At 69.8% G+C, this 56776-nt stretch carries 53 protein-coding genes (2 of these 53 cut by a window edge); 26 read left to right on the forward strand and 27 right to left on the reverse strand.

All coding sequences use genetic code 11. The annotated features are described in order from the left end of the window. Positions 1-48, reverse strand: partial view of a response regulator transcription factor gene (locus tag ACWGE0_RS03145; RefSeq protein ID WP_452259225.1) — the start only. It extends 507 nt beyond the left edge of the window; the window shows 48 of its 555 coding nt (coding positions 1-48); it begins with the start codon at positions 46-48; the stop codon falls past the left edge of the window. A gap of 159 nt (positions 49-207) precedes the next feature. Between ACWGE0_RS03145 and ACWGE0_RS03150 the strand changes: the two genes are divergently transcribed. Then, a complete protein-coding gene (locus tag ACWGE0_RS03150; RefSeq protein ID WP_452259226.1) occupies positions 208-1401 on the forward strand; it encodes a cytochrome P450 in 1194 nt (397 codons plus the stop codon). A 56-nt stretch (positions 1402-1457) separates the two neighbouring features. Further along, positions 1458-4196 (forward strand): BTAD domain-containing putative transcriptional regulator, encoded by a 2739-nt coding sequence (locus ACWGE0_RS03155; protein ID WP_452259227.1) that lies wholly within the window; start codon positions 1458-1460, stop codon positions 4194-4196. Here the strand turns inward: ACWGE0_RS03155 and ACWGE0_RS03160 are convergent, their stop codons facing one another. From ACWGE0_RS03160 to ACWGE0_RS03170, 3 genes are all read right to left on the reverse strand, one after another. Further along, positions 4197-4781 (reverse strand): hypothetical protein, encoded by a 585-nt coding sequence (locus ACWGE0_RS03160; RefSeq protein ID WP_452259228.1) that lies wholly within the window; start codon positions 4779-4781, stop codon positions 4197-4199. It lies immediately after the preceding gene. A gap of 60 nt (positions 4782-4841) precedes the next feature. Continuing rightward, on the reverse strand, positions 4842-5288 hold the full coding sequence (locus ACWGE0_RS03165; RefSeq protein ID WP_452259229.1) for a hypothetical protein: 447 nt from the start codon (positions 5286-5288) through the stop codon (positions 4842-4844). A gap of 69 nt (positions 5289-5357) precedes the next feature. Continuing rightward, positions 5358-6281: a COG4315 family predicted lipoprotein gene (locus ACWGE0_RS03170; protein ID WP_452259230.1), complete on the reverse strand. Its 924-nt coding sequence runs from the start codon at positions 6279-6281 to the stop codon at positions 5358-5360. Between the two features lie 137 nt (positions 6282-6418). On the opposite strand from ACWGE0_RS03170, the gene ACWGE0_RS03175 reads away from it, so the two are divergent. From ACWGE0_RS03175 to ACWGE0_RS03185, 3 genes are all read left to right on the forward strand, one after another. Further along, entirely contained in the window at positions 6419-7825 is a 1407-nt protein-coding gene (locus ACWGE0_RS03175; protein ID WP_452259231.1) for a protein adenylyltransferase SelO, read from the forward strand. Next, a complete protein-coding gene (tsaA, locus tag ACWGE0_RS03180) occupies positions 7825-8220 on the forward strand; it encodes a tRNA (N6-threonylcarbamoyladenosine(37)-N6)-methyltransferase TrmO (RefSeq protein ID WP_452259232.1) in 396 nt (131 codons plus the stop codon). Before ACWGE0_RS03175 ends, tsaA begins: the two co-directional genes overlap by 1 nt. Positions 8221-8529: 309 nt before the next feature. Further along, positions 8530-8706, forward strand: a complete 177-nt coding sequence (locus ACWGE0_RS03185; protein WP_452259233.1) for a DUF3040 domain-containing protein — start codon at positions 8530-8532, stop codon at positions 8704-8706. Here ACWGE0_RS03185 and ACWGE0_RS03190 read toward each other — a convergent pair. The 5 genes from ACWGE0_RS03190 to ACWGE0_RS03210 are packed head-to-tail and all read right to left on the reverse strand — an operon-like array spanning position 8678 to position 13343. After that, positions 8678-9736: a pyridoxal-phosphate dependent enzyme gene (locus tag ACWGE0_RS03190; protein WP_452259234.1), complete on the reverse strand. Its 1059-nt coding sequence runs from the start codon at positions 9734-9736 to the stop codon at positions 8678-8680. The genes ACWGE0_RS03185 and ACWGE0_RS03190 overlap by 29 nt on opposite strands. Continuing rightward, positions 9733-10533, reverse strand: coding sequence for a Rossmann-like domain-containing protein (locus ACWGE0_RS03195; protein ID WP_452259235.1), 801 nt, complete (start codon positions 10531-10533; stop codon positions 9733-9735). The genes ACWGE0_RS03190 and ACWGE0_RS03195 overlap by 4 nt, the downstream gene beginning before the upstream one ends. Before the next feature lie 14 nt (positions 10534-10547). Beyond that, positions 10548-11315: an ABC transporter ATP-binding protein gene (locus tag ACWGE0_RS03200; protein ID WP_452259236.1), complete on the reverse strand. Its 768-nt coding sequence runs from the start codon at positions 11313-11315 to the stop codon at positions 10548-10550. Further along, positions 11312-12373, reverse strand: a complete 1062-nt coding sequence (locus ACWGE0_RS03205) for a FecCD family ABC transporter permease (protein WP_452259237.1) — start codon at positions 12371-12373, stop codon at positions 11312-11314. The genes ACWGE0_RS03200 and ACWGE0_RS03205 overlap by 4 nt, the downstream gene beginning before the upstream one ends. Continuing rightward, on the reverse strand, positions 12366-13343 hold the full coding sequence (locus tag ACWGE0_RS03210; RefSeq protein ID WP_452259238.1) for an ABC transporter substrate-binding protein: 978 nt from the start codon (positions 13341-13343) through the stop codon (positions 12366-12368). Before ACWGE0_RS03210 ends, ACWGE0_RS03205 begins: the two co-directional genes overlap by 8 nt. An 85-nt stretch (positions 13344-13428) precedes the next feature. Here ACWGE0_RS03210 and ACWGE0_RS03215 point away from each other — a divergent pair, with 85 nt between their 5' ends. Continuing rightward, positions 13429-14643 (forward strand): MFS transporter, encoded by a 1215-nt coding sequence (locus ACWGE0_RS03215; protein WP_452259239.1) that lies wholly within the window; start codon positions 13429-13431, stop codon positions 14641-14643. A 205-nt stretch (positions 14644-14848) separates the two neighbouring features. Here ACWGE0_RS03215 and ACWGE0_RS03220 read toward each other — a convergent pair whose 3' ends face one another. The 3 genes from ACWGE0_RS03220 to ACWGE0_RS03230 are packed head-to-tail and all read right to left on the reverse strand — an operon-like array spanning position 14849 to position 16398. Continuing rightward, on the reverse strand, positions 14849-15403 hold the full coding sequence (locus tag ACWGE0_RS03220) for a hemerythrin domain-containing protein (RefSeq protein ID WP_452259240.1): 555 nt from the start codon (positions 15401-15403) through the stop codon (positions 14849-14851). 10 nt (positions 15404-15413) lie between these two features. Continuing rightward, entirely contained in the window at positions 15414-16061 is a 648-nt protein-coding gene (locus ACWGE0_RS03225; protein WP_452259241.1) for a hypothetical protein, read from the reverse strand. Between the two features lie 10 nt (positions 16062-16071). Continuing rightward, the gene (locus ACWGE0_RS03230) at positions 16072-16398 is read right to left on the reverse strand and encodes a plasmid stabilization protein (RefSeq protein WP_452259242.1); all 327 of its coding nucleotides are present in this window, start codon (positions 16396-16398) and stop codon (positions 16072-16074) included. 96 nt (positions 16399-16494) lie between these two features. On the opposite strand from ACWGE0_RS03230, the gene ACWGE0_RS03235 reads away from it, so the two are divergent. After that, positions 16495-17289, forward strand: coding sequence for an SDR family oxidoreductase (locus ACWGE0_RS03235; RefSeq protein WP_452259243.1), 795 nt, complete (start codon positions 16495-16497; stop codon positions 17287-17289). Then, complete coding sequence (locus ACWGE0_RS03240; RefSeq protein ID WP_452259244.1) at positions 17289-17885, forward strand: flavodoxin family protein; 597 nt, start codon at positions 17289-17291, stop codon at positions 17883-17885. The genes ACWGE0_RS03235 and ACWGE0_RS03240 overlap by 1 nt, the downstream gene beginning before the upstream one ends. Here ACWGE0_RS03240 and ACWGE0_RS03245 read toward each other — a convergent pair. The 3 genes from ACWGE0_RS03245 to ACWGE0_RS03255 form a co-directional block, all read right to left on the reverse strand. Next, positions 17795-18370 (reverse strand): phosphatase PAP2 family protein, encoded by a 576-nt coding sequence (locus ACWGE0_RS03245; RefSeq protein ID WP_452259245.1) that lies wholly within the window; start codon positions 18368-18370, stop codon positions 17795-17797. The two genes, ACWGE0_RS03240 and ACWGE0_RS03245, sit on opposite strands and share 91 nt — an antisense overlap. A 219-nt stretch (positions 18371-18589) precedes the next feature. After that, the gene (locus ACWGE0_RS03250; RefSeq protein ID WP_452259246.1) at positions 18590-20893 is read right to left on the reverse strand and encodes a GH92 family glycosyl hydrolase; all 2304 of its coding nucleotides are present in this window, start codon (positions 20891-20893) and stop codon (positions 18590-18592) included. 21 nt (positions 20894-20914) lie between these two features. After that, positions 20915-21523, reverse strand: a complete 609-nt coding sequence (locus ACWGE0_RS03255; protein ID WP_452259247.1) for a hypothetical protein — start codon at positions 21521-21523, stop codon at positions 20915-20917. Positions 21524-21686: 163 nt separating this feature from the next. On the opposite strand from ACWGE0_RS03255, the gene ACWGE0_RS03260 reads away from it, so the two are divergent. From ACWGE0_RS03260 to ACWGE0_RS03270, 3 genes are all read left to right on the forward strand, one after another. Beyond that, positions 21687-22730, forward strand: coding sequence for a hypothetical protein (locus ACWGE0_RS03260; protein ID WP_452259248.1), 1044 nt, complete (start codon positions 21687-21689; stop codon positions 22728-22730). Next, complete coding sequence (locus ACWGE0_RS03265) at positions 22727-23104, forward strand: hypothetical protein (RefSeq protein WP_452259249.1); 378 nt, start codon at positions 22727-22729, stop codon at positions 23102-23104. The genes ACWGE0_RS03260 and ACWGE0_RS03265 overlap by 4 nt, the downstream gene beginning before the upstream one ends. Before the next feature lie 95 nt (positions 23105-23199). Further along, positions 23200-24657, forward strand: coding sequence for a hypothetical protein (locus ACWGE0_RS03270; protein WP_452259250.1), 1458 nt, complete (start codon positions 23200-23202; stop codon positions 24655-24657). Here ACWGE0_RS03270 and ACWGE0_RS03275 read toward each other — a convergent pair. The 3 genes from ACWGE0_RS03275 to ACWGE0_RS03285 all read right to left on the reverse strand — a co-directional run bounded on the left by ACWGE0_RS03275 (position 24647) and on the right by ACWGE0_RS03285 (position 28345). Then, positions 24647-25408 carry an endonuclease/exonuclease/phosphatase family protein gene (locus ACWGE0_RS03275; protein WP_452259251.1) on the reverse strand — a complete coding sequence of 254 codons (762 nt, stop codon included), beginning with the start codon at positions 25406-25408 and terminating at the stop codon, positions 24647-24649. The genes ACWGE0_RS03270 and ACWGE0_RS03275 overlap by 11 nt on opposite strands. 59 nt (positions 25409-25467) lie before the next feature. Then, positions 25468-27453: an elongation factor G gene (fusA, locus tag ACWGE0_RS03280; RefSeq protein WP_452259252.1), complete on the reverse strand. Its 1986-nt coding sequence runs from the start codon at positions 27451-27453 to the stop codon at positions 25468-25470. Positions 27454-27712: 259 nt separating this feature from the next. Continuing rightward, the gene (locus ACWGE0_RS03285; protein WP_452259253.1) at positions 27713-28345 is read right to left on the reverse strand and encodes a hypothetical protein; all 633 of its coding nucleotides are present in this window, start codon (positions 28343-28345) and stop codon (positions 27713-27715) included. Between the two features lie 50 nt (positions 28346-28395). Here ACWGE0_RS03285 and ACWGE0_RS03290 point away from each other — a divergent pair, with 50 nt between their 5' ends. The 4 genes from ACWGE0_RS03290 (at position 28396) to ACWGE0_RS03305 (ending at position 32824) form a co-directional block, all read left to right on the forward strand. After that, a complete protein-coding gene (locus tag ACWGE0_RS03290; RefSeq protein ID WP_452259254.1) occupies positions 28396-28992 on the forward strand; it encodes an SGNH/GDSL hydrolase family protein in 597 nt (198 codons plus the stop codon). 71 nt (positions 28993-29063) lie between these two features. After that, positions 29064-30221, forward strand: a complete 1158-nt coding sequence (gene xylA / locus ACWGE0_RS03295; protein ID WP_452259255.1) for a xylose isomerase — start codon at positions 29064-29066, stop codon at positions 30219-30221. Between the two features lies 1 nt (position 30222). Beyond that, a complete protein-coding gene (gene xylB / locus ACWGE0_RS03300) occupies positions 30223-31605 on the forward strand; it encodes a xylulokinase (RefSeq protein ID WP_452259256.1) in 1383 nt (460 codons plus the stop codon). Between the two features lie 79 nt (positions 31606-31684). Next, entirely contained in the window at positions 31685-32824 is a 1140-nt protein-coding gene (locus ACWGE0_RS03305; RefSeq protein WP_452259257.1) for an ROK family protein, read from the forward strand. Here the strand turns inward: ACWGE0_RS03305 and ACWGE0_RS03310 are convergent. Then, on the reverse strand, positions 32781-33098 hold the full coding sequence (locus tag ACWGE0_RS03310; protein ID WP_452259258.1) for a DUF6223 family protein: 318 nt from the start codon (positions 33096-33098) through the stop codon (positions 32781-32783). The genes ACWGE0_RS03305 and ACWGE0_RS03310 overlap by 44 nt on opposite strands. 133 nt (positions 33099-33231) lie before the next feature. Here ACWGE0_RS03310 and ACWGE0_RS03315 point away from each other — a divergent pair, with 133 nt between their 5' ends. Both ACWGE0_RS03315 and ACWGE0_RS03320 read left to right on the forward strand, forming a co-directional pair. Further along, positions 33232-34317, forward strand: a complete 1086-nt coding sequence (locus ACWGE0_RS03315) for a sensor histidine kinase (protein ID WP_452259259.1) — start codon at positions 33232-33234, stop codon at positions 34315-34317. Next, the gene (locus tag ACWGE0_RS03320) at positions 34314-34979 is read left to right on the forward strand and encodes a response regulator (protein WP_452259260.1); all 666 of its coding nucleotides are present in this window, start codon (positions 34314-34316) and stop codon (positions 34977-34979) included. Before ACWGE0_RS03315 ends, ACWGE0_RS03320 begins: the two co-directional genes overlap by 4 nt. On the opposite strand, the gene ACWGE0_RS03325 is transcribed toward ACWGE0_RS03320, so the two are convergent. Next, positions 34934-39052, reverse strand: coding sequence for an nSTAND1 domain-containing NTPase (locus ACWGE0_RS03325; protein ID WP_452259261.1), 4119 nt, complete (start codon positions 39050-39052; stop codon positions 34934-34936). The two genes, ACWGE0_RS03320 and ACWGE0_RS03325, sit on opposite strands and share 46 nt — an antisense overlap. 95 nt (positions 39053-39147) lie before the next feature. On the opposite strand from ACWGE0_RS03325, the gene ACWGE0_RS03330 reads away from it, so the two are divergent. Both ACWGE0_RS03330 and ACWGE0_RS03335 read left to right on the forward strand, forming a co-directional pair. Then, entirely contained in the window at positions 39148-39672 is a 525-nt protein-coding gene (locus ACWGE0_RS03330) for a helix-turn-helix transcriptional regulator (RefSeq protein WP_452259262.1), read from the forward strand. Between the two features lie 10 nt (positions 39673-39682). After that, positions 39683-40600: a peptidoglycan-binding protein gene (locus tag ACWGE0_RS03335; RefSeq protein WP_452259263.1), complete on the forward strand. Its 918-nt coding sequence runs from the start codon at positions 39683-39685 to the stop codon at positions 40598-40600. Between the two features lie 249 nt (positions 40601-40849). Here ACWGE0_RS03335 and ACWGE0_RS03340 read toward each other — a convergent pair whose 3' ends face one another. Further along, complete coding sequence (locus tag ACWGE0_RS03340) at positions 40850-41686, reverse strand: patatin-like phospholipase family protein (RefSeq protein ID WP_452259264.1); 837 nt, start codon at positions 41684-41686, stop codon at positions 40850-40852. Positions 41687-41839: 153 nt separating this feature from the next. On the opposite strand from ACWGE0_RS03340, the gene ACWGE0_RS03345 reads away from it, so the two are divergent. Further along, positions 41840-44380 carry an MGH1-like glycoside hydrolase domain-containing protein gene (locus ACWGE0_RS03345; protein WP_452259265.1) on the forward strand — a complete coding sequence of 847 codons (2541 nt, stop codon included), beginning with the start codon at positions 41840-41842 and terminating at the stop codon, positions 44378-44380. After that, positions 44377-45804 carry an alpha-amylase family glycosyl hydrolase gene (locus tag ACWGE0_RS03350; protein WP_452259266.1) on the forward strand — a complete coding sequence of 476 codons (1428 nt, stop codon included), beginning with the start codon at positions 44377-44379 and terminating at the stop codon, positions 45802-45804. The genes ACWGE0_RS03345 and ACWGE0_RS03350 overlap by 4 nt, the downstream gene beginning before the upstream one ends. Here the strand turns inward: ACWGE0_RS03350 and ACWGE0_RS03355 are convergent. Further along, complete coding sequence (locus ACWGE0_RS03355; RefSeq protein ID WP_452259267.1) at positions 45746-46756, reverse strand: AI-2E family transporter; 1011 nt, start codon at positions 46754-46756, stop codon at positions 45746-45748. The genes ACWGE0_RS03350 and ACWGE0_RS03355 overlap by 59 nt on opposite strands. Beyond that, on the reverse strand, positions 46756-47175 hold the full coding sequence (locus tag ACWGE0_RS03360; protein ID WP_452259268.1) for a DUF7144 family membrane protein: 420 nt from the start codon (positions 47173-47175) through the stop codon (positions 46756-46758). The genes ACWGE0_RS03355 and ACWGE0_RS03360 overlap by 1 nt, the downstream gene beginning before the upstream one ends. Positions 47176-47327: 152 nt before the next feature. Between ACWGE0_RS03360 and ACWGE0_RS03365 the strand changes: the two genes are divergently transcribed. From ACWGE0_RS03365 to ACWGE0_RS03375, 3 genes are read left to right on the forward strand one after another with little or no spacing between them, the layout of a single operon-like run. Further along, a complete protein-coding gene (locus ACWGE0_RS03365; RefSeq protein ID WP_452259269.1) occupies positions 47328-49151 on the forward strand; it encodes a glycoside hydrolase family 15 protein in 1824 nt (607 codons plus the stop codon). Between the two features lie 36 nt (positions 49152-49187). Continuing rightward, entirely contained in the window at positions 49188-49673 is a 486-nt protein-coding gene (locus tag ACWGE0_RS03370) for a DUF1269 domain-containing protein (RefSeq protein ID WP_452259270.1), read from the forward strand. After that, positions 49670-50143 (forward strand): potassium channel family protein, encoded by a 474-nt coding sequence (locus ACWGE0_RS03375; RefSeq protein WP_452259271.1) that lies wholly within the window; start codon positions 49670-49672, stop codon positions 50141-50143. Before ACWGE0_RS03370 ends, ACWGE0_RS03375 begins: the two co-directional genes overlap by 4 nt. Here the strand turns inward: ACWGE0_RS03375 and ACWGE0_RS03380 are convergent. The 3 genes from ACWGE0_RS03380 to ACWGE0_RS03390 are packed head-to-tail and all read right to left on the reverse strand — an operon-like array spanning position 50109 to position 53502. After that, positions 50109-51398 (reverse strand): MFS transporter, encoded by a 1290-nt coding sequence (locus ACWGE0_RS03380; protein ID WP_452259272.1) that lies wholly within the window; start codon positions 51396-51398, stop codon positions 50109-50111. The genes ACWGE0_RS03375 and ACWGE0_RS03380 overlap by 35 nt on opposite strands. Further along, complete coding sequence (locus ACWGE0_RS03385) at positions 51395-52504, reverse strand: hypothetical protein (protein WP_452259273.1); 1110 nt, start codon at positions 52502-52504, stop codon at positions 51395-51397. The genes ACWGE0_RS03380 and ACWGE0_RS03385 overlap by 4 nt, the downstream gene beginning before the upstream one ends. Beyond that, the gene (locus ACWGE0_RS03390) at positions 52501-53502 is read right to left on the reverse strand and encodes a hypothetical protein (RefSeq protein WP_452259274.1); all 1002 of its coding nucleotides are present in this window, start codon (positions 53500-53502) and stop codon (positions 52501-52503) included. The genes ACWGE0_RS03385 and ACWGE0_RS03390 overlap by 4 nt, the downstream gene beginning before the upstream one ends. 193 nt (positions 53503-53695) lie before the next feature. Between ACWGE0_RS03390 and ACWGE0_RS03395 the strand changes: the two genes are divergently transcribed. Then, positions 53696-53881, forward strand: coding sequence for a hypothetical protein (locus ACWGE0_RS03395; protein WP_452259275.1), 186 nt, complete (start codon positions 53696-53698; stop codon positions 53879-53881). Between the two features lie 178 nt (positions 53882-54059). Beyond that, the gene (locus ACWGE0_RS03400) at positions 54060-56528 is read left to right on the forward strand and encodes a LuxR C-terminal-related transcriptional regulator (protein WP_452259276.1); all 2469 of its coding nucleotides are present in this window, start codon (positions 54060-54062) and stop codon (positions 56526-56528) included. Between the two features lie 173 nt (positions 56529-56701). On the opposite strand, the gene ACWGE0_RS03405 is transcribed toward ACWGE0_RS03400, so the two are convergent. After that, positions 56702-56776: the end of a glycoside hydrolase family 88/105 protein gene (locus ACWGE0_RS03405; RefSeq protein ID WP_452259277.1), read on the reverse strand. It continues 939 nt past the right edge of the window; the window shows 75 of its 1014 coding nt (coding positions 940-1014); its start codon lies off the right edge, out of view; the stop codon is at positions 56702-56704.

The following is a 56776-nucleotide window of genomic DNA, read 5'->3' on the forward strand; positions in this document are numbered from 1 at the left end:
GCGGGTGACCGAATCCTTCGCGTGGATCGCGACGCGCACTCGTTGCATGGACGGAAGTCTCGGCGGGCCCTCTCCATTCGGACTCCACGCGGTCTCCACGGCGGTGCCCGATCGGGCAGGAAGCGACGGCAACCAGGGCGGATTTTCCCAAACGGAGGCTGAGGTGTGCCTAGGTTCGCCACCTCCCTGCCAACCGGAGGTTTCTCGATGTCCGCCACCATCGATGCCCTCGACGAGCTCGCCAAGCCCGAGCACCGCCAAGATCCGTACCCGTTCCTGCACTGGTTGCGCGAACACGACCCCGTGCACCGCACACGCTGCGGTTTCTACCTGCTGAGCAACTACGACGACGTCGCGTTCGCGTTGCAGCAGAACACCGCGTTCGCTGTCCCGGACGAGTCCGCGATGTGGCGCGAAATCGGGCACGGGAAACGGAGCCACCCCGCGGTCAAGAAGCTGGTCGCGGCGTTCACCGCGAAGAACCACCCCTGCTACGCCCGTCTGCGCTCGGCCATCGCCGGAGACATGACGCCCGCGCGGGTGCTGCGACTCCGGCCGCGGATCCTCGAGCACCTGGGCAACATCTTCGACGACATCGGGCCGCGGCTCGTCGCCGGCGAGACCGTCGACCTGCACGCCGAGGTGTCGGTGCCGCTCACCCAGTACGTGTTCGCCGACCGGATCGGGCTGCCGGAAGAGGACCGCGCCTGGATCGCCGACACCATCGGGCTGATGACGCGGGCGCTCGGGACCGACGACGAGGAGGTCGTGCTGGAAGCGGACCGTGCGAGCAACTCCGTCGAGGACTACTTCCGCGCACGGGTCGCCGAACGCCGAGCCTCCCCGCAGGACGATCTGATCTCGCGGCTGGTCGAGGCGCACGACGGCGAGGACCTGCTGATCGCGATCCTGTGGATCATGTGGATGACCGGGTACGAGAGCACGATCTCCGGCATCGACCGCGCTGTGCAGGCGTTTCTGACACACCCGGAACACCGGTCGTGGTGCGACGACGAGCGGGTGCACCGGTTCATCGACGAAACCCTGCGGCACGATGGCGTGGTCCTCTACACGCCGATCCCGCGCATCGCCCAGGATTCCGTCGCGTTGGGCGGCGGCACCATCCCGGCCGGGGCGTCCGTCCGCATGGTGATCGCCGGAGCCAACCGCGACCCCCGCGTATTTCGGGATCCCGACACGTTCGACCCGGCCCGCGATCCCCGGCGGATGCTCTCGACCGGCAACTGCTGCGGCACCACGCTCGGCCGTGCGGAGATGGCGCACGTCGTGACGGGGCTGTGGCAGCGCTTCCCGACCCTGGTCGCGGCGGGTGAACAGGTGTGGAGCCCGGCCAGCGTGGCCCGCCGGACCGTCGAACGGCTGCCTGCCAGATTGGCCTAGTCCGCGATGTTCGGATGGGCAGTGCGTTCGTCTGAACGGGCGAATACCCTGCCCGCATGGGCAAGCTGCGCGTGGACGTGCTCGGTGATCTGCGGATCACCGTCGACGGCACGCCGCTCGTGCCCTGCCAGCCCCGTCAGCGCGCGGTCCTCGCGGTGCTGGCCATGCGGTCGCCGCACCCGGTCACCCGCGACGAGCTGATCGACGCGGTGTGGGGCGACGATCCGCCGTCCAGCGCGTCCGGCAGCCTGCACACCTACATCAGCGCGTTGCGGCGGCTGGCCGAGCCGGATCTGCCGGCCCGCGCGTGCGGAAACCTGATCATCACGACGGACAGCGGGTACGCGTGCCTGGTGGCGCCGTCCGATCTGGGCGAGTTCGAGAGCATGATCGCCTCGGCGCGCAGCGGTGGACGGTGTGAGGGGCTGCGGGACGCGCTCCGGATCTGGCGCGGCACAGCGCTTTCGGACGTGCCGGGGCCGTTCGCGGAACGGCAGCGCGCCCGGCTCGAGGAAGCCAGGCTGAGCGCGGTCGAGGACTGGGCCGCCGCGGCGATCGACAGCGGCGGGCACGGCGAGGTGGTCGACGTGCTGACCAGGACAGCGGCCGATCATCCGGTGCGGGAACGGGTCGCGCGGCTGCTCATGCTCGCGTTGAGCCGGTCGGGGCGGCAGGCGGAGGCGCTGGCGGCGTTCCGGGACGTCCGGGCGGCGCTGGTCGCCCAACTCGGCGTCGAACCTGGCCCTGAGCTGCAGGAACAACACGAGCGCATCCTCAAGGGCACTCCCCCGAAAGCCGTGCGACCCGCCCAGACCACGCACGACACCATCGGTTTCGTCGGCCGTGAAGGCGAGATCGCCGAGTTGTGCGCGCGGTTGAGCGGGGCCGAACCGCGGACCGTCGTGATCTCCGCGATCGACGGGACGGGCGGGATCGGCAAGACCGCGCTGGCCGTGCACGTCGCGCATCTGCTGGTGGACCGGTTCCCGGACGGGCAGCTGTTCATCGATCTGCAGGGGTTCGCGCCGAACAGCACGCCGGTGCCGCCGCACGAGGCGTTGCGGCGGTTGCTCGCCGGTCTCGGCGTCGATCAGAAGTCGCTGCCGGACGATCTCGACGGCCGGGCGGGGATGTACCGCAGCGTGCTCGCCGAACGCCGGGCGCTCGTGTTGCTGGACAACGCTTTCAACGCCGAGCAGGTACGTCCGCTGCTGCCCGGCGTGTCGTCCAGCGCGGTGCTGGTGACGAGCCGCAACCGGCTGAGCGGGCTGGTCGTCTCCGGTGGCGCGCACCGGGTCACGCTCGACGTGCTGCCGGCGGTCGAGGCACTGGCGTTGCTGCGGTCGATCATCGGGCACCGCGTCGACGCCGAACCTCAGGCCGCGCTGGAGCTGGTCCGGTTGTGCTGCGCGCTTCCGCTGGCCCTGCGGGTGGCCGCGGAACGGGTGAGCATCGGTCCTAACAGGACACTCGCCGCGTTGGCAGAGGAGCTGGCCGCGGAACGGCTCGACGTGCTCGAAGCCGACGAGACGACGGCGGTCCGAGCGACGTTCTCCTGGTCCTACCGGGCTTTGCCGTCCGAGGCCGCCCGCATGTTCCGGCTGCTCGGCCTGCACCCCGGGCCCTCGCCCTCGCTCGGTGCGGCCGCCGCGCTGGCGGGAGCGCCTGCCCGCGAGGTTCGCAGACTGCTCGACGTGCTGTGCGCCGGCCACCTCGTCGACGAGATCGCGTTGCGCCGCTACAGCTTCCACGACTTGCTGCGCACCTATGCGCACGAGAAGGCGTTGGACGACGAGCCCACTCACGGCAAGGCCGTCGACCGGATGCTGTGCTGGTACCTGCACAGTGCGGACGCCGCCGACCGGATGCTCTTCCCCGGCCGCAGGCGGATGCCGTTGCCGGAGCTGCCCGACGACGTCCACCCGGAGGAGTTCTGCGGGCGCGACGAAGCCCAAGCGTGGCTGCGATCGGAGTACGCGAACCTCATCGCCGCGATCAGGTTCGCGGCCAGCAGCGGCCACACCGAGCTGGCGGCACGACTTCCGTTGGCACTGATGAGCTTCTTCGAGTTCGACTCGCGCTTCGACGACGGCCTCGCGATGTACCGGATCGGGCTCGACGCCGCTGTCACTGCCGGCGACACCCGAACGGAAGCCGTGCTGTGCAACAACATCGGCGTGCTGCACTCGGTCCGGCGCGAGTACGACGACGGCGAACGGTGGTTCCAGCGTTCGTTGCCGCTGTGGCAGGCGATCTCCGACGAACACGGCGAAGGCCAGGCCCTCACCAACCTGGCCGGCGTGTACGTGGGCAGCGGCACCGGAGACGCGCCGGCCGCCGAACGCCGCCTGCTGCGAGCGCTGGAGATCTTCACCCGCCTCGACCAGCAGCTCGGCCGCGTCTTCGCGATGACCCACCTGACCACGGTCTACAAGCGGATGAAGCGACTCGACGAGGCACTGGCCGCCGGCACCGAGGCGCTCAGGACGGTCCGCGCGCTCGGCGCCGACATGATCGAGGCGGGGACGCTCAGCGACCTCGGCCGCCTGCACGAGGACCTGCGCGACTTCCCCGCGGCCCTCGCCTGCTACGAGGCCGCGCTGGAGATCCACGGCCGGCTGAACAACCAGCTCCGCGAGGCCCGCGGCCATCTGTGCATCGCCTACGTGTGCCGCGAGATGGGTCAGCACGAGCGCATGCGGGACGAGTACGCGCGGGCGCTCGCGATGCTGGAGGAGCTCAACCCTGCCGAGGCGGAACGGGAACGGGCCGCGTTCGGCCCGCTCCCGTCGTGATCATCGCGTCGCGGGCACGATCTCGCCGATTCTCTCGACCTTGAACGACATGCCCGGGTAGTGCGCTTCCAGCTGCCGCACGACGTCCTCCGGCGGGGTCGCCTCCGTCCCCACGACGAGCGCTGACCCGTCCCGTCCGAGTCCGGTGGTGTTGACCGTGATGCCGCGCGTCTTCCAGTACTCGATGTCGTTGTTGAGTCGACGCTGGTACTCGCTCAGCTCGGCGTAGGAGTACCGGGCGTCGCGGAAGTCGATCCGCACGTTCGGGGCCGTCTTCCAGACCTCGGCCTCGAACCGCGGGCTCGGCTTGCGGTAGATGACCAGCATCGGCACGTTGTTGCGGACGGTCAACCGCGAGTAGGTGGTCGCGAACTCGCCCTCCAGCAACGGCTTGAGCGCCTCCGCGGCCTTGTGCAGATCTTCGTTGTTGAACCCCGGCGGGTAGGACGTCGTGTCCGGCGGCTCGGTGTACGTGGTGGTGATCGGCCCGGTGGTCATCTCCTGGCCACCCGTCCCAGCGGCCTCGGGCCTCGCGCACGAGGCCACCGCGACCAGCAGCAACACCGACAAAACGACTCTTCGCATGTTTCCCCCAATGTCCGTTCCCAGGTAGGACGGCATCGGGTGCCTTCGAGGTTGCTCGCGCTAGGCGGAGTTCCGCAAGGCGTTGTAGCTCTTGAAGAGACCGTCCCACGCCTCGGTGCAGCGGGCGTTGAGCTGCCCGTCGGCACTCACCCCGCCGGCCGCGAACCACGGCTCGCACGGCGCGATGTCGGTGAGCGACTTGCGGACCTGCTCGATGGCGGAACGGCCGGGGGGAGGCAGCTTGTCGGACTGCTTCTCGACCTCGTCGACCACGCCTGTCACGTCGGGCATGACGTGGGCGCAGTTGTCCATCTGGTCGACGGGCTCGCCCCGCAGCCTCGGGATGCAGGCGGTGAGCAGGACGCCGACCGCGTCGAGCCGGGGTTGCAGCTCCGGCAGCGGTGAGGCGGACGACGAGGGCGGCGCGGGGGTGATCGTGGGCAGGGAGGTGGTTCCGGTACTGCACCCGACCAGCACAAAAGCCAGCGCAATGGCGGAATAGCGCATGGCGAGAGCCTAGCCACAAGCGGCAGCCGCCAGAGCCGGGATGCTCTGGCGGCTGTCGTGTTCACCCGATCAGGCGCGGATGTAGGACTGCGCGCCGTTCGGGAAGCCGAGGGCGGCGGTGTCGCGGACGTCGTCGGTCACGATCGCCGACTTGCCCTTGCAGCCCGGCTCCGACCAGATCTTCGCGGCGCCGTCGATGGTGAGCGACTGGAAGCCGCCGCGCAGGTCGCCGCACTTGGCCTCGGGCTTGACGCCGGTGGCGAAGTTGTTGCCGCTGAAGTCGTCGAAGTTCTTGCCGGTGAAGAAGGTGATCGAGCTGGCCGGCTTGGCACCGGCGGCGGGCGGCGTGGGCTGCGGGGCCGGCGCCTCGGCCGGGGCGGTGGCGCGCTTGCCCTCGGGGTTGATCACGAACCACTTGTTGCCGACGTTCTGGCCCAAGATGTCGCCGGCCTTCTCGTCTTTGTTGAACAGGTAGATCGGGCGCCCGCCGATCGTGACCTGGGTGGTCTTGCCGTCCTTGCGCTTGATGAAGCCGATGTTCTCCCGCTTGATTCCGGGGAAGAACAGCTTGGTGCCCTTGGCCACGGTGATCGGCGCCCAGGCCTTCTCGCACTCACCGTTGCAATTGGACACTCCGCCGTTCACCGGGTCGTCGCTGAACCAGTAGACCGTGCGGCCGTTTCCGTTCACCACAGCGGGTTCCAGGCCACCGGCGTTCGCGACGCGGAGCTCGACCCACTTCAGCTTCACCTCGGGGGCCGCGGCTTCCGGTGCGCGGTCGCCGGTGTTCTTGTCCGCCTTGTTGGAGTTCGCCGAGCCGCGCAGGAAGTCCACTTCGGACTCACCGGTGGCCGCCTGCGTCTCCTGGACCTGGGCCTGCTCCTGGACCGGCGTGGCGGTGCCGGACTGCGCGGAGCCCTGGCCACAGGCCGTCAGAGCGACAGCACTGACCGCGATGAGGGCAGCAACGATCCCAACTTGCTTGCGACGCATGGGTTTCTCACTCCTGAGTGGACTTTCCGTCAACCTGTTCGCCACTGACACGTGCAGGCTCTCGGAACGGTTCAGACCAGTTCGACATGAGAGCGCGGTCACATCGCCGGTTTGGCCCGCCCGGTACCGTTGGGGGTGTGAACATCAGCCTGAGCAGCGACTTCGCCGGTGCGGTCCCGGAGATGGCCGTCTCCTGGGAAGCGGTCCCGGTCCCCGAACCGGAACTGCTCGCCCTCAACGAGCCGCTCGCGAAGGAACTCGGCCTCGATTCCACCTGGTTGCGTTCTTCGGAAGGCCTGTCATTTCTCGTAGGAAATGCGGCTCCCGGATTCGCGCAGGCCTACGCGGGCCACCAGTTCGGCGGTTACTCCCCCAGGCTCGGCGACGGCAGGGCACTGCTGCTCGGCGAGCTCACCGACACCGACGGCCGGCTGCGCGACCTGCACCTGAAGGGTTCCGGCCGCACGCCGTTCGCCCGCGGCGGCGACGGACTGGCCGCCATCGGCCCGATGCTGCGCGAATACGTGCTGAGCGAGGCGATGCACGCCCTCGGCATCCCCACGACCCGTTCGCTGGCGGTGGTCGCGACCGGCGGCGTCGTCCAGCGGGACGAGCCCCTGGCCGGCGCCGTCCTGACCCGCGTGGCCGCCTCGCACCTGCGCGTCGGCAGCTTCCAGTACGCCCGCAACACCGGCGACCACGACCTGCTGCGACGCCTCGCCGACCACGCCATCGCCCGCCATTACCCCGGCAGCACCTACCTGGAGCTGTTCGGGCAGGTGGTGGCCGCTCAGGCGTCGTTGGTGGCCCAGTGGATGCTCGGCGGCTTCATCCACGGCGTCATGAACACCGACAACATGACGATCTCCGGCGAGACCATCGACTACGGCCCGTGCGCGTTCATGGAGGCCTACGACCCGAAGACGAAGTACAGCTCCATCGACCACCGCGGCCGCTACGCCTACGGCAACCAGCCGATCATCGCCGAGTGGAACCTCGCCCGCCTCGCCGAAGCCCTGCTGCCGTTGTTCGACACGGACGAGGACAAGGCGGTCGCCCTGGCGGTCGAGACGCTGGGCACGTTCGACGAACTCTTCGAACAGGCTTGGATCGGGGGCATGCAGGCCAAGCTCGGCGTGTCAGCAGACGTCAAGCCGCTGCTCAAGGACCTGTTCACGCTCATGCACACCGACCACGTCGACTTCACGTCGTTCTTCCACGCGCTCAGCGGGGCCGCTCGTGGCGACGCGGAGCCCGCGCGGTCGCTGTTCCTCGACCTGGCCGGCATCGACGCCTGGATCGCGCGCTGGCGTGAACTCGGGCCGGACGCCGACGCGATGGACCGGGTCAACCCCGTCTACGTGCCGCGCAACCACCTCGTGGAGGAGGCGCTCGCGGCTGGTGCCGACGGCGACCTCGGCCCGTTGGAACGCCTGCTCGGCGCCGTGACCAACCCCTGCGGTGAGCGCGCCGGGCTGGAGCACTACGCTTCCCCGGCACCACAGGACTTCAGCGCCAACTACCAGACCTTCTGCGGGACCTGATGAAGCTGCAGCCGATCGGCCACGTCGAATCACCGCTCACCGACCGCTCCTCCGCGCCCAAGCAGGGCGACGAGGGCGCGCCGGACGCCTGGCTCGTCTTCGCGCCGGAGTACGGCCGGGCGATGGCCGAACTCAAGGCCGGCGACGACGTCCTAGTGCTGACGTGGCTCGACCGCGCGGACCGGTCCGTGCTGGCCGTCCATCCGCGCAGCGACACCGATCGCCCGGAGACCGGTGTCTTCTCCACCCGGTCACCGGACCGGCCGAACCCCATCGGCCTGCACCGGGTCCAGATCCTCTCCGTCGACGGGTTCAAGGTGCACGTCGCCCACCTCGAAGCCCTCGACGGCACCCCGATCGTCGACGTGAAACCCGTGCTGGGCACCGAGCGCTGATCCGAGAACTGACCGGATCTGGTGCGCGAGACCGGAAGCGGGGTACCCGGCGGGTATGAGCCAGCCAGTACCGCCTTCTGAACCGGTGCCGACGACACCGGGGCCGGACCAGCCGCGACCGACCGGTCCCGACCAGCCGCAGCCACCGGGACCCGACCCGGATCCCCTGCGGCCGCCAGGACCGGACCCGGATCCGGTCCCTCCGATGCCCGAACCGATCTAGCCGAAAATTGCCGTCCCAGCACGTTTGAACGGCAAACGTGCTGGGTACAAGCGTCGTGCCAAGCCAGACCGGACCCTGGAGCTGACATGCTCACTCGTCAGGAACAGCAGCGGCTCATCGAGATCGAGAGCCGGTTGCGGGCCTCCGAACCCGATCTGGCCCGCGCGCTGCGCGAGGGTCCCCGGCCGCGACGGAGCCTGCGTCAGCGGGTGATGGCGGTCCTTACCCTGTTCTTCAGGAAGCCACCGGAATCGCGTGCGTGACAGCCGCGTTCGGCGGTGCTTCCGCACGGTTCCAGTGCATGCGTGACCACGGCAGGTCCATGTCCGAGAGCGTGGTGATCTGCCGGGGCCGCAGATCCTCCGGCGCCGGCGCCTCCGCGTGCCGCGAGTAGGCCGCGTCGACGTACCGATGCCCGGTGTCCGGGGCCAGCACGACCACGTGACGTTCCGGATCGAGCCGTTGCTCCCACCGTGCGGCCAGATAGGCCGCGCCCGCCGACAGACCGGCGAAGATCGCGTGCTCGCGCAGCAGCGCCACACTGCCGGACAGCGCGGCGTCGAAACCGAACCAGTGCACGGTGTCGTAGAGCGTGTGGTCGACGTTGCCGAACGGGATCGAGCTGCCGATCCCCGCGATGATGATCTCCGGGTCGTGCACGTGCTCGCTGCCGAACGTCACGCTGTCGAACGGTTGCACGCCAACGAGTTCCACGCTCGGATCGGTCTCGCGGAGGTACGTCGTCAGCGCGCCGGTCGACGCTCCGGTGCCCACGCCGCCGACAACGGAAAGCCGTTCGCACGAGACGTGTTCGCGGATGAGGTCGGCGATCGGCCGGTAGCCGCGGTAGTGGGCGTCGTCGTGGTACTGGCGCATCCAGTGGTGCCGCGGGTGGTCGCGCAGGATCTCCCGCACCCGCGCCACCCGGCGGCTCTGGTCGAGCTTCAGGCTGGCGGACGGCGGCATGGGCTCGACGGTCGCGCCCAGGATCTCCAGCTGGGTGTGCAGGGTCTTGTCGACGGTCGTGGAAGCGACGATGTGGCAGTGCAGGCCGTAACGGTGGCACGCGAGCGCCAGGGCGTGCGCGTAGATGCCGCTGGAGCTGTCGACCAGGGTGTCCCCGTGCGCGATGGTGCCGCGTTCGAGGAGGTACCGGACGGCTTCGAGCGCCGAGGCGACCTTCATCGTCTCGAAGCGCAGGCAGAGGGTGCGGGAGTCGAGGCGTACCAGGGCAGGGCGGCTGAGGGCGTCCGCGATGTGACAGTCGATGTGGTGGTCCACGTCTTCTCTCATGTCCGGGCTCGGTAGCGGTACAGCGCGGTCTCGTCGGCGCTGAACTGGGAGAACGGGAACGGTTCCGCCGAGAGCGCGGTGACTCCGGCGCCGAGGAAGTGGCGGGCGACGGCGCTCGCGGTCTGGGCGTAGACCACCAGCGGGACGTCCCTTTCCCGGCAGGAGCGCAGGATCTCGTCGAACGTGCCGTTGCCGATCGTCATGCCGGTCGCGACGACGGCGTCCGCGACGCCGAGCACGTCCCGCATGTCCGGGGTCACCGGGTCGCCCCATTGGGTGGTGCGTAGCGACAGGTCGCACGGCAGGCACTCGGCGCCGCGCTCGCGGATGGCGGCGACCAGCGGGTTCACCACACCGATCAACGCGACCTTGGCGCCGGGTTCGACGTCGAGCAGGCCGGCGACGGCGGCGTCCCTGGCCTTCGCCCGCTCTTCCGGAGTTCCCGCAGGGAGCACGACTCGCTCCGCGTCCGCGGTCCGGTGTGGACGGACGTGCCCGAGGTAGGCGTCGAGTGCCGCGACGCGCACCGGTGCCGGCGCCTCGGTCAGCAGGCGCGCTACGGGAGCGCCGGAATAGTTCGCGCACACCGCCGGGTCGGCCTCACCTTCCGCGAACGCACACGCACCGAACGCGTCGCCGACCCGCGCCAGCACGTACTGGTTGCGGTAGGTGACGTCGCCGCCCGCCAGCCGAGTGCCGTGATGGACCCAGAACACGCTGGTGGCAGGCAGTTCTCCGGGATCAGGGCCGTGTTCTCCGGCCAGCACCCCGGCTGTCAGATCGTCCACAGTGGTCACGAACATCCCCCTTCTCAGCGGACCGGCTCGCGGTAGCCGACGGCCAGGTGACCCAGGCTGTCGCGGCCGATCTCGGCGTCCACGTCGAACACTTCGCGCAACAACGGCGCGGTGAGCACGTCTTCGGCCAGCCCGTCCGCGACGACGGTGCCGCCGTGCATCAGGACCAGCCGGTCGCAGTAGCGCGCGGCCAGTGCGAGGTCGTGCAGCGCGACGACGACTGTTTGCGGCGTGCGGCTCGCCAGTTCCATCAGTTCGAGTTGGTGGCGCACGTCCAGGTGGTTGGTGGGCTCGTCGAGCAGCAGTCCCGCCGTGCGTTGCGCCAGTGCGCGGGCGAGGTGGGCGCGTTGACGTTCGCCGCCGGACAGCTGCTTCCACGGCCGATCAGCCAGTTCGACGAGGTCGAGCCGGTCCAGCGCCGCCGCGACGATCTCGTGATCGGTGGCATCCGGACCGCGCCACCGCGACCGGTGGACGGTCCGGCCGAGCATGGCCACCTCGGACACGCGCAGATCGCTGTCGGTGTCGGCCGTCTGCTCGACGAACGCCATCTTGCGCGCTCTCTCGCGAGCAGGCCACGACCCGATTTCCACGCTGTCGTAGCGCACCGCACCTTCGGTCGGCGTGCGCAGACCGGCGATGCACCGCAGCAGCGACGACTTGCCGGAGCCGTTCGGTCCGATCAACCCGACGGTCTCCCCCGGCCGCACCGCCAGGCTCACGTCCCTGACGATGGTCTTGCCCGGGACGCCCCAGCTCAGCCGTTCGACGTCGATCCTCACAGCTCACCCCGCTTGCGCAGCACCAGCAGGAACAGCGGCACGCCGACCAGCGCGGTGAACACGCCCACCGGCACCTCCAGCGGCGCGAAGACCACGCGGGTGAGCGCGTCCGTCCAGACCAGGAACACCGCGCCGACCACGGCCGAGAGCGGCAACAGCCTGCGGTGCAACGGCCCCACCAGGAACCGGACGCCGTGCGGCACGATCAGCCCGACGAACCCGACGGCGCCCACCGCGGCCACCGCGACGGCGGTCAGCACCGACGTGGTCACCAGGAGGACGACCCTCGTGGTGCGGACGTCGATGCCGAGCGACGACGCGGTGTCGGTCCCGAACGCGAACCCGTCCAGCGCCGCGGAACACAGCCACACCACCAGCAGGCCGACCACCAGGACGACCGCGCACACCGCGACGGAGGTCCACCGGGCCGACGCGAGCGACCCGAGCAGCCAGTTGGTGATGGCACGGATGCTGTCGGAGTCACCGGATGACAGCAGGATCAACGACGTGAGCGCCGCGAACAGCTGACCCACGACCACACCGGTGAGCACGATCCGTGACGAGTCCAGGCCGGTGCGCCTGAGCAGCAGCATCAGCAACCCGAACGCCACCAGCGCGCCGACCAGCGCCCCGCCGGTCACGCCGAGCTGCGACCCCGCGAACCCGAGCACCACCACGACCACCGCACCGGTCGAGGCACCCGACGACACCCCGAGCAGGTACGGATCCGCGAGCGAGTTGCGCGTGACGCTCTGCAGCACCGCGCCGCACACCGCGAGCGCCGCGCCGACGAGCGCCGCGAGCAGCACCCTGGGCAGTCTCAGGTCCCAGATCAGCGAGTCGAGCAGCCGTGGCAACGGCACCACCGGAAGCCCCAGCCGTCCGCCGACGGACCTGCCAATCTCTGGCCAACTCGCGGACACTCCTGTGCGGACGGCGAGTGCGAGCGAGACGATCAGGACCGCGAGACTCAGCACCGTCAGGAGCAAGTTCTTGTCACGTCGAACAGGTGCCACCGGAACCTCGACGGCAGGATCGAGGACAGCGGCCTCAGCCACGGCCGTCGATCTCGTCGAGCCCGGCGCCGAACGCGCGCAGTGCGTCCACGGTGCGGACCGACGGGTCCATCTCGATGCCGTTCAGCTCGATGACCTTGTTCTCCCGCAACGCCTTCAGCTGCGAGATGACCGGGTGCTCGCGCATCATCGCGAGCTTCTCGCTCGCCTTGTCGCCGAGGTTGCCGCGCTCGGACAGGTCGCCGATCACGATGACGTCGGGGTCGCGGCGCGCGATCTCCTCCCAGGAGGCTTCCGGCCATTCCTGGCTCATGTCGTCGAAGATGTTGGTGACACCGGCGATCTTGCTCATCTGACTGGGCATGCCGTCCTTGCCCGCCACGTACGGGACGCCCTTGAAGACCGAGTAGACCCAGACGACCTTGACGGGATCCCGTTTCACCGCTTGGACTTCGGCGACCGTCTTACGCTGCTCGGCGGCGAGCTGGTTCGCCTTCTCGGTCACGCCGAAGATCTTGCCGAGGTTCTCGTAGTCGCGGAACAGCCGTTCGAACGCCGGGGTCGTGCCGTCCGGGCAGTTCACCGCGCTCACGAACGTCGGCACGCCAAGGGCTTCGAGCTCGTCGCGCGTGCCGGCCCGATCAGCGGTGAAGAGCTCTCTGAACCCCGAGACGACGACATCGGGGTTGGCCGCGCGCAACGGTTCCGACGTGAGGATCTTCGGCGACAGCACGGGGATCTTCGCGTAGGCGTCGGCGTACTTGGGCGACACCTTGGTCTTGACGTTCGCCGTTCCCGCCATGCGGTCCTGAAGTCCCAGCGCCAGCAACGTCTCCGTGGAGGACTGGTCGAGCGCCACCGCCCGCTGCGGCGTACCGGTGAACGTCAGTTGCTTGCCGCAGCTGTCCACCACCACCGACTGTGCCGTTGGCGCCTGAGCGCCTCCCGGGGTGGCGCAGCCGGCGGCGAGCACCGCGACCAGCGCCAGGCCGAGCCGGGCGGGGTGTGACATCGGATCCTCCAGTTAGTTCTGCGAACGACCTCCGCTACTGTAACGACAATCATTTTCAAATCAACCCCGTCGAAAGGTCGAGCGCGTGGTCCACGACACAGTGCGCAGCCCGTCGGTGCTGCGCAGCACCCAGTTCCTCCGGCTCTGGACGGCGACCACCGCGTCGGGCATCGCGACCTGGGCGCTGCCGTTCGTGCTGGGCCTGGCGGTGCTCTCCCGCTCGCTGACCGCCGTCGAACTGGGCGTCCTGCTCGCCGCGCGCACCGCCGGTTTCCTCGCCGCGGTCCCGATCAGCGGCGTGCTGGCGGACCGCTACGCCCGCCGCCAGGTGGTGCTGTGGTCCGGCCTGATCTCCGCGGCCGCCGCACCGGTCCTCGCTGCCTTCGTGGGCAACTCACTGGTGCTGGCGGCGGTCGCGGCCGTCGCGATGGGCGCGGGCCAGGGCGCGTGCCGTCCCGCGTTCTCGGCACTGACCGCCGAGGTGGTCGAGCCGGACCAACGCCAGCAGGCCAACGCGGCGATGACCATGTCGATCCGGGTGACAACGCTGGTGGCGCCGGGCTTGACCGCGCTGCTCGCCCTCGTGATCAACACCCAGGGCCTGCTGCTGGGCATCGGCGCGCTGTGGCTCGTGGCCGCCCTGATGCCCCCAGCCGGTACCGGCAGCGTGGCGCCCCCGAGCGGCACGGGATTCGTGACCGAGTTCCTGGACGGCGTGCGCGAAGCCCGCAGGCACCCGTGGTTCCTGGCCGGTCTGGGCGCGCTCTCCGCCGTGATCGCCACCGGCTACTCGGCGACCGGCGTGATCCTCCCCCTGGTCAGCCGCGACCGCTACGGCACCGAGGCCGTGCTCGCGGGCGCCCTGACCGCCTACACGCTCGGCGCACTGGCCGGCGCGGTGCTGATGGCCCGCTGGCGCCCGCGCGCGGCCGGGTGGACCGGCCTTTTCGGCCTCGCGCTGTACGGGTTCGCGCCACTGGTCCTGCTGCTGCCGGTGCACCCGGTCGTCGTGATCGCCGTGTACGCGATCGCCGGGCTCGGCATCGACCTGTTCAATGTGCCGTGGTTCACCGCCACCCAGCGCGAGGTCGAACCCTCGAAGCTCGCCCGCGTGTCCTCTTTGGACTTCCTGATGTCCTACGGCCTGGCGCCGATCGGCCTGGCACTCATCGCTCCGGCCGTCACGGCGTACGGGGCGAGCACGGTGCTGATCGCCTGCTCGGTGATCTGCTTCGCCGCGCCCGCCCTGGCCGCACTGGTGCCGTCGTCCCGTGACTTCGGAACACCGGAGAAGTCCTGACACCCCCGAGCCGCCGGTCTGCGGTCGGCTGATGGCGTCTGCAAGTACCCCCAACTCGAGATCATCAATCCTGTAACCGCACCCAACTGACCATGCCGCTGCGGCGGCCACGAGCAGCCGGCTTGCGAGTTGGGTGTAGTCAACGGCGATCCGATCAAGAGTTGGTGGTACTTGCAGACGCCAGCCAGCGACACCCGGAGAAGGCCTAGGAACCGGCCTTCTGCAGTTCGTTCTTCAACTGCTTCTTGCTCATGCTCGCGGCGTTGCTCACCCCGAGGTTCTTCGCCTGGATCAGCAGTTCCTCGCGCGTGGCCTGGCCGGGCAGCTCACCGAGGTGCTCGGCCCGGCTGCTCGCGAACCGTTCGCCGAGCTGGTTGCGGCGTTCCGCGCTCAGCTTCGCCCGCATGCCGGGGAGGACCGTCTTCTCCTCTTCCTCGACGTGGTGGGAGACGGCGTCCACGACCTTCTTCAGCGCCGTCACGTACTGCGGGGAGTCCCAGTCGCAGTCCAGCAGCTCGGCGAGCAGTCGCTCGGCCTCGGCGTGTTCCTCCTGGCTGTGCTCGACCTCGTCGGTCTCGCCGGCCTCCTTGATGGCGACCGGGTAGACCTCGGACTCCTCGGCGCGGCTGTGGGCGACGAGCAGGCCGCACATCACCGGGGTGAGCAATGGCCGTTTCTCCGGGTGGTTCTCGAGCTCGTCGAACAGGCGCTCCACCTCGCGGTGGTCCTGCATGATCAGGTCGACGACGTCGTACTGCACGGCGGTCCTCCTACTGGTTCCTGGGGTAACGGCTGCTGATCGGGGCGACGCCGCGTCGTCCGATCCGGCTGATCGCGACACCGAACGCGGCGACCACTGCCACGGCCACGACGGCGCCGATGACGATCGACCACGTGAGGCCGGCGTTCAGAAGTCCCGACGCCGCACCGGCCACGGCGCCGGCGACAAGACCGTTGACGAGGTTCACCAACCCGGCGACGGTCAACGCGGTGCCGATCAGGCGCGGCCGCCGGGCGTTGCGCCATCCGGTCTGGCCGGCATCCGCCTCGACGGCCTCGGTGTCGTCGTGCAGCTGACGGACGAAGACGTCCTTCGTGGACGGTTCGAGGTCGGTGTAGACGTGCCGGATCCGGTTGATCCCAATGCCTGCCTGCACGTCCTCGATGACCAGCTCGACCGCGCGGAACAGCGTGGCGAGCCCGATCAGGAACAGGCCGCTGAAGATGACCAGCACCAGCGTCAGCAACACCTCGAGCGGGACGACCTGGGCGACGAATCCGAGCGCGATCATCGACGCCGAGATCGTCGAGAGCAGATGGCCCGCCCTGCCGGTCGCGTCGGTGATGTTCGCGGTGCGCACCATCTGGAGCGTGTAGTGCTCGGTGGTGAGGATCGTCAGCGCCGAGGTCTTGTCCATTTCCGGCACGTCAGCGTCCCAGCGCGTTCGCGAGCTCCTTCTTCGTCATCGTGGAGCGGCCCTTGATGTTCTTCTTCTTGGCCTCGTTGTAGAGCTGTTCCTTCGTGGGGCCCTTCGGCCTGTTCGTACCCGACCGCTGCCCACCGCGCTTCTGCGGCGACATGTCCTTCGTGGACGATCGGCTGGCGGTCTTGGACTCCCCCGACTGGGCGCGGTTCTTGTTCACCGTGCGCGCGGCGATCTCCTTCGCGCGCTTCGGCGAGGCACCGCGGTCTTCTGCGGAGTCCTTGATGTGCTTGTACTGGCGTTCACGTTTGGCGTTCGATCCCGCTGGCATCACGACCTCCTGGTTCGAGCTGAACCGCGAATACCCCCGGTCACAGCGGTTCACACACACCCGCATGCATACGACCCCGATGGGTACTCGTGTCTCATGAACGCACCCCTCCACGCCGTCGTGACAGGGTCGGATTCCGGGATCGGCAAGGCCATCGCCGTCGCACTGGCGGGCGCCGGCGTCGACGTGGGCATCACCTACCACGAGGATTCCGACGGCGCCGAGAAGACCGCTGACCAGGTGCGCGAGGCCGGCGCCCGCTGTGCCGTCAGGCAGCTGGACCTCACCGGCCTGCCCGCCGCGGCCGATGTCGTCGACGACCTGGCCGGGGAACTGGGCGGCCTGGACGTGCTGGTGAACTGCGCCGGGACGGGCAGCAGCCAGAAGGCGATCGACATGTCGTTCGAGACCTGGCGCGAGGTGCTCTCGGTCGACCTGGACGGCGCGTTCCTGTGCAGCCAAAGAGCCGCCAGGCACATGATCGCGGCCGGGCGCGGCGGCCGGATCATCAACATCACCTCGGTCCACGAGCACCTGCCGCGGGTGGGCGCCGCGCCGTACTGCGCCGCGAAGGCCGGGCTCGGCGCGCTCACCGAGGTGCTCGCCCTCGAGCTGTCCGAACACGGCATCACCGTCAACTCCGTGGCACCCGGCGAGATCTCGACGCCGATGACCGGCCAGGAGGACGTCGACCCGCACACCCGGCCCAGGCCCGGTGTCCCGCTCGGCCGTCCGGGCAGCGCGCACGAGGTCGCGGCCGTGGTGGCGTTCCTGGCCTCGCCCGCCGCGAGTTACGTGACCGGGGCGTCGTTCGTCGTGGACGGCGGGATGTCCCTGATGGGTCCGCAAGCCAGTCAACTGCTCGCCGACGACAACTGGAGGAAGCCCTGATGCGTGCTGTGGTCCTCAACTGCACCCTCAAGAAGTCCCCTGAACAGTCGAACACCGACCTGCTCGCTCAAGTGGTGATCGACGAGTTGGTCAAGAAGGACGTCGAGGTCACCACGTTCCGGCTGGCCGACCACGACATCGCGCCCGGCGTCACGACCGACCTCGGGCCGGGCGACGAGTGGCCGCGCATCCACGCCACGTTGCTGGAGGCGGAGATCCTCATCTTCGCGACCCCGACGTGGGTCGGCCGGCCGTCCTCGCTCGCGCAAAGGGCGTTGGAGCGGATGGACGCGATGATCTCCGAGACCGACGACGAGGACCGCCCGGTGGCCTACAACCGGGTCGCGGGTGTGGTCGTGACCGGCAACGAGGACGGCGCGCACCACGTGATCAGTGAGATCTGCGGCGGGCTCGGCGACATCGGCTACACGATCCCCGGCCAGGCGTGGACGTACTGGAACCGGGGTCCTGGGCCGGGGCCGAGCTACTCCGACACCGACGAGGGTCACGAGTGGTCGGAGAACACCGGCCGCACGATGGCAGCCAACCTGCGCGCCGTCGCCCTGGCCCTGGCCGAACGCCCGATCCCGGCCTGAGCGAACGCGACCAGCGCGCCGATGACCAGGCCGCCCAGCACGTCCGTGGGCCAATGAACTCGGGTGCGCAGGCGGCTGTAGGCGACGAGCAGGACCATCGGCGCCACGAACAGGGCCGTTCCCCTGTCCTCCAACGCGGTGGCGGTGCCGAAAGCGGCAGCCGTCACCGCGTGTTTGGACGGGAAGGACGAGGAGTCGGGATGTTCCGGTAACGCCTGCCGGGCGGGCATGTTCGCCGCCTGAGGTCTCCGCCGATGCACCACGAGGCTCACCAGGTGACCCACCGGCATCGCGACGGCCGCGGCGATGAGCCCTCGCTTCGCCGCTTTTCCCTTGCCCGCCAACGTGAGCAGGCCCGCGACGGGCACCCACAGCGCTCCGCCGCGCGCGGTGACGCTCGCCGCGATCAGGACCGGGGAAGGCCGATCCGTGGGCAGGTCCTCTTCGATTTCCTCGTCACCGTTCATCGCCAGGAAGTTCCTCACCGCACACTGGCGCAAACTCCCCAATCCCCATAACGAGACAAATTTCCCATAAATACGCGAATCGAATCGTGTCGACAAGGGGCCTGGTTTCGTTCAAACAATGCCGGGTACTGCTTTTCGGTGGATGTTCATCGGGTACCTGGTCGGCGCCGTGATCATGATCGCGGGCGGGCTGGTCGCGCGGTTCCTCGCGGTGGACGCGGAGAACAAGTCGCTGGCTCACCCTTCAAGACGTGAGACCAGCACGCCCCCGTGTTGCACGAACGCCTCGGGCAACCACGGCTGATCGACCTTGCGGCCGTTCCACCGCGTCTCCCGCACGTGGATGCCCGGCGCACCGGGCGCGAGGACGGTGATGTTCCGCTGGGCGATCCTGGCCTTGGGGAACATCGGGCTGGACAGGTGCAGTTCGGCGCTGCTCGGCGTGCGCGGGTACAGGCCGAGCGCGGCGAAGACGTACCAGGCGGACATCGTGCCGAGGTCGTCGTTGCCGGGCAGGCCGGACGGACCGGTGCGGTAGACGAGTTTCGCCATCGCGCGCACGGTTTCCTGGGTCTGGTGCGGGCGGCCGAGTTCGTTGTAGATCCACGGGGTGTGGATGCCGGGCTCGTTGGTCGGGTCGTACCTGAGCGCGTCGCCGCCGGTCGCCCACGAGCCGTCCGCGCGGTGGAAGAACGCGTCGAGCCTGGTGGCGGCGGTGTCCTCGCCGCCCATCGCGTCGGCCAGCCCGGCGACGTCGTGCGGGACCATCCACGTGTAGGTGGCGCTGCTGCCCTGCGCGAAGCCCTGGTCGGAGGCCGGGTTGAACGGGGTCACCCAGCTGCCGTCGGCCTTGCGGGCCTGCTGGTAGCCGGTGGCGGGGTTGAACGTGTTGCGCCACCAGCCCGCGCGCTTCTGCAGCTCCTCGCTGGGCCGGCCGAGGCGACGTGCCAGGTCGGCCAGTGCCTGGTCGGCCACCGAGTCTTCCAACGTCTCGGCGGCGCCACCCCAGCAGTGACACGTGTCCTGCGGGGCGTAACCGAGGCGCAGGTACTCGGCGAGGTTGGGGCGCTGGCCCTCGCACTGGCCGGGGCAGCCCTTGTCGGACAGGCCGTCCGGGTGCGGGACCGTGGCCTGGCGCAGCAGCGAGTCGTAGGCCGCGCGCACGTTGAAGTCCTTGGCGCCCATCGCGTACATGCCCGCGATCGCCGGTGCCGACGGGTCGCCCGTCATGACGTGCGTCGGGCCGTTGACATGGACCCAGCGGTCCCAGACGCCGCCGTTCTGCCAGGCGAGGTTCAGCAACGACTGGGCGTAGTCGCTCGCCACCCGTGGTTCGAGGAACGCCAGGAGCTGGGTGTGGGCGCGGTACTGGTCCCAGCCGGAGAAGTTGCCGTACTGGGCTTTCTGGCCCGGTGCGAGCCGGCGGACCTGCCGGTCGCTGCCCAGGTAGGTGCCGTCGACGTCGCTGGCCACGTTCGGCTGCAGGAACGCGTGGTAGAGGGCGGTGTAGAAGATCGTCCGCTCGTCGGCCGTGCCACCGTCGATCTCGACCGCGCGCAACTGCTTCGCCCAGGCCTGCCGGGCGTCCTTCGCGACGTCGGCCACGGTCGCGCGCTTCGGGATCTCCGCGGCGAGGTTGCGCTTGGCGGCGTCCGCGCTGGTGTAGGAGATGCCGACGCGCATCCGGACGGAACTGTCCGCAAAGGACACATAACCGCCGGAACCCCTGCCGGCGCGCGCACTTCCGGTCAGGTAGCCCTCGCCACCCGTCGCGGAGGTCGTGCCCGGCCTGAGTTCGCTGTTGACCCACGTGCCGTACGCCGTGATCGGACGGTCGAACGAAGCCGTGAAGTACAGGCGGTAGTAGGTCTTCTGGTTGTTCACGCCACCGTTCGCGCGCCTGCCGCAGAACGCCCCGGTGAGCACCGATCCCGAGACCGTGCTGGTCGCCGGGTCGATCGTGATCTCGGCGTCCTCGCTGCCGTTGAGCGAGTTCGAGGTGCGGAACAGCAGCGAACCCGTGTTGCTCGCGGGATAGGTGAACTCGCCGATGCCCGCCCGCGTCGTGACGGACAGGTCGGCCTTCGCACCGGACTTCAGGCCCACCCGGTACCGGCCGGGTTCGGCGATCTCGTCGGCGTGCGCGAAGTCGCTGGCGTAGACCTGGTCCTTGGTGTCCGCGGTCGGCGAGGACGTGATCTCACCGACGTGCGGCATGATCGGCACGTCCCCCGCCGCTCCGGGGTGGCAGCCCGCGCCGTTGACGTGGGTGAGGCTGAAGCCGCGCACCCTCGTGGCGTCGTAGGCGTAACCGTTGGCGGCGCCCGTGTTCGTCTGGTCGCCTCGGGTCGAGGTCGGGCTCCACGAGATCATCCCGAACGGCCGCACGGCACCCGGATAGGTGTTGCCGCCGCCCGCCGAGCCGATCAACGGGTCGACGTACCTCGTGTCGTCTCTCACCGCCGCGCTCACGGGAGTCGCCAGCGCGGCGGTGAGGACAGTGACCAGGACTGCGTTGAACCCTGCCGGGAGCGCTCTCACGAACGGGACGATAACCGGATTTCAGTAAACGCAGGGTGGCCGGTAACCGTCGATCTTCAGGCCCTGGAACTCCAGGTCGTTCTTGGTCTTGCCGACGAAGACCAGGCCACGGGCGTCGTCGAGCGCCTCCGCGAGCGGGTAGGCGGGCTTGCCGAGCTCGGGCAAAGTTGTCCACTTGTCAGGGTTGAAGCTGAAGAACTTCTTCACCAGCCTGCCCCGAGTGGACGGGATCTTCGTGACCCACTTGTCGCCGCCGCTCCAGTGCGACGCGGGCCGCAGCTGGACGTACAGGTCGTTGGTGGCGCGGTAGGTCATCCAGAAGCCGTGCGACTTCGTGAGGTCGGCCTGGGCCTCGAACTTGTTGCCCAGCCACACGACCATGACGGCCCAGTCGTCGGCGAGGAACTTGATCTTCGCCGTGTGGTCGTGCCTGTTCTTCGGCACGAGGATGCTGCCGGTCGCGGGCTCGGTGGCGCCTTCGCCACTGGCGATCCACTGCTGCAACCGGTCGATGGACGGAGTCTTGCACTCGCTGCCGTGCGAAGCAGTGGCCGCGGTCGTCGAGCCGAGGGTGGACATCAGCGCGCACGCGATCACCGCGACGCGGCCGAGCGTCGAATTCAAGCGCATCTGGCGGACCGTAGCGGAAATTGGTTGAACCATTGCTCGTTCACGGTTGACTGCACGACCGACACATGGCGTAACCCCCTTCACCTCGGGGCATCTTGTACCGTCCGCCGCGCGGTGGTGGGCTGGAGTCGTGTCGGATACGTTCTGGATGTTTCCAGAGGGCGTGGCCAAGTTGACCGCCCAGATCGACCGCGCCCGGGAAGACGCGACGCAGGCGAAGGCGCACGTCACCCGGTACTGCACCCTCTCGCTCGGGTCGATGGGCCTCCTGCCTGACACGTTCGGGATGACCGGGGCGCACCGGAATGCCGTGCAGTTGGTGGAGCGGACGTTCGGCGAACTGGCCAGGCGGGCCGAGTACGTGGTGGAGGGAATTCAGGCGAGTGTCGCCGATTACCAAACCGTGGACGACGAGACCAGCCGCGTGTTCGGCGTGCTCACGTCGCTGATGCCTGATCAGGGGTCGCTTCCGCCGAGTTACACGCGCTACGGGTTGACGTTTCCCGGTGTCTCGTTCTCCGATCTGGAGGAGCCGACGGGAGTGCTGCGCGATCCCGGGGTCGGGCAGAAAGTCCCGTTGTGGGATTTCGACCCGTTGTCACTGGACTGGTTCATCCCGTCGTCGTACGTGCGCGAGTTCGTCAAGGACGTCGCGGGTCGCGACCCGTTCCAGGACGTGGCGCTGGCGCTGTCCGGCGACTGGATGTTGTTCGAGCGCGCGAAATTCGTGTGGTTGCAGATCGGGACGTTCAGCCAACGGCTGGGAAAGAATCTGGCGCGAGCGGCGTATGACCTGCGAGACGTGTGGAGGGGGCGTGAAGCGGAAGCCGCCGAGCGGTATGTCCTGGCGCTGGCGAACGCCACCACGGACTTCGCCCAGTTCTGCAGGCAGTTGGTGGCTCACTACAGCAACGCGGAAACGGCAGCCAGGGAGTTCAACGAAGTGGCGTCGGGCTTCCTGGCCGACATCGTCACCAACGCGCTCCTGGGCGTCGCGACAAGGGCGGGGTTGGCCGGGCCGCCGCCGGTACGTGCGGTGGCGACTGCCGCGCTGTACCTGATCGTCGTGCGAATCGGGCAGCAGGTCGCCATGGTGGCGGACCGCTACGAGAAGCTCGAGACCGCGCTCGACGCGGCCGCCGCGTGGGTCAACGCCAGCGAGTTCACCGGACTCAACGCGCTCGGCGCGGAGAGGTCGCTGCGATGAGCGATCACGACCGGCTGGGCGTCGCGGTGCTGCGAACGCTCGCGAGGCGACCACCGTCGGACGTGATGGGCGAGATGGCGCGCGAGGTGCTGTCGGGCCGGATGACGCTCCACGAGGTGATGCGCGGCTCTGCCTACTCGGAGGCACTCACGGAGGCCGCGAAGGAGGCGGTGCGGGCCCTGGACGCGATGACACCGGAGGAACGCCGCGCGGCGGAGACGATGGGCGAACACGCCGTTGCCGACATCATCGACCCTCCGCCTCCACCACCGGCTCCCGCGCCCGAGCCCGAGCCTGGACCGAGCCGAGCACCGCTCGACAACGACTGGGACGAGGCCTTCGCCTCACCGTGGGACGAGCGTGACCACTTCTAGTGAGGTCCAGGAGTAGACCTGCCGGTGCTGGTGGGGCCGCGAAGCAACCTGGACAGCGGATTGTGAGGCCGGCTCACGGTGGTCACAGTGGCTGCGTGCGCCCTGCCAGATGGCTTGGATTCATCGCTGTCGTAACGGTTTTCTCAGTCCACCTGACCTCTCCCACCGCCGCCTCGACCGACTGCCCCGCGATCGTCGACGACCGCACCTTCGCCTCGGTCGCCACGTTGCGCGAGTTGAACGCCACCGTGGCCGGGTTCGGCGTCCGCGCCACCGGCAGCCCGGCCCACCACCGCCTGATCTCCTGGCTGGAACACCGCGTCTCCCGGCTTCCCGGCATGTCCGTGCGCTCCGAACGCTTCCCCATCACCCGCTGGCAACCAGGCCCGGGCTTCCTCGTCTCCGACGGCGTCGTGCCGGTCGCGGGGGCCATCCCCTACTCCGCCCCAGGTCTGCGGTCCGGTGAACTGGTCCGCCTGCCCGCCGGCACACCGATCACCGCCGCCAACGCCCGCGGCAAGGTCGTGCTGCGCGACTTCCCCTCCGTCGACCGCGGCTACTTCGCCGAACCCCTGCTGGACCGCGACATGGTCGACGCGGGCATCGCCGGAGCCGCCGGGGTCGTCATCGCCTTCCCGTTCCCGCACGAGCAGGTGCGGGGCTACTGGGACCCGCACCTGGGCACGCACTACCGCGTGCCCGGCGTGTTCGTCGGCTCCGACGCGGCACTGAAGCTGCAGGTCGGCCGGCGCACGACGATCGGCGTGCTGGCAGGGCGTTTTCCGGGGTCGACGCGCTCGTTGATCGCCACCCTGCCGGGACAGAGCAGCGAGCGGATCGTCATCGACACCAACACCGACGGCGTGGGCTGGGTGCAGGAGAACGGCACCGTCGCGCTGCTCGCCCTGGCCGACCACCTCGCCCGGCTGCCGTTGCGCTGCCGGCCGCGCACGATCGAGTTCGTCTTCGCGACCGGCCACCTGCACCGCCCGGCGGAAGGCAGCGAGTTCCGGGCGCGAGCACTGGATGCCGAGTACGACAAGGGTTCCGTGGCGTTCGCGTTCGTCCTGGAACACCTCGGCACGCGGGAGTTCCTGCCCAGCGCGGGTTCCCTGCAACCAACGGGCGCGGCCGAGCTCTCGGGCTGGTTCGCCGGCAGTCCCGTGCTCGCTCAAGCCGCCTCCACGGCGTTGGCCGGACGCGCGGTGGATCGCACTTTTGTGTTGCCAGGCAGCGATGTTCCGGTGCCGGGCCGGGCGCCGCCGCAGTGCTCGTTCGGTGGCATCGGCACGCACTTCCACTCGCACCTGATCCCGACGATGGCGATGATCTCCGGGCCGTGGACGCTCTGGGCACCGTCGTTCGGCGCCGCTGCCGTCGACCACGAACGGATGCGGAGCCAGGTGCTGGCCGCGGGCGACGCCGTGCTCGCACTGGGCGGCGTGCCGCGAGCCGAGATCGCCGGGCCGTACCTGGATCTCCGGCAGGCACGGGCCGATGGCGCACCGACTTGTTCACACGAACTGCCGCCGGAGTGGGCGCCTAGAAGGTGATGGAAGCCTGCACCGGCAGGTGGTCGGACGGGAACTGGCCGTCCCGGTGGTAGGTGTTGATCGCGGCCGCCTGGACCGCGGCGCCGCGGGTGAGGATCCAGTCGATGCGCGGACCGTCCGGGATGAGCGGTCCGTAGCCGTGGAACGTCCCGTACGCCGGGGTGGTCCGCGGGCCCGCGAGCCACGTGTCGGTCAGCCCGTTGGTCAGGGTGCAGTAGGTGGGTGAGGCGGCCGGGGCGTTGAAGTCGCCGGTGAGCACGACCGGCAGCGTGAAGGCGTTGATCCGGTCGCGCACGAACTCGGCGCTGCGCAGGCGGGAGTTCTCCGACTCGTGGTCGAAGTGCGTGTTGACGGCCACGAACTGCTTGCCCGTCAAGCGGTCCGCGAACCTGGCCCACGTCACCATGCGGATGACGTTGTTGCCCCACGACCTCGAACCCACGACGTGCGGTGTCGCGGAGAGCCAGTGGTGGTCGAACTCGAGCGGCTCCAGCCGGAGCGTGTCGAAGAAGATCGCCATGAACTCGTCGTGGCTGCCGCCGGCCCGGCCGAGCCCGATCCAGTCGTAGTGGGCGGGCAGGTCGTGCGCGATGTCCCGCAGCTGGACGTAAAGCCCTTCCTGAGTGCCTAACAGCGTCGGCCGTTCGTTGAGCAGCAGCTGGGCCATGACCGGGCGCCGCGCGACCCACGAGTTCGGCTCGGTGTTCGAGGCGTAGCGCAGGTTGAACGACATGACGCGCAGGGGATCCACCCTGCCGATCATGGCACAGGCCCGCGCTGCAACTCTCGCAGCGCGGGCCCGCGGTCCAACTATGCCGGCGCGTAACCGGTGGGGCGGCTGGTGAACGAGCCGCGGCCCTGCGTCCGGCTGCGCAACCTCGTCACGTAACCGAACATCTCCGCCAGCGGCACGCTCGCCGTCACCACCGTGGTGCCCGTCCTGGCGGCGGAACCGAGGATCCGGCCCCGGCGCGCGGCCAGGTCACCGAGCACGCCACCGAGATAGTCGTCCGGCACGGTGACCGTGACCTCGGCGATCGGTTCGAGCAACGTCATCGTGCCCGCCTTGAGCGCCTCGCGGAGCCCGAGCCGGCCCGCCGTGCGGAACGCCATCTCCGAGGAGTCCTTGACGTGCGTGGACCCGTCGGTGAGCGTCACCCGCAGCCCGGTCACCGGATGGCCGAGCGGGCCCTCGCCGAGCGCGTCCCGGCAGCCCTGTTCGACTGCGCGGACGAACTCCTGCGGCACCCGCCCGCCGGTGACCGCCGACCGGAACTCGAACCCGGTCTCCAGCGGTTCGGTGGTGATGACGATGTGGGCGAACTGTCCCGAACCTCCGTCCTGCTTCACGTGCCGGTAAACGAATCCCGTGACACCTGCCGCGAGGGTTTCGCGGTAGGAGACGCGAGGCCGTCCCATGGTGATCTCGATGCGGTGGTTCGTGCGCGCCTTCTCCACGGCGACCTCCAGGTGCAGCTCACCCAGGCCGGACAACACCGTCTGACCGGTCTCGGGGTCCGTCCTCACCTGCAGTGACGGGTCCTCGTCGACCAGATGCGCCAACGCCTCGGCTAGCCGGCCGTTGTCGGCACTGGTCTTCGTCTCCACCGCCACCGACACGACCGGATCAGCCGAGACCGGAGGTTCCAGCAGCAGCGGAGCCGTTGGCGCGCAAAGGGTTGTCCCCGTGCGAGCCGACTTCAGCCCCACCAGTGCCACGATGTCACCCGCGACGGCCTGGTCGACCGGCGTGTGACGGTCGGCCTGGACGCGCAGGATCCGGCCGATGCGCTCGGCCCGTCCCGCCACGCTGACCGTCTCTCCCTTGTGGAGGGTGCCGGAGTAGACGCGGACGTACGTCAACCGCCCGTTGGGAGTGGCATTCACCTTGAACACCAACGCCGCGAACGGTTCGTCCGGATCCGGCCGCCGTTCCTCGCCGTCGACGCCCCGGACCGGCGGAACGTCCACAGGGGACGGCAGGTAGGCGATCACCGCGTCCAGCAACGGTTCGATGCCGCGGTTCCGGTACGCCGAGCCGCACAGCACGACGGTGCCGGCACCCTGACGGGTCAGTTCCCGCAACGCCTTCCGCAACGTCTCATCGGACAGACCTCCAGTGAAGAACTCCTCCAGCGCGTCCGGATGCAGCTCCGCCACCGTCTCCTCCAGGAGGCGACGACGCCGTTGTGCTTCCGCCATCAGTGTTTCCGGTACGGGACCTTCCTCGAACGCGTCTGCCCAGGTCAGCGCACGCATGCGGACCAGGTCGACGACGCCGACGAACCCGTCCTCGGCGCCGATCGGCAGCTGCACCACGAGCGGAACGGTGTGCAGCCGCGTGCGGATGGACTCCACGGCGTTGTCGAGGTCCGCGCCCGCCCGGTCGAGCTTGTTGACGAACGCGATCCTCGGCACGCCGTGCCGATCGGCCTGCCGCCACACCGACTCGCTCTGCGGTTCGACGCCGGCGACCCCGTCGAACACCGCGACAGCCCCGTCCAGCACGCGCAGCGCCCGTTCGACCTCGTCGGAGAAGTCGACGTGCCCAGGCGTGTCGATGAGGTTGACGCGATGGCCGTCCCACGTGCAGCTGACGGCCGCGGCGAAGATCGTGATGCCGCGATCGCGCTCCTGCGGGTCGAAGTCGGTGACGGTGGTGCCGTCGTGGACCTCGCCGCGCTTGTAGGTGGTGCCGGTGGCGAACAGGACGCGTTCGGTGAGCGTGGTCTTGCCCGCGTCGACGTGGGCGAGGATGCCCAGGTTGCGGACGGTGTTCAGCGTGGTCGTGCGCATGGCTCAGTGCCTTTTCGATGCGAAAGGACTACAGGTCAGCGCGATGAGCCGACGAACGCCTCAGCGGGTTCGTCAGACACTCCGGTGCCCGGCGCGCAGCGGGCAGCCGGGGTGCGAAGACACGAGGATCACGTCGAAACGGGACGGGAGGACGGCAGCGGTGCGCATGGCCGGTCTCCTCTCGTCGCTCGTTCGGTGCTGGTGATCGTGGGTTGTTGATCGTGGAGTGTAGACACAGGAACACCCGCACGACAGCGGTTTAGCGAATCAGGAGCGCCTGAATCTTGCCCGCAGTGGTACCAACAACGGGCCACAGCTCGTTGTTCCCCCGGTTGGCGACGCCGGACGTGGTGATGGTGTCCAGGAGTTCCCGCAACTCGCGGACCGCGTCCACCTCCTGCTGATCGCGGAACACCTCGCCGAGTTCGAACGAGAGCTCGGGGTTCACGACGTCCTGGACGGCCCACTGCTGGAGGACGTGCCCCGGCAACACCTGGGCGAGCCGGTGGTAGAAGTCCACTCGTTTCAGCGGGCGGCGCACTCCAGCATGGATGGCCGCGTCGCGCGCCCACCACTCGACGACCTTCTCCGCCGCCTCCTGCGACTCCCACTGGCCGGGCACACTCCGGCCTCGCTTCCACTCCTTGGTGAGCTGGCGGTGCACCGCGGGCTGGTAGACCCCGCGCACCCGGAAGTCCGTCAGGTGCACCCGAGGCACGACCATCCGGGACAACGGCCCAGGGCTGCCTCGATGCTTGCCGACCACCACGACGTCCTGTCCGCCGTCACCCCACTGCGGTGGCAGCACCCAGAGTTTCGTTCCGGGTGAGAAGTGCTTCAGATCAGTGGCGGCGACGTTCGCCACCACGCACCACCCCAGGAGTTCGTCCACCGTCACAGTCTGACCAGGAACAGCACCTCGACGCTCGCCGTTTTAGGGGTATGCGTCTGTGTTTGCTCGGCGACTCCATCGCCGCGGGTGTCGGCAGCACTCGCCGCGAGGACACGCTCGGCCCGTTGCTCGCCCAGCGCCTCCGGGCGGCGGGGCACCACGTCGACCTGAGCGTGCACGCCGTCCCAGGTGCGCGGTCGGCCGACCTGCGCGCGCAGGTGCGTGCCGCGGTGGCGAGCGGGGTGGACATCGCCGTGGTGGTGATCGGGGCGAACGACCTGACCAGGTTCATCCCCGCGCACGTCGGGGCGCAGCAGCTGCACGACGCGGTCACGGAGCTGCGCCTGGCAGGCGCCGAGGTCGTCGTCAGCACCGCGCCCGACCTGAGCGTCGTCGCCCACGTGCCGCCCGCGTTGCGCGACGTCGTGTCCGCCGTGAGCCGGGACTACGCCCAGGTGCAGCAGCAGGCCGTGATCCGAGCGGGCGGCGTGGTCGCCCACGTCGAACGCGTCGTCACGCCGCGGTTCGCCGCGGACCCCTCGCTCTTCGCCCCTGACCGCTTCCACCCGTCCGCCGCCGGCTACCGCGAGATCGCCGAGGCACTCGCGCCCGCGGTCGAGGCGGTCGCCACGCGGCACAGCGCCTGAGCGATTGCGATCACGGGCCGCGCGTCGTACTGTCCAGACTAAGTTCAAGCATTGAACGAACGAGGTGGAAGATGACTGCGCCCGCTGCCCCCACTCCCGCAGACAAGTTCTCCTTCGGTCTCTGGACCGTGGGCTGGCAGGGTCGTGACCCGTTCGGCGAGGCCACGCGGCCTGAGCTGGACGTCGTCGAGGCGGTGCACCGGCTGTCCGAGCTGGGCGCCTACGGCCTGTCGTTCCACGACGACGACCTGTTCGGGTTCGCGGCGACGGACCGCGAGAAGCAGATCGGCAGGCTTCAGGGCGCGCTGGCCGAGACCGGGATGGTCATCCCGATGGTCACGACGAACCTGTTCAGCCACCCGGTCTTCAAGGACGGCGGCTTCACCAGCAACGACCGCGCGGTGCGGCGGTTCGCGCTGAAGAAGGTGCTGCGCAACATCGAGCTGGCGGCCGAGCTCGGCGCGGAGACGTACGTGCTGTGGGGCGGGCGCGAGGGCTCGGAGTACGACACGGCGAAGGACGTCCGCGCGGCGCTCGACCGGTACCGCGAGGCCATGAACCTGCTGACCCAGTTCGTCACGGACCGGGGATACAACCTGCGGTTCGCGATCGAGCCGAAGCCGAACGAGCCGCGCGGCGACATCCTGCTGCCGACGGTCGGGCACGCGCTGGCGTTCATCACGACGCTGGACCGCGCCGACCTGGTCGGGCTCAACCCCGAGGTCGGGCACGAGCAGATGGCCGGGCTGAACTTCGTGCACGGCATCGCGCAGGCGTTGTGGCACGACAAGCTGTTCCACATCGACCTCAACGGGCAGCGCAGCATCAAGTACGACCAGGACCTGGTGTTCGGGCACGGCGACCTGATGAACGCGTTCGCGCTGGTCGACCTGCTGGAGACCGCCGGTTACGCAGGGCCGCGGCACTTCGACTACAAGCCGTCGCGCACCGAGGACATCACCGGCGTGTGGGACTCGGCCAAGGCGAACATGTCGACGTACCTGCTGCTCCGCGACCGCGCCAAGGCGTTCCGGGCCGACCCGGAGGTGCAGGAGGCGCTGGCCGTGGCGGGTGTCGCGGACCTGGGCAAGCCGACGCTCGGCGACGGCGAGTCCTACCAGGACCTGATCAACGACGACAGCTTCGACCCGGACAAGGCCGGCGAGCGCGGCTACGGCTTCGTGCGCCTGAACCAGCTCGCGCTCGAGCACCTCGCCGGGGCGCGCTGACATGACGCTCGTCGCGGGCGTCGACTCCTCGACGCAGTCGTGCAAGGTCGTGGTGCGTGAGGCGGAGACCGGCAAGCTCGTCCGGGAGGGCCGCGCGTCCCACCCGGACGGCACCGAGGTGCACCCGTCGCACTGGTGGAACGCACTGCAGTCGGCGCTCGCGGACGCCGGCGGGCTCGACGACGTGGCGGCATTGAGCGTGGCGGGCCAGCAGCACGGCATGGTCTGCCTCGACGAGGACGGCGACGTCGTGCGGGAAGCGTTGCTGTGGAACGACACCAGGTCCGCAGGTGCCGCAGCTTCGTTGACCGACGAGCTGGGCGCGGAGCAGTGGGCGGCGCGGATCGGGCTGGTCCCGGTCGCGTCGTTCACCATCACCAAACTCCGCTGGCTCGCCCAGCACGAACCGGCCAACGCCAAGCGCACCGCCGCCGTCTGCCTGCCGCACGACTGGCTGACGTGGCGACTGCGCGGTACCGGTGATCTCGCCGACCTGGTCACCGACCGCTCGGACGCGTCCGGCACCGGCTACTTCGACTCGGTCGCCAACGCCTACGTGCCGGACCTGGTCTCCCTCGGCCTGGGCCGCTCCGACGTGTTGCTGCCGCGCGTGCTCGGTCCCTCCGAGTCGGTCGACGGCCCCATGCGCCTCGGCGCGGGCGCCGGTGACAACGCGGCGGCCATGCTCGGCGTCGGCGGAGGCACGGACGTCGTGGTGTCGCTCGGCACGTCCGGCGTCGTGACCGCGACCAGCGAGGTCAGGGCTTCGGACGCCTCCGGGATCGTGGCGGGTTTCGCAGACGCCACAGGCCGCTACCTACCGCTGGCCTGCACCTTGAACGCCGCCCGTGTGCTGGACGCCACGGCCCGCATGCTCGGCGTCGATCTCGCTCAGCTGAGCGCGCTGGCGTTGTCGGCCAAACCCGGCGCCGAAGGCGTGGTGCTGGTTCCGTACCTGGAAGGCGAACGGACCCCGAACCTGCCGGACGCGACCGGCGCCCTGCACGGCCTGACGCTCAGCAACTCCACGCCCGCCAACATCGCCCGCGCCGCCGTCGAAGGCATGCTGTGCGGCCTCGCGGTGGGGCTCGACGCCCTCGCCTCGCAGGGTGCGGAAGTCACGGGCGTGCGCCTCGTCGGCGGTGCTGCGGTGTCTCCGGCCGTGCGGGAGATCGCGCCGATGGTGTTCGGCGTGCCGGTCACCGTGCCCGCGCCGGGCGAGTACGTCGCTGACGGTGCCGCGCGGCAGGCTGCCTGGGCACTCGCGGGCGGGGATCTGCCGCCGGAGTGGTCCGGGGCCGAGAGCACGCGGTACGAGGCTGCGGCGGTGCCGGAGATCCGGGCGCGGTACGGGGAGGCGGCAGAGCGGTACCTGAGCCGATGACGGCCGAACGGCGGCGGGCGACGGCTCACAGGGGCGGTCCAGCGCGGGCCGCCGTGGCCCCGCAGCGATACTGGGCGCGATGACCACCGTCGACCACCTGCGCCAGGTTCGCCTCGGCAACCTGCGGACGGTCCTGCTCGCCCTGGTCGACCGGCCCGGCTCGCGCGCCGACCTCGCGGCTCGCACCGGGCTGACCAAGGCGACGCTGTCCAACCTCACCGAGCCGTTGCTGGCCAACGGGATCCTTCTCGAGGAACCCGCCACGTTCGCCGGCGTCGGCAGGCCGTCCAAGCCGCTGCGGTTTCATCCGGAAGGGCCGGTCGCGGTCGGCGCGGAGATCAACGTCAGCCACCTCGCCGTCGAGACGCTGGGACTTGACGGTGAGACGATCCGCCGTCATCTCGTGCCCGCCGACATGCGCAAGGCCACGCCGGACGAGGTGCTCGACCGGGTGACCGAGCTGATCCGCGAGATCACCGGCGACCGCAAGCTGCTCGGCGCCGGACTCGCGGTACCGGGTGTGGTGCACGACGGCGTTGTCGTCAGAGCGCCGAACCTGCCCAACCTCGTCGGCGTATCGCTGGCCGGCGCGCTCCGCGATCGGCTCCAGCTCGACGTCGAGCTGGACAACGAGGCGAACCTCGCCGCGCTCGCCCACCTGTGGCCGCGGCACCTCGCGGGTGAGGACTTCGTGCACGTGTCGGCGGACGTCGGCATCGGCGCCGGCGTGGTGCTGAACGGTGAGGTTTACCGCGGGGCCAGCGGGTTCGCGGGCGAGCTCGGACACGTGGTGATCGAACGCAACGGCACCAAGTGCACCTGTGGCAGCCGTGGGTGTGTGGAGCGGTATGCGGGGCTCGACGTCATCCTGCGGGAGGCGGGACGACGCCGGCTCGACTCGCTCCACAAAGCACTCGAGGGCGGCGATCCCAAGGCGCTGAACTCGGTTCACCAGGCCGGGACGGCGCTCGGGGTCGGGCTGGCGACGTTGATGAACCTCTTCGACGTGCCCACGGTCGTGCTCGGCGGCAGCTATGCCGTGTTGTACGAGCATCTCAGCGCCGCTGTTCAGTCCGAAATGGACACCAGGGTGCTCGCGGGCGGCGAGCGGCACACCCGGCTGACGGCATCGCCGCTCGGCGAGTTCGCCGTCGTGCGGGGTGCGGCCGGGCTGATCACCCGGCGCGCTGTGCACCAGCCCGAGCGGCTTTTCGCATAGCCAGGCCGCCCAACAGACAGGCGACCAGGCCCACCACCAGCGAGACGTAGCCGCCGACGATGCCGTAACCGGTGCCGGGACCGCCCTTCGCCATCAACACGACCAGCGCGCCGATCACCACCCCGGTCGCGCCGGCGGCGACAGCGACGACGGCACCCCGGCGCCGCGTCAGCGCCAGCACTCCGAACACAACTCCGACCAGGCCGAGCGCTCCGCCCACCAAGGACCAGGCGCGCCCCGCGGTCATCTCATAAGCAGCCTGTGCAAGTGACATGGGCACCAGCCTGTCCGAGAGACCCACCGCGGGTCGTCGTGCGAGCGCAGACAGTGCCTACTGCAGGCGTAGTAGGCGAACAGTCATCCCCACGCAGGATCTACCAGCGCGAACATCGGTTTAAGGTGCAGCAATGAACAGGCGCTGGCTGGACTGGGCGATCGCCGCGGGAGTCGCGGCGAGCCTCGTGGTGGCCGGGCACCCCGCCACCGCACCGGGCTACGTCCTGCTGGCCGCCAGCGGACTCGTCCTCGTCGCACGCAGAACAGCACCCCGAGCCGTGCTCGCCGCCACCGGACTCCTCGCGCTGGGATACCAGGCGACCGGGGCCGAGGTCCCGGTGATCGCGTTCCTGTTCGCCGTCTACGCGACGATGAGGGCCGGCCATCGCGCGGTCACGCTCGCCGGGTCCGTGCTGATGATCGCCGCGCTCCCCCTCGCGGCACTCCTCTCGCCGCGCGACCTCACCACCTACGAGGCGTTCGCGCAGACCCGGGACGTCCTCCAGATCGCCTGGCTCATCGCCGCCGCGGCCGCCGGGGAAGCGCTCAGGCAGGCCGAACGAAGGGCCGACGAAGCCGAGCGCACCAAGGAAGAGACGGCCAGAAGGCGTGCGAACGAGGAACGCCTCCACATCGCCCGCGAACTCCACGACTCGCTCACGCACCAGATCTCGGTGATCAAGCTGCAGGCCGAGGTCGCCGTCCACCTGGCCCAGAAACGCGGCGAACAGGTACCGGAAAGCCTCGTCGCGATCCGGGACGCCGGACGAGAAGCGGCCAGGGAGCTCCGCGCCACGCTGGAAGCACTGAGAGACGACGACAAGAACCCGCCGCACGGCATGGACGACGTCCCCGAGCTGGTCCAGCGAGCCAGAGCCACCGGCCTGGACGCACAACTCACGATCGAAGGCCGCCACGATGGTGTTCCCGCGGCGGTGGAACGGACGGCGTACCGGATCGTGCAGGAGTCGCTGACCAACATCGCGCGGCACGCCGCCGCCGCGAGCGCGAAGATCAGCATCGACTACCGGCCGGACGCGCTGCTCATCCGCGTCGACGACGACGGCACGGCATCGCCCACGAACACCGCCGAACCGGGTGTCGGACTGCTGGGCATGAGAGAACGGGTAACCGCTCTCGGCGGCAAGCTCAACGCCGCACCACGCAACGAGGGCGGCTTCACCGTCCAGGCCGAACTCCCCGTGGCACAGCCATGATCCGCGTCCTGCTGGTGGACGACCAGCCGTTGATCCGCAGCGGTTTCCGCGCGCTGCTCAACGCGGAGGACGACATCGAGGTCGTGGCGGAGGCCGCGAACGGCCGGGAAGGCCTGGAACAGGCCCGGAAACACACCCCGGACATCGCGCTGATCGACATCCAGATGCCCGAGGTCGACGGCATCGAGGCGACCAGGCACATCGCCGCTGACCCCGCGCTGGCCGGCACGCACGTCGTGATCCTCACCAACTACGGCCTCGACGAGTACGTCTTCCACGCCCTGAAAGCCGGCGCGGCAGGGTTCCTCGTCAAGGACGTCCAGCCGGAGGACTTCCTGCACGCCGTCCGGGTCGCGGCGCGCGGCGACGCGCTGCTCGCCCCGTCGATCACGCGCAGGCTGATCGACCGGTACGTCAGCCAGCCGCTCAAACCCAGCACCAGCCTCACCCAGCTCACCAACCGGGAGCGCGAAGCCGTGGTGATGGTCGCGAGGGGCCTGTCGAACGACGAGATCGCCGCGAGCATGGTGATCAGCCCGCTCACCGCGAAGACCCACGTCAACCGCGCGATGACCAAGCTGCACGCCCGCGACCGCGCCCAGCTCGTCGTCATCGCCTACGAGTCGGGCCTGGTCGTGCCGCACACCTCGGAACGCGGATAGGTCTCCGCGCATATCCGCTTCTCCGCGTCCACGGTGGACAGCGACCAGCGGATGATCCGCGAGTCGTTCGCGCCGGACACCAGCTCGTCCTCCCGCGTGAACGCCACGGCCTGCACCGGACCGGTGTGCCCGGTCAGCGTGGCGCCTGTGCGGGTGCCGAGGTTCCACACGACGACCGCGTCGTCCTCTCCCCCGGACGCGAGCGCATCCCCGGACGGGCTGAACGCCAGCGTCACGACCGGCGCGGAGTGGCCGGACAACGTCATCAGCTCGGCACCGGTGGCCACGTCCCAGACCTTGACCGTCCGGTTCGCGCCCGCCGTGGCGAACCTGGTGCCGTCCGGGCTGATCGCCACGTCACGCACATCACCCTGACCGGTGCTGACGCGCCGTTCGAGCTTGTCGGCGGCCACGTTCCACAGCATCGCGCCGCCTGCCGGGTCGGTCGAGATCAGCAGGCGGCCGTCGGGCGTGAACTCGACGGCGCTCGCGATGTACGGGCCGCCGGAGAACGTGCCCTGCGCGAGGTCGGGCAGGCTCCAGCGGAACCGGCCGAGCGACGCGGTGACGATCCCGCGCCCGTCCGGCTGGTAGGCGATGTCGGTCGAGGCTCCCAAACCGCTGTAGGAGAACGACGACAGCCGCGAGCGCCGGGCGACGTCCCAGATCGTGATGGTGTGGTCGCGGGTCAACGCGGCCAGCCGGCTGCCGTCCGGGCTGAACGACACTGACTCCACCCGGTCCGGATGACCGTCCAAAGTGGCCAGAGCGGTGCCGTCGAGCTGCCACAGCCGCACGGTTCCGTCGTCACCGGCGGACGCGACGGTGTCCTCGAAGACGTCGATGTCGTTGACGCCGTCGGCATGTCCGGTGAACGCGGGCACGGCGTCCTCGCGCACCGCGACGGTCCGGCCGAAGCCGCCGGACACCAGCAACGTGCCATCACGGCCCAGCGCGAGCGATCTGGACTCGGTGCGGCCGCGGTCGCGATAGGTCGTGATGGGGCGGCCGGTGCGGATGTCCCAGATCGTGATCAGCCCGTCCTCGTCCGCCACCGCCATCCGCCCGCCGACCGGCGCGGACGCCTCCCACGCGTACGGGCCCTGTTTCGGCAGCTCGGACAACAGCTTCCCGGTCACGTCCCAGAAGTTCACGCCGTTGCGCAGGGTCGCCGTGGTGATCTTGGCGGGGCCGTCGAAGCTGACGTTGTTGACCTCCAGCGACGGGATCTCGCCGACCCTGCTGCCGGCCGCGACGTCCCAGACCAGCGGATGGTCCTTGCCGTTCGCGGTGACGAGCAGAGCGCCGTCCGGGCTGAACGCCAGCGAGTTCACCTCGTGCGCGTGTCCTTTCAGCACCCGGCTGGTCTTCGAGGCCACGTCCCACATCTGGACGTCGCCGCCCGCGACACCGACCGCGAACGACGTCCCGGCCGGGTGGAACGCGAGCCCGGTGGTGAGCACCTCGAACCGTTTCGAGAACACGACCTGGCGGGTTGAAAGGTCCCACACCACGACGTCGCCGCGGCTGCCGGCCAACGTCGGCATGGTGGCGTTCGAGGCGATGAACCTGTCGTCCGCGCTGAACTCGACCTGGCGGGCGTACCCTCCCTCGGTGAGTCCATTGTGGTCGGACAACAACAACGTTCGCTCACGCGTCTTGGGATCCCACAGGGTCACGTTGCCGTCGCGGTCGGCGGTGGCGATCACGTCGCCCTTGTGCGACACGCTCACGTCCAGCACGGGCGGGCCATCGGTGTTCAGGTCGACGCGCCGCCGGGGCGCGGAGGCGGTGCTGAGCAGGGCACCTCGGGTGTCGTCGTCCGCGTGCAGCCGGTACGCCGAGATGGCGAGCTGCCCGGCGAGGTCGGGTGCCGTGTCGACGAGACCGCGAGCCGACAACGCGAGCTGGTGCGACTGGTCGATCCGTTGGCGCAGCTGGGCTTCCCGCGACTGCCACCACGCGACACCGCCACCGCCCGCGGCGAGCACGAGCAGCACGCCCATGATCGCGACGAGCTTGGTGAGCAGCCGGTTGCGGCGCTTCACGGTCACCTGCTCGGCCTCGTCGCGGTCACGGCTCGCCAGGAGGAACGCCTCCTCGGCCGCGTTCAGCTCGCCGGGGTGGTCCTGCGCCCAGGCGGACGCGGTGATCAGCTGGGTGCCGCGGTAGAGCGCGCCGTCGTCCTGGTCCAGCTCGGACCACGTGTGGGTGGCCGCGGTGAGCCTGCGGTGCACCAGCAACGTCGAGCGGTCGTCGGAAAGCCACCGCTGCAACCGCGGCCAGGCGCGGATCAGGGCTTCGTGCGCGATCTCGACGGTGTCCTCGTCCAGCACGATCAACCGTTCGGCGACCAGCCGGTCCAGCACACCGTCGATCACCCGCGGTGCGGCGATGCCGTCGAGTTCCGCGCGGCGGATCGGCCGGCGGGTGTCCTCGGTGCCGTCGCCGAACGCGGTGAGGCGCACCAGGATCCGGCGCATGGCCTGCTGTTCGGCCTCACCGAGTTCGTCGTAGGCGCGTTCGGCGGTCTGGGCGATCGCGCCGTGCACCCCGCCACCGGCCCGATACGCGGCCAGGTTCAGCTCGGCGCCGCAACGTTGCCAGGTCTCTACGAGCGCGTGCGAGAGCAACGGGAGCCCGCCGGGTTCGGCGTCCACGTCGGAGAGGACGGTGGCGAGCAGGTCGGCGGCGACGGACAGGCCGCTCATCGCCGCCGGGCGCAGCACGATGTCCCGCAGGTCGGCGGTCGACGGCGGCCCGACCAGCACGGTCGCCTCGTCGGCCAGCGCGGTCACCAGGCCGGGGTGCTGCGTGACGTGGGCGAGGAAGTCCGCCCGGATGCCCAACACGACCCGTGTGCGCCGGTGCGGTCCCTGCGCCGCGTCCAGCAGCACGGCGATGAACTGTGAGCGCTCACTTTCGTTGGCACATAACGTGAACAGCTCTTCCAGCTGATCCACGACGAGCAGCACGCGCACGTCGTCCGGACCGCCGGAGAGCGCGTTGCGCACGTCGACGTCGAACGCTGCCGGGTCGCTGCCCAGGTCAGCGCGCTTGCCGGTGATCGACGCGAGCGCGGTGGTGAGCGCTTCCATCGGGCGCGCGGTCGGGGTGATCACGACCGGCCGCCACGTCTCGCCGAGCCCGCCGACGACACCGGCCCTGAGCAACGAGGACTTGCCGCTGCCGGACGCACCGAACACCCCGACGACGGGATAGCGCTCGATCCTGCGCGTGACCAGTTCGACGAGGTGGTCGCGGCCGAAGAACCACGGGTGGTGCTCCGGCTGATACGCCATCAGGCCGCGATACGGGCAGTCGGCGCGGGAGAGCTTGGGCGGAACGGGTTCGTCTACCTGCTCGCCGCGCAGCATCGTCTCGTGCAGGCCGCGCAGGTCGGGGCCCGGTTCGATGCCGAGGTCCTCGACGAGCCGTTCGCGCGCCCGCCGGAACACCTCCAGCGCCTCTGCCTGCCGGTTCGCCCCGTAGAGAGCCGTCATCAGCTTGGCGTGCAACGGTTCCCGGTACGGGTGGGCCTCCGCGAGTTCGGCCAGCTCACCGATCACCTCGGCGTGCCTGCCCAGGGCCAGCTCCGCGGTGACACGCGCTTCGACGGCTCTCAGCCGTGCCTCGTCGAACCGTGCCGCGAACTGGTCGGGCAGGTCCGGATAAGCCGGTCCGCGCCACTTGCCGAGCGCCTCGGCGAGCAGATCCGCGGCCTTGGCCGGGTTGCCATCGGCGAGCGCCTGTTCGCCGTCCTCGGCCAGCTGATCGAAACGGTTCGAGTCGAGTTCACCGTCGTGGATCGTGAGCTCGTACCCGGTCGGCTTGCGCGTGATCCGGTCGCCGAGATCGAGCGCGCGTTTGAGCTGGTAGACGTACAGCCGCACGTTCTCCTGCGCGGAGGCCGGTGGAGACTCCCACAACGCCTCGATCAACCGCTGCGGCGAGACGGGCGTGTTCGCGTGCCGCAGCAGCATCGCGAGCAGGATCCGTTGCTTCGCCGAACGCAACGGCACCTCGGCGTTCCCTGCCACGACGACGAGCGGACCGAGCACCCGGAACTCCACGCACCCTCCCCACGATCGGCGGAACGGTAACAACGACCAGGCGTTATACGCAGCCGATACGGGAAAATACGGTCCTCAGCAGACCGTTCCGGGCTGTGCGGAAAATCCATGTCGCGCTGTCGCTGCACAGCGCCCTGCTGGCAGACAAGATCTCCTCGCGCCTCGCCGCCCTGCCATGGGCTGCCCCAGGCACTCCCGCCGATGTGACCGTTGCCGACGCCTCCACCGCCAGTGGGCCGCGGACCGTCGCGGTGCTGCCGTTCGCCGGTGCCGTCGACGGTCTGGTCCGGGCGGGCGTGACCGGGCTCGTGCTCGCCGACGACCCGCTGGACGACATCGTGCGGGCGATCCACGACGTGCACCGGTTCGGCGGCTGGGTGTCGCCGCGGCTGGTGTCGTCCCTGCTGCCCACTCCCCCGCCGGCGTCGCTCACCGACCGCGAGCGCGAGGCGTTGCGGCTGGTGGCGGAGGGGTGGGAGAACGCGGAGATCGCCACCGCCATGTTCATCACGGTGAGCGCGGTCAAGTACCACGTCTCCAACCTGCTGAGGAAGTTCGGCTGCCGCGACCGCACGCAACTGGTCTCGCGACTAGGGCGGCCGGTGCTGGTGCGTTCCTAGCGTGCTGGGCATGAGAATCCTCGTTGCCGCCCTGATCTCGTTCGGGGTTCTGATAGGACTCGTCAGCCCTGCTCAGGCCGCTCTGCCGGCGTGGCCGAACGTCAAGGTCGGCCAGACCGGCTCGAACGTCCTGACCGCCCAGCACCTGCTGCGCCACCGCGGCTACAACATCGGCGCCGACGGTGAGTTCGGCCCGGCCACCGAGACGGCGGTCAAGCAGTTCCAGAGTGCCAACGGCCTGTCCTCCGACGGTGAGATCGGCCCGAACACCTGGCCGAAGCTGATCGTCAGCGTCCAGCGCGGCAACAACAGCAACGCGGTCCGCGCCGCCCAGGTCCAGCTCAACCGCTACGGCTACGGCCTGGCGGAGGACGGCGACTTCGGCGGCGGCACCCACAACGCCGCGGTCGCGTTCCAGAGCTCGAAGGGCCTCACCGCCGACGGCGTCGTCGGCCCGAACACCTGGCAGACCCTGGTCGGCGGCACCCCGTCGTCCGGTGGCGGCTCCTACAGCCTGCCGCTGGCCAAGAGCGCCCTCCCGCGCAGCGAGTACGACGACCCGCACCACGACTACCCGGCCATCGACCTGCCCGTGAACAACGTTCCGGCGTACGCGGCGGTCACCGGCACCGCCTACCGCATCAACGAGCCCAGCGGCTGCGGCAACGGCCTGCGGATCGTCAAGAGCGGCGTCGACTACATCTACTGCCACTTCTCCGGGTGGTCCGTGGCGAACGGTGCCGCCGTCAAGGCCGGCGACCGGGTCGGCACGACCGGCAACACCGGCAACTCGACCGGCCCGCACCTGCACTTCGCGATCAAGATCAGCGGGACGTCGTACTGCCCGCAGAACTTCCTGCTCGCGATCTACGACGGCCGCACGCCGCCGGCGCCGTCCTCGCTGCCGAGGACCGGCTGCTTCTACTGAGAGCAGGCCGCCAAAGGTCTGTCCGTGACGCGCCAAGCAGCCGTCGCCTGGCCCTGATGGCGTCCGCAAGTACCACCAACTCAACATCGACAAGCACTTTTCCACTACCAACAGCTCCCGGACCCGTCGGGAGCGAACAGGTTGGGTGTAGTTGAGGGCGATTCGATCAAGTGTTGGTGGTACTTGCAGACGCCTGTCGGGATCAACGAGCCCAGAGGGCCCAGGCCCTCACGGGCACCGGGTCGCCACCTAGGCGTTCGAGCCGCAGGCCTGATGCGCCGAACCGGCCGGGCACCCGGCCGCCAGCCAGTCGCGGGTGCTCGCGTACGCGGCGTCGATCAGCTCCCGCGCACGACTGAAATCACCGGGTGACACCCGCAGCGGGCAGAGCGACGGCACGACCCGCAGCTCGACCTCGTCCCGATAGCGTTCGACGTCCACCGCCAGCCGATGGTTGACCAGCAACGTCAACGCCTGCAACGCCATCGCGACGGCGCTCTTCGGCGGCGAGGTCAACGAGCACGCGTACCCGGTCGGCAGCACCCACACCTGATCAGCGCCCAGCGCGACCGCGTGGGACACCGGGTTGTTGTTCACCGCGCCGCCATCCATCAGGTACCGGCCGTCCAGCAGCAGCGGAGGGAACACAGCGGGAATCGCGGTCGAGGCCAGCACCGCGTCGACCGCGTTTCCCCTCGACAGCAGGACTTCCTCGCCGGACAGCACATCGGTCGCGCCGACGTGCACCGGTATCACCGTGCTGGTCAGGTCGATCGAGCCCAGCGAGCGTTCCAGCAGGCGGCGCAACGCGGAGTTCGGCACGAGGTGGTCGCGGAACCCCAGCAGGCCGAGCAGACCGCGCACCGGCCGAATTGGGAAGACATCGTTGCGGCGCAAGGAGACCCAAAGATCGACCAATGTGTCCACATGGGACGGATGCAGCGCGAACCACGCGGCGTTGGCCGCGCCCACCGAGGTGCCGACGACGAAGTCCGGCTGGACGTCAGCGTCGGTGAGCGCTGCCAGCATGCCGACCTCTGTCGCGCCCAAGCTCCCACCGCCTGCGAGCACGAACGCGGTCGCCATCCCCTCATCCTCCTCGCGTCACGCCTGCCGCGGCGAGGGGCCAACTCCTCCGGCACGGGTGGTCGCGGACCTCCGAACCATCCGCGCGAGGTGAACCGGCACGCCCGATCTCCCCGCCAGCCTGGGGTTTCCGAGCGACGAGAGGTGGTCGACGTGGTCAGTGCGGAGAAGCAGCGACTGCAGGAGGCGGGTCCGTGGCGGCGGTGGGGACCGTATCTCAGCGAACGGCAGTGGGGCACGGTCCGCGAGGGTGGCGACGACGCCTGGACGGCGTTCACCCACGACCAGGCCAGGTATCGGGCGTATCGATGGGGTGAGGACGGGCTGGCCGGGTTCAGCGACGACCGGCAGCGCGTCTGTCTGTCGCTGGCGTTGTGGAACGGCACCGACACGATCCTCAAGGAACGGTTGTTCGGTCTCACCAACGGCGAGGGCAACCACGGCGAGGACGTCAAGGAGTGCTACTACTACCTCGACGCCACACCGACTTCCTCGTACCTGCGGATGCTCTACAAGTACCCGCAGGCGAAGTTCCCGTACGAGGACCTCGTCGCCACCAACGCCGCGCGCACCCGGCAGGACCCCGAGTACGAGCTGCTCGACACTGGCGTGTTCGACGACGACCGCTACTTCGACGTCGTGGTGGAGTACGCGAAGGACGGTCCCGAGGACGTGCTGATGCGCGTCACGGCCCACAACCGCGGCCCGGAAGACGCGACGCTGCACCTGTTGCCCACGCTGTGGTTCCGGCACACCTGGTCGTGGGCGGGCGATGTCCGCATGCCGACGCTGCACACCTGCGAGCCCGGCACCGTGCGGGCCGAGCACCCGGAACTCGGCGTGCGGTGGTGGTACGTCGCGCCGCCGGCCCCGATCCTCGTGACGGAGAACGAGACCGACAACGAGCGCGTGTTCGGCTCGGCCAACGTCACCCCGCACGTGAAGGACGGCATCGAACGGGCCGTGCTGCACGGCGATCTCACCGCGGTCACACCGGACGGCGTCGGCACGAAAGCCGCCGCCCACCACGAAGTCCGCATCCCAGCGGGCCGCAGCGCCCAGGTCAGGGTCCGGCTCAGCGACCGCAGTCTCCAGGACCCATTCGCGGACTTCGACGCGACGATCAGCGCGAGGCGTGAGGAGGCCGACGACTTCTACGACGAGGTGCTCGGCGGTGATCCGCGCACCGACGAACGGCTGGTGTGCCGGCAGGCGCTGGCGGGGCTGCTGTGGTCGCGGCAGTACTACGCGTTCGACGTCGAGCGCTGGCTGACCGAACGAGGCGCGGATCCGCTGGCAGGCGACCAGAACTGGCGGCACCTCGTCGCCCAGGACGTCATCGTCATGCCCGACAAGTGGGAGTACCCGTGGTTCGCCGCGTGGGACCTGGCCTTTCACGCGGTGCCGCTGGTGGTCGTCGACCCGGAGCTCGCGAAGCAGCAGATCGAACTGCTGCTCGGCCGCCGCTACCTGCATCCCAACGGCCAGATTCCGGCCTACGAGTGGAACTTCAGCGACGTCAATCCACCGGCGCACGCGTGGGCGGCGTGGTTCGTCTATCAGTACGACGGCGACAAGGAGTTCCTGGCGCGAGTGTTCCCGCCGCTGCTGCGCGCGTTCGGCTGGTGGCTCAACCGCAAGGACGCCGACGGCCGCAACCTGTTCCAGGGCGGGTTCCTCGGGCTGGACAACATCGGGGTGTTCGACCGCAGCGCTCCCCTGCCGACCGGCGGGCGGATCGACCAGGCGGACGGCACCGCGTGGATGGCGTTGTACTGCCAGAACCTGATCCAGATGGCGCTCGAACTGGGCGAGGTGGAGCAGGCCGCGACGTTGCTCGAGAACCTCGCGTGGATCGCGGCGGCCACCGGCAACGTGGGCAGCGGGTTGTGGGACGAGGAGGACGGCTTCTTCCACGACGTGCTGCGGCATCCGGACGGGACCACCACGGCGTTGAAGGTCCGCTCGGCCGTCGGGTTGCTGCCGCTGGCCGCCGCGACGGTGATCGGGCCGGAGGTCCGGCGCGAGCATCCCGAGCTGGTGGACGGCATGCGGGAGTTCCTCGACCGGCATCCAGCCGTGCGAGCGGCGCTGTGGGGGCACGGCGCGCAGACCGACGCGGACGGCCCCGTGCTGTTCTCGTTGTTCGACGAGAGTCGCCTGCGCCGGATCCTCGCGCGGATGCTCGACCCCGCGGAGTTCCTGAGCCCGCACGGGATCCGCTCGTTGTCGCGCTGGCACGCCGAACATCCGTACGTGCTCACCGTCGACGGTGTCGAGCACCGCGTCGGCTACCTGCCGGCCGAGTCCGACAGCGGCATGTTCGGTGGCAACTCGAACTGGCGGGGACCGGTGTGGTTCCCGATCAACGCGCTGGTCATCCGGGCGTTGCGGCACCTGCACGAGTACTACGGCGACGAGTTCACCGTGGAGTGCCCGACCGGCTCCGGGCGGCAGCGCAACCTCCGCCAGGTGGCGGACGACATCGGCGAACGGCTGCTCGACACATTTCTGTCCGGTGTGGACGGTCGGCCGGTGCACGGCGGGCAGACGCGGTACAGGGATCCGCATTGGCAGGAGCTGCCGTTGTTCTACGAGTACCTCCACGGCGACAACGGCGCGGGCATCGGCGCGAGCCACCAGACCGGGTGGACGGCGCTGGTCGCCCTGCTGCCGCGGGAGGTGGCGCGATGAGCTGGCCAGAGCAACCGGTCATCTACGAGATCAACACGGCCGTGTGGCTGAACGAGCTGTCGCACCAGGCAGGTCGCGAGGTCCCCCTCGGCGACGTGCCCGCCTCCGCCTGGCACGCGGTCACCCCGGCCGGGGTCGACGCGGTGTGGCTGATGGGAGTGTGGGAACGCAGCGTGCTGGGCCTCGCGATCGCGAACGCGCACGCCGGCCTGCGGGAGTCGTTCCGCGCGGCGCTGCCGGACCTGCGCGCGGAGGACGTCGCCGGGTCGCCGTACTGCGTGCGCCGCTACGCCGTGGCCGAGGAGTTCGGCGGTGACGAGGGCCTCGCGAAGGCCCGCGCCGAACTGGCCACGCGCGGGGTGCGGCTGATCCTCGACTACGTGCCGAACCACGTGGCGCCGGACCATCCGTGGGTGCTGGAGCATCCGGAGTTCTTCGTGCGCGGGGACGCCGACGACTACACCGACGACCCGCGGAGGTGGCTCGTCGTCGGGGGGAACGTGCTGGCGCGCGGCAAGGACCCGTACTTCCCGGCGTGGCCGGACGTCCTGCAGCTCGACGCCTTCTCCCCGGCGTTCCGCGCGGCCGCCACGATGACGCTCGGCTCGGTCGCCGCACGGTGCGACGGGATCCGTTGCGACATGGCCATGCTCGCCACCAACGAGGTCTTCGCGCGCACGTGGGGCAGAACGCCGCCGGAGCAGGACTTCTGGCCGGAGGTCATCGGGAGCCTGCGCTCCGACCACCCGGAGACGGTGCTGATCGCCGAGGCGTACTGGGACATGGAGTGGCCGTTGCAGCAGCAGGGTTTCAACTTCTGCTACGACAAACGGCTCTACGACCGGCTCCTCAGCGGGGACGGGGTGCGCGATCACCTGCGTGCCGATCCTGCCTACCAGTCCAGGCTCCTGCGGTTCCTGGAGAACCAGGACGAGCCGCGCATCGCGAGCGAACTCCCACCGGCCGCCGCACGGGCGGCCGCGGTGGCGATCGCGACGCTGCCCGGTGCGACGCTCTGGCACGAGGGCCAGTTCGAGGGCAGGCGCGTCCGGCCGCCGGTGTTCCTGGCCCGGCGGCCGGACGAACCTCTCGACCACGACCTCGCCGCCTGGTACCGGCGCCTGCTCGCGATCGTGAGCGATCACCAGGTGCGGCTCGGCGAGTGGCGGTTGCTCGACGCCGAGGGCTGGCCGGACAACCAGTCGTGCCGGCGGCTGCTCGCGTGGACGTGGACAGCCGCCGGCGGTGCCCGGCACGTGGTGGTCGTGAACTTCTCCGACCGGCCGGCCCAGGGACTGCTACCGGTAGAGCTCCACCGGTACACCGATCTGCTCGACGGGATGGTGTACGAGCACGAGGACGATCTCAGCCCGCTGTACGTGGCGCTGGGGCCGTGGGGCTGTCACCTCTTCGCGGCGGTCTGAGCAGGGCCGCCGCCCAGCCCGCCGCCGGGTCGATGTCGACCAGCAACACCTTCACCAGCACGGTGAGCGGCACCGCCAGCAACGCGCCGAGCGGGCCGAGCACCCAGGCCCAGAACACCAGGGCCAGGAACGTGACGGTGGTCGACAACCCGGCGGCGTCGCCGGTGAAGCGCGGCTGGATCAGCGACTGCACCACGAAGTTCAGCGCCACGTAGAACACCAGCACGGCCAGCGCCCGGCGCGGGCCGTGCTGGAGCAGCGCGAGCACCGCGGGCGGCACGACGCCGAGGATGAACCCGATGGTGGGGATGTAGTTGGTGACGAAGGACAACACACCCCACAACAGCGCGAGCGGGACGCCCAGCAGGGCCAGACCGATCGTGTCGAGCACCGCCACGATGAACCCGAACACCGTTGTGACCAGCACATAACGCCGGGTCCGCCGGACGAACTCGATCAGCGCCTCCCGCAGGTGCGGCCGGTCCGCGGCGATGTCGGCCAGCCGGGAGTTCGCCCAGCCGACCTCGGCACCGAGGAACAGCAGCAGTGCCACCAGGAACACCAGGCTCGTGGTGAGGCTCGTCAGCTCGGTGAGCAGCCCGCCGATCGCGCCGACGAGCTGCCCCCTGTCGATGCCGTTGATCGCCCGCTCGGCCCGCACGACCAGTTCGTCGCGCGCGAACTCCGGCAGCATCGAGACCAGCCGCGCACCGGACATCGCCACCGTGACGGCGACGACGCCCAGCACGCCGTAGACGAGCACCACCACCGTCAGCGTCGCCAGCCACGGCGGCGCGCCGCGGCCGCGCAGCCGCCGGTGCACGGGACTGATCGCGATGACGACCAGCAACGCCAGCATCGCCGGCGCCACCAGCCACGCGACCGCCCGCACACCGGCGACCACGACGACCGCGGCCGCGCCACCGAGCAGGATCGTGAGTGCGCGAGGCATCAATGGTGAGGTGTCGTCTCGTACTTGGTCGTCGTCGTGGCGTCCGCCTCCGAACCGTGGACGACCACAGCCCAGATCACTATGACGCACAACGTGATGACGATCGTGGACCACACCGGGTGCACCGACATGAACGCCAGTTGGGCCACCGAGTTGACGACCGCGAGCACCACCGTGAGCACCCTGGCCCACGCGGCACCGGAGAGCAGCGCGGCGCCCGCGAGCGCCACCAGAATCCCGATCAGAAGGGTGATCCAGCCCCACGCGGTGAGGTCGAAGACGAGCACCTGCTCCTCGGTCACGACGTAGTACTCACCGCGGAACAACGCCACCAGCCCCTCAATGGCGTTGAACGAGCCCATGACCATCATCATGATGCCCGCGAACCAGATCCAGCCGAGCCAGCCTGTTTCCCGCATCGTGCCTCCGTTGTCTCGGGACGAGGATTTGCCCGGTCACCGTGGCACCGGCGCGCGGCGCGGATCTTCACCCGTTTCGCGCGAGAGGCGGCGCGGTGCTCGGTCCGGGAGGGTGAAGACCTGTCCCCGCCCCGCCGCGAAGTCTCGATCACATGACGACACAACCCCCGTACCCGCTGATCGCCGACCACGGGCTGATCGGCGATCTGCAGACCTCCGCGCTGGTGTCCACCGACGGCACCGTGGACTGGTTCTGCAGCCCGCGGTTCGACTCGCCTTCCGTGTTCGCCTCGCTGCTCGATCGGCAGCGCGGCGGGTTCTGCCGCATCAGGCCCGCTTCCGGGCACACCGGCCGCCAGCTGTACTTCCCCGACACCGCGGTGCTGATCACCCGGTTCATGACCGACGAGGGCACGGGTGAGGTCGTCGACTTCATGCCGCCGCTCCCGGACGAGAACGAGACCGAACGGCATCGGCTGGTGCGCATCGTGCGGTGCGTGCGCGGACGCATGACGTTCGAGGTCGATGTGGTGCCACGGTTCGACTACGGCCGTCGCGCCCACCGCGCGAAGCTCACCGACGACGGCGTGATCTTCGACTGCGGCCAGTTCGGGCTGGTGCTGCACGCGGTGCGCGAGCCTGGCGATCCGCGGGTGGTGTCCGGGGAGATCACCCCCACCCAGGACCTGCACGCCACGCTCTCCCTGACCGAGGGCCAGACCCGTGGCATCGTGCTGGAGTCCGGTACCACCGGACCGCCGCGTGCAGTCAGCGCGGCCGAGGCGCGGGAGTTGTTCGACGCCACGGTGCTGTTCTGGCACGGCTGGCTCACCCAGTCGACCTACCGGGGCCGCTGGCGGGAGGCGGTCGACCGGTCCGCGATCACGTTGAAGCTGCTGAGCCACGCGCCCTCCGGTGCGCTGATCGCGGCGCCGACGACCGGCCTGCCCGAGCAGCTCGGTGGTGAGCGCAACTGGGACTACCGGTACACCTGGGTCCGTGACGCGTCGTTCGCCGTGTCGTCGTTGCTGCGCTTGGGTTTCACCTCGGAGGCCACGGCGTTCGGGCGATGGCTCACCGACCGTTGCGAAGAGGCCGGGCCGTTGCAGGTGATGTACGCCGTCGACGGGTCCGCGGATCTCACCGAGCAGGTGCTGGAGCATCTCGAGGGATACCGGGGATCGTCGCCGGTGCGGGCGGGCAACGGGGCGGCCGGCCAGTTGCAGCTCGACATCCACGGCGAGTTCCTGGACAGCGTGTACGCGGCGCACCTGTGCGGTCTGCGGATCTCGCACCGCGGCTGGCACGCGGTGGTCGAGCAGCTGGCGTGGCTGGCGGAGAACTGGGACCAGCCGGAGGAAGGCATCTGGGAGACGCGCTCCGGCCGGGCCGACTTCACCTACGGCCGGGTGATGAGCTGGGTCGCGTTCGACCGGGCGATCCGCATCGCCACGGCGGAGGGCAGGCCGGGGCCGGTGGAACGCTGGCGTTCGGTGCGCGACCGGATCTACGGCCAGGTGTGGGAACGGGGCTGGGACCGGTCGACCGGAGCGTTCGTGCAGCAGTACGGCTCCTCCGCGCTGGACGCGTCCTTGCTTCGGCTGCCGCAGGTCGGTTTCGTCTCACCGCACGACCCGGTGTGGCTGGACGCGCTGGCCGCCATGGAATCGCTCGTGCACGACAGTCTCGTGCTGCGCTACGACACCGAGGCCGCACCGGACGGACTGCGCGGGTCGGAGGGCACGTTCTCGTTGTGCACCTTCAACTACGTGACCGCGCTGGCGCTGTCCGGGCGTGCTCGCGAGGCGCGGCTGGTGTTCGAGAAGATGCTGACCTACGGCAACCACCTGGGTCTGTTCGCCGAGGAGATCGCGCTGACCGGCGAGCAGCTCGGCAACTTCCCGCAGGCGTTCACCCACCTGGCCCTCATCGACGCGGCCGTCACCCTCGACGAACAGCTCACCCGCGGCGGGTGAGGACTCGTGCTCGGTTCTTCTCGCACAGTTTCGGCCATGGCCACTTTGACCGTGTGGAAGTTCGACTCCTCCGACGGAGCGCGCAACGCGCTCGACCTGTTGCAGAAGCTCCAGGACCAGCAACTGATCACCATCCGCGACACGGCGTACGTCTACTGGGAGGAAGGTGCGAAACGCCCGAAGACCAAGGAGCTCGGCAAGCTCACCGGCGCGGGCACGCTCGGCGGAGCGTTCTGGGGGCTCCTGTTCGGGCTGATCTTCTTCATCCCGGTGCTGGGGGCGGCGATCGGAGCGGGCATCGGGGCGCTGACCGGATCGCTGTCCCGGGCCGGCATCGATGACAACTTCGTCCAGGACGTCCGCGAGAGCGTCACACCGGGCACGTCCGCGTTGTTCGTGATGTCCGAGCACGCGGTCGTGGACCGGGTCGCGGACCAGTTCAAGCAGACCGGTGCCTCGCTCATCACCACGAACCTGTCCGCGGACCAGGAGAAGCTGCTGAAGGAGACGTTCACCTCGTGACCTGGGCGGTGGTGCGGCCGGCAGCGACTGTCGGGGTGCTGCTGCTGGTCTACTACCGCCTGCCGATAGACCAGCCGGAGGACGGATACACCGTGCTCCGGCTGGTCGCCGCTCTGCTGCTGGTGACGGTCGTGTTCTGGTGGCAGGTGCGGATGATCGGGCGGGCGAAGCACCCCGGCTGGCAGGGCGTGCAGGCGCTCGCACTGGTGATTCCGTTGTTCCTCTTGGTGTTCGCTCAAGCGTGTTTCCTGCTGGCCCGGCATCAGCCCGGCAGTTTCACCGTTCCGCTGAGCCGCACCGATGCCCTGTACTTCGTCGTCACGGTGTTCGCGACCGTCGGATTCGGTGACATCACCCCGGTTTCCACCGCCGCGCGAGTCCTCGTGACCGTGCAGATGGTGCTGGACCTGCTCCTGCTGGGCGTGGCGTTGAAGGTCATCCTCGCCGCGGTTCGCCGTCGCTCCGGATGAACAACGCCATGCCCAGTCCTGCTGTTGCGAAGAGAACCAGCAACGTCAGCGCCGCGCGGTACGGACTCCCCGCCCCGAGCAGAACCGACCCGACCAGCGCCGTGCCGAGCGAGGACCCCAGGTTCGACATCGCCCGCGACACCCCGGACACGTCCGCCTGGTCCTCATCAGGCCAGCGCGACTGCACGACGTTCACCGATGCCGTCAGCATGATCCCGATGCCCGCGCCGAGCAGGAACAGCCCGACCGGTTGCTGCAACGTGCCCGCGATGGTGAGCACGAAACCCACCCGGATCAGCGTGCGCTGCGTGTACTTCCGCGCGAACCTGCCCGCGAGTGCCGACGTGACCAGCATGCCGATCGTGGCCGGCAGCAGCGCGACGCCGGTCTCGATCGCGCTGAGCTGCTGTTCCTGTTGCAGGTGCACGGAAAGCACGAAGAACGTGCCCTGCAGCACCAGCCACTGGACCAGCTGTGTGCCGAGTCCGAGGTTCGACGTGCGGTCCTTGAACAGCTTCGGTTCGCACAACGGGTTCTTCGCCCTGTTGATGTGCACCCCGAACAACGCCAGCACCACCGCGCCCACTCCGATCAGCAACCACGTGGTGGCCTGCCAGCCGTTCACGTTGGTGCGCAACACACCCAGCACCAGCAGGAACAACCCCGCGCCCGACAGGAACGCACCGATCCCGTCGAACCTCCCGCGCTGCGGGGTGGACTTGGGCAGGTTCCGGGCCAGCACGATGATCGTGAGGACCACCAGCACCTGCAGCCCGAACGAAGCGCGCCAGCTGAACGCACTGGTGATCAGCCCGCCCAGCAACGGCCCCGCCGCCGCACCCAGCCCACCCGCGCCGGACACGATGCCGAATCCTTTGGCTCGCGCGGCCGGATCCGTGGCGAGCGCGGTGACGAGGATGTAGATGGGCGGGATCATCAACGCCGAGCCGGTGCCTTCGAGCAGCGCGTACCCGACCAGCAGCATTCCGGGGCCGGGGGCGAGCGCCGCGAGGAGGGCGCCCGCACCGTAGATCGCGAGGCCCAGCACGAAACACCGGCGGCGCCCCCAGATGTCGGTGAGCTTGCTGCCCGGCACCATCAGCGCTGCCATGACGAGGGTGAACAGGGTGATCGTCGTCTGGACACCGGTGATCGTGGTGCCCAGGTCGTCGGCGATCGTGCTGATGGCCACGTTCATGTTGGTGGCGGCGTAGCTCGCGATGAACTGGGCCAGCGCCAGGGGAAGGATCTTCACGCCGGCCCGCCGCGCCCGTGCTCCGCGGGCAGGCCGTGGTCCGCGCGCCAAGTCGGGACGGGTGACGACCCAGCCGGAGCACTCTCGCCCGACCGCGGCCCCACCACGTCCGGACCCCGCCCGGTCGACGGCCCGGTCGACGGCCCATCAGCCGCCCCCTCGCCAACGTCCCAGCGCGGCCCCACCACTTCCCGGCCGCCCCCGACCGGCGACGCACCACGCGCCCCCGAACCCGCGACCGCCATCCCACCGGGCGGGCTCTCCCCTGACCCCGAACGCTCCCCCGACAACCCACCGAGCGGGCTCTCCGCCGCCCGCGGGCCCTCCACGCCCCGGCCATCTCCACCAGTGCTCTCCCCTGCCCCCGAACGCTCCGCACACCGGCCACCCGACAGCCCACCTGGCGCGTTCTCCCCCGCCCGCACGTGTCCGGCCGCCTTGCCCAGCAGCGCGTGCACCACCCGCAGCACCTCGGCCACGTGGTCGCGGTGCTCCCGCAGCACCTCCACCTGCCGCGCCGCCTCCCGCACCGTCTGGTCGGCCCGGCGCCGCGCGGTCTCCTCGATCAGCCGCGCGTCCCGCAGGGTTTCCTTGCGGCGCAACGCCAGCGCCAGCTCGAAGTCCTCGTCGGCCTGCGCGCGTTGCTGTGCCGCCGCCTCGTCCAGCGCGCGGCGGCGGGCCTCGCCCTCGCGGACGAGGCGGGACATGCGTTCGCGGGTCGTGGTCAGCAGGTCGCGGTGCTCGGCGTGTGTCTGCCGGGCGGACGCCCAGACGTGGTCCTCGATCGCGCCGGCCCGCTCCACGATGGCGGCGGCCTCCGACAGGGCCGAGTCGACGGCGTGACGGAGACGTTCGCCCACGGAGTCGGGCGACAGCGGCTGGCGGCAGAGACGGTCGACGCGGTCGCGCAGCAGGCGGTTCTCCTCGCGTGCGGCCTCCAGAGCCTTCGTCAGCGACAGTGCGCGGGCCTCGGCGGCGTCGCGGTCGGTGGCCAGCAGTTCGAAGTCGCGTTCGGTCTCACCCACGTAGTGCTGGACCTGGTCGCGGCGGTAGCCTAGCCAGCCGACGTCGAAAGCGGTGCGCAGCGGCACCAGGTCGGCGGTCATGAGCGCACCAGGGCGAGCTGCGCGCGGCACAGGCCGCCGATGTTCTCGAACGGCGCGGACGGCAGGCCGGCGGTGATCATGTGCACCCGCGTGCCGCTCAGCAGGGCGGCGCGCACCGCCACGTCCGCGAGCATGCCGCAGCGGCGGGCTGGAGACCATCCTCGGGCCACGTCGGTCGGGGACGGGCCGTACCAGGCGGTGGCGGTGACGTCCTCCGGGAAGCCCACGAGGAGGTCGTCGAGACGGCCCGCTGCGATCGCGTTGAGCGTGTCGTCGGCGCCTTCCACGGACAGGCGGTGGGTGCGGCCGCGTTCGTTGAAGTCGGCCAGCACGCCTTCGGTCCACGAACGGGCGGCCGCACGCGTCTCGGCCGCGATGCGGCCCGGCGTGAGAGCGCGACCGCTCCACCGGACCACGACGTCGCGGCGGACGGGGGCGGGCAGCGCCTCCCACAACGCGCCCACCACCGCGTCCTCCCCCGCGACCACCAGCAGCCTCGACTCCTGGCGGACGAGCATCTCCGCGCACGCGGCCGCGGCGGACCGCACCCCGTCCTGCCACTGCGGTTCCGGGTAGTTGAGCGAGACGTGTTCGTTGCCCGCCACCAGATCGGCACTGCACCGCCCCGCGGTCACGGCCACGCGCGGCGGGCGGTCCTGCAGCCAGGCGAGCAGCGGCACGACGTGAGCCGGTGAGCTGAACCAGGCCAGGTCCAGATGGCGCAGGCCGGGCGTGTGGAAGACGCGCGCCGGCAGTTCCTCGCCCGCGAACGCCACGAGCGCGTCGGCCGTCGGGTAGAGAGAACGGGCTCGGTGCAGCACTTCGCCGATCGTGCTGACGAGTTCGGCATCCGCGCCGTCGCAGCGCAGCTGGTCCGCCAGTCGCTGCCAGCGCCCCCGCCAGGACCGCAACGGGCTCGATCCCAGGTAGACGGATGCGACGGGCCGGGCGGGACGGACGACGTCGATCAGGTCTTGCAACGCGAGTCGGTGGCTCATGAGGCAAAGGTTCTTGGCGCGGCCCTGCCCGCTGCCTCACCCGCCGGAGGTGAACCCCTGCCGGCCGGCACGCCGTTACCGCCCACGCCGGGGGAGGCCGTGCACGTGTGCGGGCGAGCAGCGTCGACGGCGGAGGTGACCGATCTTGAGCCGTCAACCCGACCGTTCCCGATCCAGGCGCATCGTGCTCGCCGTGGCCGTTTTCCTCGCCGTGGTCGTCACAGGTGGAGGTGAGGACGACTGCGAACCGGCAGGCAAGAACGGGACACTCGCTGTGCTCTCGTTGCTACCGCGGCTGATGGGCTTCATGGGCCGTGCGCTGTGGCTGATTTCCGTTCCAGACCAGGCGAACGAGTCCACATGCCCGCCTTCGCGGTGATGCGGTTCGATCAGACGATCATGTCCAAACGAACTCCATCGGGAGACAAAGAGCAATGTCCGACAGTTCGGAGTGTGATCCTTCCAGGTCCGAGACCGGCCAGGCGAAACTGCGCGTGCCCACCGCGGCGACGCCTCTCGTGCCCCGGGGCACATTGCTATCCACAGTGGACAAACACGTGACATCCGCGCCGGTCACGGTGGTCACCGGCCCGGCGGGCTGCGGCAAGACGACGCTGCTCGCCGAGTGGGCGCGGCGGCGTGACGACCGGGTGGCGTGGCTGACGCTCGACGAGCACGACAACGCGCCGGAGCGGCTGCGGGCCGCCGTCCGCGACGCCCTCGGCCTGACCGGCGCGGTCCCGTTGACCGAACCCGGTTTCTCGTCGGCGGTCATCGCCGCGGTCGACCAGATGCCCACCCCGGTGTGCCTGGTGCTCGACAACGTGCACGAGATCCGCGACGCCGACGCGCTCGCGAGCATCGACCTGATCACCCGCCGGCCGCCCGACCGGCTACGACTAGTGCTGCTGGGGCGTTTCCCGCCACCTCTGCACCTCGGCCGGCTGCATCTGGAGGGGCGGGTGCGCGAGGTGCTGCCGCACGAGTTCACCTTCACCCGCGCCGAAACGGAGGCCCTGCTGGCCGTGCACGGGCTCCAGCTCTCCCCCGACGACGTCGGCCTGCTGCTCGACAAGACGGAGGGGTGGATCGGCGGGCTGCGGTTCGCGGTCATGCGCATGTCCACCACGGGCGCCCGTCCCGACGACCTGCTGCTGTTCGCGGGACTGGACCAGGTCGTGAGCCGGTACCTCAACGAGGAGGTGCTCGCCCGGCATTCCCGGCCGGTGCGGGATCTGCTCGTCGCGACCAGCGTGTGCGACACGATCACCGCGGACCTGGCGGGCGAGCTCACCCGGCATCCCAGCCCCGGTGTGGTGCTCGACGCGCTGGAACGCACCAACTCGTTCGTCAGCAGGCTGGACACCGCACCGGAGTGGTATCGCTGTCATCCGGTCCTGCGGGCGCACCTGTCCGCGGAACTGCGCAGGTCGCGCCCGGCCGACGAGATGGCACTGCACCAGACCGCGGCTCACTGGTATCACCGCAACGAGGAACCCGCGGTGGCGTTGAGACACGCCTTGCGGGCGGGCGACGACCAGCTGACCGCCGAGATCGTCGAACACTCGGTGCTGCCCGAGGTGCTGCGGGAGGGCAGCGGGCGGCTGCGGGAGGTGTTCGACGCGGTGCCCGGCCACCTGCTCGCCCGGCCTCAGGTCGGCGTCGTCGCGGCACTGGTCGCGATGGACGCGGGCGACGTGGCAGCCGCGGACCGGGTGCTGACCGGACTCGGCGGCGAACCGCTCGCGTTGCGGCAGGACCGGGTGCGGGTGCTGCACGCGACGGCGTTGTTGCGCCGGGGCCGTTTCGACGCACGACAAGGTGACGCGTTGCGGGTGATGGCACGCACGGCGGCGGGGCGTGGCGGCGCCGACGCGGAGGTGACCGCGTTGCTCAACCGCGGTGTGGCGGCATTGCTGTCCGGTGATCATCCGAGCGCGGAGCACGATCTCCTGCGCGCGTCGGCGATCGCACGGCAAGAGCGGTTCGACCACGCGACGCTGGACTGCCAGGTCCATCTGGCGGCACTGACCAGCGCCGGCGGTGACATCCGCACCGCGGCCAGACAGGCAGGTGAGGCGTTGGAGTTCGCCGAGGAGAAGGGATGGGAGTCCCACTTCGTCTGTGCGCTCGCCTACGCGTTGGTCGGTGTGCAGGCATACCTGCGGCTGGATGACGCACGCGCCGTTGAGCTCTCTGGCCGCGCGGTGCACGCACTGGGCGACCGCCCTGATCCGGCGACCGGACTAGCGGTGTCCACTTTGGACGCCGCCGTGTCGTTCCCGACGGCCGGTGATCCGCGTGCCGTCGTCGGCCGCATCCGCGAACGGTGGCAGGCCGTCGCCGGGCAGCAGGTGATACCCCTTGTCATAGCTCATATCGCCCCCGCGGTGCAGCGGATCGCGTTGCGCTCGGGGGACGAGCAGTGGGCGACGGCGATGGCGGACCAGGTGGAGGCGATGTTCGGCCCGTGCGGTGAGCAGGCGGTGTTGCGCGCGGTCGTGCACACCCACAACGCCCGCGTGTCGCAGGCCCGCAAGGTCATCGAACCGCTGCTGTCCGGCGAACTACCCGCGCTCGCGGCCCCGACGGTCGTGGAAGGCTGGCTGCTGGAGGCCGTGATCGTGGAACGCGCGGGCGACCAGCGGCGCGCGCACGAGGCGGTCACTCGAGCGCTGGCCGCCGCGGAACCGGTCAGCGCGTTGCGCCCGTTCTTCAACGCCGGCAAGCCGGTGCGCGACCTGCTCGCGCGCGGCGCCGGCCGATTCGGCAGGCTGGAGTCGTTCGCCACCACCACGATGACCGCGCTGCCCGCGGCCTCGACCGGGCACGTCGACGTGCTCACCGGCCGCGAACGCGATCTGCTGCTCGAACTGCCGTCGATGCGCACTACGGAGGAGATCGCCGACTCGCTGTTCGTCTCCGTCAACACGGTGAAGACGCATCTGCGCGGCATCTATCGCAAGCTGGGCGTGAATCAGCGCCGTGACGCCGTCCTCGCGGCACGGCGGTTGGGCCTGATCTGAGTTTGGCCCCTTGGGGCCGCCACGGAACGAACGCCACACTTGATCCACGCGAGCCCCGCCGACACGATCGCCCGGCTCGTCCCACTCGCGATCGCGAGCTGATTCCGCGCCAACGGCACCCCCGGCCGTGCGTCGCTTTGTGCTGCGCACGACCGGGTGAGGTGCCGCCAGTTTCACAGCTTGGCGACCTCCGACGTGGCGAGCAGGAACGCCCCGACCGCGAAGTTCGAGGTGTCGTTGCGCCCCAC

The organism is Lentzea sp. NPDC054927 (genome assembly GCF_053610285.1).

Excerpts from the sequence above, each read along its gene's own strand:
- ACWGE0_RS03150 (WP_452259226.1), top strand. The coding sequence starts at position 208 with ATGTCCGCCACCATCGATGCCCTCGACGAGCTCGCCAAGCCCGAGCAC.
- ACWGE0_RS03155 (WP_452259227.1), top strand. The coding sequence starts at position 1,458 with ATGGGCAAGCTGCGCGTGGACGTGCTCGGTGATCTGCGGATCACCGTC.
- ACWGE0_RS03160 (WP_452259228.1), bottom strand. The coding sequence starts at position 4,781 with ATGCGAAGAGTCGTTTTGTCGGTGTTGCTGCTGGTCGCGGTGGCCTCG.
- ACWGE0_RS03165 (WP_452259229.1), bottom strand. The coding sequence starts at position 5,288 with ATGCGCTATTCCGCCATTGCGCTGGCTTTTGTGCTGGTCGGGTGCAGT.
- ACWGE0_RS03170 (WP_452259230.1), bottom strand. The coding sequence starts at position 6,281 with ATGCGTCGCAAGCAAGTTGGGATCGTTGCTGCCCTCATCGCGGTCAGT.
- tsaA (WP_452259232.1), top strand. The coding sequence starts at position 7,825 with ATGAAGCTGCAGCCGATCGGCCACGTCGAATCACCGCTCACCGACCGC.
- ACWGE0_RS03185 (WP_452259233.1), top strand. The coding sequence starts at position 8,530 with ATGCTCACTCGTCAGGAACAGCAGCGGCTCATCGAGATCGAGAGCCGG.
- ACWGE0_RS03190 (WP_452259234.1), bottom strand. The coding sequence starts at position 9,736 with ATGAGAGAAGACGTGGACCACCACATCGACTGTCACATCGCGGACGCC.
- ACWGE0_RS03210 (WP_452259238.1), bottom strand. The coding sequence starts at position 13,343 with ATGTCACACCCCGCCCGGCTCGGCCTGGCGCTGGTCGCGGTGCTCGCC.
- ACWGE0_RS03225 (WP_452259241.1), bottom strand. The coding sequence starts at position 16,061 with ATGGACAAGACCTCGGCGCTGACGATCCTCACCACCGAGCACTACACG.
- ACWGE0_RS03230 (WP_452259242.1), bottom strand. The coding sequence starts at position 16,398 with ATGCCAGCGGGATCGAACGCCAAACGTGAACGCCAGTACAAGCACATC.
- ACWGE0_RS03235 (WP_452259243.1), top strand. The coding sequence starts at position 16,495 with ATGAACGCACCCCTCCACGCCGTCGTGACAGGGTCGGATTCCGGGATC.
- ACWGE0_RS03240 (WP_452259244.1), top strand. The coding sequence starts at position 17,289 with ATGCGTGCTGTGGTCCTCAACTGCACCCTCAAGAAGTCCCCTGAACAG.
- ACWGE0_RS03255 (WP_452259247.1), bottom strand. The coding sequence starts at position 21,523 with ATGCGCTTGAATTCGACGCTCGGCCGCGTCGCGGTGATCGCGTGCGCG.
- ACWGE0_RS03265 (WP_452259249.1), top strand. The coding sequence starts at position 22,727 with ATGAGCGATCACGACCGGCTGGGCGTCGCGGTGCTGCGAACGCTCGCG.
- fusA (WP_452259252.1), bottom strand. The coding sequence starts at position 27,453 with ATGCGCACGACCACGCTGAACACCGTCCGCAACCTGGGCATCCTCGCC.
- ACWGE0_RS03290 (WP_452259254.1), top strand. The coding sequence starts at position 28,396 with ATGCGTCTGTGTTTGCTCGGCGACTCCATCGCCGCGGGTGTCGGCAGC.
- xylA (WP_452259255.1), top strand. The coding sequence starts at position 29,064 with ATGACTGCGCCCGCTGCCCCCACTCCCGCAGACAAGTTCTCCTTCGGT.
- xylB (WP_452259256.1), top strand. The coding sequence starts at position 30,223 with ATGACGCTCGTCGCGGGCGTCGACTCCTCGACGCAGTCGTGCAAGGTC.
- ACWGE0_RS03305 (WP_452259257.1), top strand. The coding sequence starts at position 31,685 with ATGACCACCGTCGACCACCTGCGCCAGGTTCGCCTCGGCAACCTGCGG.
- ACWGE0_RS03310 (WP_452259258.1), bottom strand. The coding sequence starts at position 33,098 with ATGTCACTTGCACAGGCTGCTTATGAGATGACCGCGGGGCGCGCCTGG.
- ACWGE0_RS03315 (WP_452259259.1), top strand. The coding sequence starts at position 33,232 with ATGAACAGGCGCTGGCTGGACTGGGCGATCGCCGCGGGAGTCGCGGCG.
- ACWGE0_RS03320 (WP_452259260.1), top strand. The coding sequence starts at position 34,314 with ATGATCCGCGTCCTGCTGGTGGACGACCAGCCGTTGATCCGCAGCGGT.
- ACWGE0_RS03335 (WP_452259263.1), top strand. The coding sequence starts at position 39,683 with ATGAGAATCCTCGTTGCCGCCCTGATCTCGTTCGGGGTTCTGATAGGA.
- ACWGE0_RS03340 (WP_452259264.1), bottom strand. The coding sequence starts at position 41,686 with ATGGCGACCGCGTTCGTGCTCGCAGGCGGTGGGAGCTTGGGCGCGACA.
- ACWGE0_RS03350 (WP_452259266.1), top strand. The coding sequence starts at position 44,377 with ATGAGCTGGCCAGAGCAACCGGTCATCTACGAGATCAACACGGCCGTG.
- ACWGE0_RS03355 (WP_452259267.1), bottom strand. The coding sequence starts at position 46,756 with ATGCCTCGCGCACTCACGATCCTGCTCGGTGGCGCGGCCGCGGTCGTC.
- ACWGE0_RS03360 (WP_452259268.1), bottom strand. The coding sequence starts at position 47,175 with ATGCGGGAAACAGGCTGGCTCGGCTGGATCTGGTTCGCGGGCATCATG.
- ACWGE0_RS03365 (WP_452259269.1), top strand. The coding sequence starts at position 47,328 with ATGACGACACAACCCCCGTACCCGCTGATCGCCGACCACGGGCTGATC.
- ACWGE0_RS03370 (WP_452259270.1), top strand. The coding sequence starts at position 49,188 with ATGGCCACTTTGACCGTGTGGAAGTTCGACTCCTCCGACGGAGCGCGC.
- ACWGE0_RS03385 (WP_452259273.1), bottom strand. The coding sequence starts at position 52,504 with ATGACCGCCGACCTGGTGCCGCTGCGCACCGCTTTCGACGTCGGCTGG.
- ACWGE0_RS03390 (WP_452259274.1), bottom strand. The coding sequence starts at position 53,502 with ATGAGCCACCGACTCGCGTTGCAAGACCTGATCGACGTCGTCCGTCCC.